Origin of the sequence: Micromonospora sp. NPDC047467 (genome assembly GCF_040643095.1) — a bacterium.
Lineage (GTDB): Bacteria > Actinomycetota > Actinomycetes > Mycobacteriales > Micromonosporaceae > Micromonospora.
Genome location: NZ_JBEYTO010000004.1, coordinates 112,205 through 168,136 on the forward strand (window position 1 = coordinate 112,205; position 55,932 = coordinate 168,136).

Genomic DNA, 55,932 nt, shown 5'->3' on the forward strand with positions numbered 1-55,932 from the left:
GGCTGGTCGACGTCTCGGCCGCGTCCCGGCGGTCGGGCTCAGTGGTCGAGCGCAATGTGGCGGCGCTGAAGTCGGTCTACTGGCTGCTGCTGCTCTCGGGCTTCCTGGAGCCGCTGCTCTACCTGCTGTCCATCGGGGTGGGTGTCGGGTCACTGGTCGGCGACCTGCCGCTGCCCGACGGGCGGCTGGTGTCGTACGCCGAGTTCGTGGCGCCGGCGATGCTGGCCGCCTCCGCGATGACCGGGGCGCTCGCGGAGACCACCTTCAACTTCTTCGGCAAGATGAAGTACATGAAGCTGTACGACGGGATGATCGCCACCCCGGTACGGCCGTTCGAGATCGCCCTGGGTGAGCTGAGCTGGGCGATGTTGCGGGGCAGCGCCTACTCGGCGGCGTTCCTCGCGGTGATGGTCGCGCTGGATCTGACCACCGTCGCCCGTGCGCTGACCGCCCTTCCGGCCGCGGTGCTGGTCGGGTTCGCGTTCGGCGGGCTCGGCATGGCGCTGTCCACGTTCATGCGCAGCTGGCAGGATTTCGACCTGATGGCCGCCGGCCAGTTCACGCTGTTCCTCTTCTCGGGCACGTTCGTGCCGGCGCAGGCGTACCCGACCCTGCTGCACTGGCTGATCGAGATCACGCCGCTGTACCGGGCGGTGCACCTGATCCGCGGTGTCACGCTCGGCGTCGGCGGCTGGTCCTGGCTGCTCGACGTGCTCTACCTGCTGGTGATGCTGGCGATCGGCCTGCTGGTGGCCTCGCGCCGGATGGGCAGGTTCCTCTACCGGTAGGGGTTATCCGCCGCCGTCCACGGGGCATGTCGGAGGCGACACCACCGACGATGAGGAGGGGCGATGGCCTCGGACGAGTCTTCCGCCCACCGGGAGCAGGAGCGTGATTCCGGCAGCGGGCCGGTCGGCCCTGACGCTGGCCCGGACAGCCCCACCGACCTGCCCGGCAGCGGCTGGAAGGCGGCACTGCGCCGGACGGTCAGCGAGTTCCAGGACGACAGCCTGACCGACTGGGCGGCGGCGCTGACCTACTACGGCGTGCTGTCCATCTTCCCGGGGCTGCTGGTGCTGATCTCCCTCCTCGGCCTGCTCGGCGAAAGTGCCACCGACGGCGTCCGGGACACCGTCGACCAGGCGGTGCCGAACGACAGCATCCAGAAGATCATCAACGACGCGATCGGCACCGCGCAGGACAACGGCGGCCTGGCCAGCCTCGCGGCGATCATCGGTCTGGTGGCCGCGTTCTGGTCCGCGTCCGGTTACATCGGCGCGTTCATGCGCGCCTCGAACACCATCTACGACGTGCCCGAGGGGCGGCCGATCTGGAAGACGCTGCCGATCCGGCTGGGCGTGACCGCGGTGATCGGGGTGCTGCTGCTGGCCAGCGCGGTGATCGTGGTCTTCACCGGCCGTCTCGCCGAGGCGGTCGGGGATTTGGTCGGCCTCGGCTCGACAGCGGTCACGGTGTGGGACATCGCCAAGTGGCCGGTGCTGCTGATCCTGGTCAGCCTGATGTTCGCGATCCTCTACTGGGCCTCGCCGAACGCCCGGCACGGCGGGTTCCGCTGGGTCAGCCCGGGTGGCGTGCTGGCCGTGGTGATCTGGCTGGTGATCTCGGGGCTGTTCGCGCTCTATGTGAGCAACTTCGGCTCGTACAACAAGACGTACGGGGCGCTGGCCGGCGTGATCATCTTTTTGGTCTGGCTCTGGCTGAGCAACATCGCGATCTTGCTGGGCGCGGAGTTCGATGCCGAGTTGGAGCGTGGTCGGGCCATCGAGGCGGGCCACCCCGCCGACGACGAGCCGTACGTCGAGCTGCGCGACGACCGCAAGCTTCGCAAGAAGCGGAACGCGGCAGGCAGTCACTGACCTGCCCGCTATCGCCCCACCACCCGCAGATCGGGTGGTGGGGCGGTTTTCTGCCCGGCGTCGGGTGCGGACCGCGAGCGGACAAGAACTTTCGGTCATTCTTTCCTTGATCGACTAGTAGCTTTTGTTCCTTCGGACAGAAGTTGGGGACCAGATCGGCCGAAGCTCTGGACACGCGGTACGGAACGCTCCTACTGTGTCGGACACAACACCTCGACGTTGCGTCGATGTGAACGAGGTCGAAGAGGTGAGTCCGGTGCGGACCGTCGAGCCCCTGCACGTCCGACTGTTGCGGTTGCTCCGCGACGAGGGGGCCGTGTCCCGCGCCGAGTTGGGCGACCGGCTCCAGATGCCCCGCCCCCGGCTCCTGGCCGAGTTGGATCGCCTGGTGGCCCTGGGCTACGTCGCCGAGGCCGGCCTCGCCGCGTCGCGCGGCGGGCGTCGATCCACCCTGGTCGAGCTGAACCCGAAGCTGCGCTTCGCGGGCGTCGACCTGGGCGCCAGCTCGATCGACATCGAGGTGGTCAACGGCCGCCTCGAACCGGTGGCCCACTACGCCGAGGCGGCCGACATCCGCAACGGACCCAAGGTGACCCTGCAACGGGTCAACGAGCTGCTGCACAAGGCCCGGGTCGACGGCGCGTACGAGCGGTTGGACGCGGTGGGCATCGGGGTGCCGGGGCCGGTCAGCTTCCGCGACGGCGTACCGGTCTCGCCGCCCATCATGCCCGGATGGGACCGCTTCCCGGTGCGCGAGTTGCTCAGCCGGGAGCACGGCTGCCCGGCGGTGGTCGACAACGACGTCAACATCATGGCGATCGGCGAGCGTCACGGCGGGGTGGCCCACTCGGTGGACGACTTCCTCTTCGTGAAGATCGGCACCGGCATCGGGTGCGGCATCTACCTCACCGGCGAGGTCTACCGGGGCACCGACGGCTGCGCCGGGGACATCGGCCACATCCAGGTCGACGCCCACGGGCCGATGTGCTCCTGCGGCAACGTCGGTTGCCTGGAGGCCCTGTTCAGCGGTGCCGCGTTGGCCAAGGACGCCGCCGCCGCCGCACGCAGCGGGGCGTCGCCGGCGCTGGCCGAGCGTCTGGGTCTGCGGGGTGCGGTGACCGCACTGGACGTCGCCGAGGGCGCCGTCGAGGGGGACACGACCTGCATCCAACTGATCCGTGACGGCGGGCGGCGGGTCGGCGGAGTGCTCGCCGGCCTGGTCAGCTTCACCAACCCGTCGATGATCGTCATCGGCGGCGGGTTGGCCCAGCTCGGGCACATCCTGCTCGCCGAGATCCGCAGCGTGGTCTACCGCCGGTCGCTGCCCCTGGCCACCGGCAACCTGCCCGTCGTGCTGTCCGAGCTTGGCGGCCGGGCGGGTGTCGCCGGCGCGGCCGTGCTCGCCAGCGATGTCGCATTCGGGGAAGCGTCGTGAGTGAGCCGGTGAGCGAGGAGGAGCCTGTGGTCCATCCTGATGAGTCCGTCGCCGGCACCGGGTCGGCGGACGCCGACGCCGAGGCGCCGCTGGTGGAGGCACCCGCCGACACCGTCGTGGGCGAGGTGGTCCTGCGCCTCACCGATGTGGTCAAGACCTTCCCGGGGGTACGCGCCCTGGACGGCGTGCAGTTGGAGGTGCGGGCCGGCGAGGTGCACTGCCTGCTCGGCCAAAACGGCGCCGGCAAGTCCACTCTCATCAAGGTTCTCTCCGGAGTCCATCGACCGGATTCGGGGTTGGTCGAATGGCGCGGTGAGCCGGCGACGTTCGCCAACCCGCAGGCCGCGATGCGCGCCGGCATCGCCACCATCTATCAGGAGCTCGACCTGGTCGAGGACCTGTCGGTGGCGGAGAACGCCTTCCTCGGCCACGAGCACCGCAGCTTCGGGTTCGTGCGGCGGGGCCGGGTGGCCCGGCACACCCGGCAGATTCTCGGTCGGCTCGGCCACGGCGAGATCCCGCCGGGGCGGATGGTCCGGTCGTTGCCGGCCGCCGGCAAGCAGATCGTCAGCATGGCGCGGGCGCTGTCGCACGAGGCTCGACTGATCATCATGGACGAGCCGAGCGCGGTGCTGGCCCATGACGAGGTCGGCAACCTGTTCCGGATCATCCGCGAGCTGACCGCGCAGGGCATCGCGGTCATCTACATCTCCCACCGGCTGGAGGAGATCCGCGAGATCGGCGACCGGGTCACCGTACTCAAGGATGGTCGGACCACGGCGGCGAACCTGCCGGCGCGCGACACACCGACCCGCGATCTGGTGAGCCGGATGACCGGCCGCACCATCGAGTACGTCTTCCCGGACCGGCCGACGGACGACACGCTCGGCGCGGAGTTGCTCCAGGTGGAGGGTCTGACCCGTCCCGGTGAGTTCGCCGACGTCTCGCTGACCGTGCGTGCGGGCGAGATCGTCGGCGTCGCCGGCCTGGTGGGTTCGGGTCGTTCGGAGCTGTTGGAGACGATCTACGGTGCCCGCCTCGCGGAGGCCGGCACGGTGCGGATGGAGGGGCGGGCGCTGCGTCCCGGTGTCGGCGCGGCGGTCCGGGCCGGCATGGGAATGGCCCCGGAGGAGCGTAAGAGCCAGGCGCTGCTGCTCGGCGAACCGATCTTCCGCAACGTCACGCTGGCCACCTTCAGCCGGTACGCGCGGCTCGGCTTCACCGACGCCAGCAGGGAACGCGCCGAGGCGAACCGGATCGCCGAGAGCCTGGAGCTGCGGCCCCGGGACGTCAACCGGCCGGTGCGGACGCTCTCCGGCGGTAACCAGCAGAAGGTGGTGGTCGGGCGCTGGCTGCTCGGCGGCACCAAGCTGCTGCTGCTCGACGAGCCCACCCGGGGCGTGGACGTGGGCGCGCGGGCGGAGCTCTACCAGGTCATCCGGGCGTTGGCGGCGCAGGGCGTCGGGGTGTTGCTGGTCTCCAGTGAGGTGCCCGAGGTGCTCGGTCTGGCCGACCGGGTGCTGGTTATGCGGGAGGGGCGGGTCGTCCGCGAGGCCCCGGCCGGCGAACTCGACGAGAACACTGTGCTCGACCTCGTGATGGCGGGGTCCTTGATGGAAGGCGCACCGGCATGAGCGACGCGACTCCCACTCCCACCGCGACACCGGAGCGCCCGCAGCTTCCGGCGCAGTCGCCGCCGGTGGACCCGGCGGAGACGGCGGTGGCCAGCGACAAGGCAGGATCCGCGGGTCGGCTCTCCTGGTGGCGGGGGGACGGCGGCGACGGCGCCAAGCGCAACCTCGGTCTGATCGGGGTGCTGGCCGCGCTCATCGTGGTCGGTGTGGTCACCAAGCCCGACCTGTACGGCGATCCGACCTGGGTCTGGAACAACATCCTGGCCATCCTCCAGCTCGCCTCGGTCGTCGGCGTGGTGACGGTCGGCATGACCTTCGTGATCATCGGCGGAGGGATCGACCTGTCGGTCGGCGCGATCGTCGCGCTGGCGGGCGTCTGGTGCACCACGGTCGCCACCCAGAGCTACGGCGCCGGCGGCATGATCTTCACGGCCATCGTGGTCGGCATCTGCGTCGGCCTGGTCAACGGCGTGCTCATCTCGTACGGGCGGTTGGTGCCCTTCATCGCGACGCTCGCGATGCTGGTCGCCGCACGTGGGCTCGCGGCGTCGATCTCCAACAAGCAGACCCAGGTGTCGAGCAGCACGTTCATCAACGACATCGCGGCGCGCAAGGTGCTCGGCATCCCGATCCTCGTCTACATCCTCGGCGCGGTGGTGCTGGCCGGGTGGATCCTGCTCAACCGGACGACCTTCGGCCGGCGGACCATCGCCGTCGGTGGCAACCCGGAGGCGGCCCGGCTCGCCGGCATCAACGTCCGCCGCCACACCATGCTGCTCTACGCGCTCTCCGGTCTCTGCTGCGGCATCGCCGCCATCATGCTCACCTCCCAGGCCACCTCGGCCCAGGCGGCGATGGCCAACCTCTACGAGCTGGACGCGATCGCCGCCGCGATCATCGGCGGCACGCTGCTCAGCGGTGGCCGGGGCACGATCGTCGGCTCGCTGCTCGGCGTCATCATCTTCGCCACGATCACGAATCTCTTCGCCATCAACGGCCTCTCCATCGAGGCGCAGAACATGGTCAAGGGCGGCATCATCGTCGCGGCCGTCCTGGTCCAGCAGTTCCAGTACAAGTCCTTCACTCGGCTCCTCGCGCGGAACAGGGTCACCACCGCAACCTGACGCACCGCACCGTTTGTCCCGGGCGACGTCGATCCATTTCGACAGTGGCCGGGCCCCGCACACCCTTCACCACTCAAAACCGCTCCCAGGAGGTCGTCATGACCCAGCACAGCCGCGACCTGTCGCGCCGCCGGCTGCTCTTCGGTGGGGCCGCCGTCGGCGCCGCCACACTGCTCACCGCCTGCACCAGCAACGAGACCCCGGCGGCCAGTACCCAGACCAAGGCCGCCGGTGACGGCGCCGGCAACAACGCCCCGGGTAAGAAGGTCGTCATCGGCTTCTCGGCTCCCGCCGCCGACCACGGTTGGATGGGCGCGATCCACGCCAACGCCAAGGCTCAGGCCGCGGCCTACTCGGACGTGGAGTTCAAGGAGGTCGACGGTGGGTCGAACTCCGAGGCCCAGCGCTCCACGCTCGGCACGCTGATCGCCCAGAAGCCGGACATCATCGTCGTGCTGCCGCACGACGGCAAGGAGGTCAACGCCGTTGCCCTCCAGGCGATGCAGGCGGGCATCCCGATCGTGAACCTCGACCGGGCCTTCCCCGACGCGCTGGCCTCGCGGCTGGTGATCAAGGGCGACAACTACGGCATGGGCGTCTCGGCCGGGCACTTCATCGGCAAGCAGCTCAAGGACAAGGGCGTCGCCAACCCGATCATCGGTGAGATCGCCGGTCTGGAGATCCCGCTGACCGTCGAGCGCAGCGAGGGCTTCAAGGCGGCCCTGGCGACCTACGGGTTCAAGGTGAGCAACCGGCGCTCGGCCGAGTTCACCTCGGACAGCGGTCAGCGCGAGGCGTCCCAGCTGCTCCAGGCGCTGCCGAAGATCGACGCGATCTGGAACCACGACGACGACCAGGGCATCGGTGTGCTCGCCGCCATCAAGCAGGCCAACCGCTCCGAGTTCTTCATGGTCGGCGGCGCTGGCTCCAAGCTTGCGATCGACGCCATCAAGGCCGACAACACCGTGCTCAAGGCCACTGTCACCTACAACCCGTCGATGGCTTCGTCGGCGATCTCCCTGGCGCGGCTCATCGCGCAGGGCCGGGGCATGGGCGACCTGACGGAGCTGCAGGTTCCCAAGGACGTGACCCTCGCCTCCGAGACGATCACCAAGGAGAACGCGAGCAGCTACGACAAGCTCGGGTTCTGACATACCGGGGGGAGACCCACCTTGTCCACGACAGACAAAGAACTGCGGGTCGGCATGGTCGGCTACGCGTTCATGGGCGCCGCGCACTCACAGGCGTGGCGCACCGTGAACCGCGTGTACGACCTGCCGGCGCGGGCCAGGATGGCGCTGATCTGCGGCCGGGACTCCGGGCAGGTGGCGGATGCCGCCAACCGGCTCGGCTGGGACGCGTACACGACAGACTGGCGTGACCTGATCAACCGGGACGACATCGACGTGGTCGATATCTGCACCCCGGGCGACAGCCATGCCGAGATCGCCCTCGCCGCGTTGGCTGCCGGCAAGCACGTCCTGTGCGAGAAGCCGTTGGCCAACACGGTGGCCGAGGCACGGGCGATGACCGCTGCGGCGGCCACAGCCCGGGCCGCGGGGGCGAGGTCGATGTGCGGGTTCAACTACCGTCGGGTGCCGGCGGTCACGATGATGCGTCAGATGGTCGCCGACGGACGACTCGGGGTGATTCGGCACGTCCGAGCGACGTACCTGCAGGACTGGATCGTGGACCCGCAGTTCCCGCTGGTCTGGCGGTTGCAGAAGGACCGTGCGGGCTCCGGCGCGCTCGGTGACATCGGTGCACACATCATCGACCTGACGCAGTTCGTCACCGGCCAGCGGATCACCGGCGTCAGCGCGGTCACCGAGACCTTCATCAAGGAGAGACCGCTGCCGGCCGCGTCGAGCGGGTTGGCGGCCACGGTGGACGGCAGCGGCTCGGCCGACGCCAACGGCTCGCCCACCGGGCCGGTCACCGTCGACGACGCCGCGATCTTCGTGGCCCGGCTCGACGGTGGCGCCCTGGCCACGTACGAGGCGAGCCGGTTCGCCACCGGTCGGAAGAACGCTCTGCGTGTCGAGATCAACGGCTCGCTGGGCAGTGTGGTCTTCGACCTGGAACGGCTCAACGAGTTGGAGTACTACGACGCCACCCGGCCCGCCCTGGAGCAGGGCTTCAGCCGGATTCTGGTGACCGAGGGCGAGCACCCGTACATGTCGGCGTGGTGGCCGCCCGGCCACATCATCGGCTACGAGCACTCCTTCACCCACCAGATGCGCGACTTCATCGAGGCGATCGCCACGGGCGCCGACCCGGCTCCGTCCTTCGCCGACGCGTTGCAGGTCCAGCTGGTGCTGGACGCGGTGACACGTTCGGCGGAGGTTGGATCCACCTGGACAGAGGTGGAGCCGGCGCTGACCGCGGCGGCCGTCTGACCCCTGACCATCCGCGACGGCGGTGTTCGCGCCGCCGTCGCCCTACCGGCTTTCCGGAGCCGACCGGCGAGGGACCGGCCGCGGTTTGCGCCCCGCGGCCGGGACGAGGTCGACACCGGAGAGTGTGCGGCCGGGCCTGACGGCCCGGTGGCGCACGAGCAGGACGGTTGTCTGGTGTGGCCGGACCGGGATTCCCCGGCCACACCGGAGGACCGCCACCACACCGGCGAGCCGGAGAACGGCTTCGTCGGCCTGAGACGTCCGGTCGGGGCGCGCCAACGCCCCGGCCGGCCGGATGCGGGGGAGGCAGGGTCGAGACGCCGACCCGACCCTGCCTGCCAGCCCCGTCTGCCCGTACCTGTGTCGGGAGCCGGTCCGTCGTCGTCGCCGCCGACGCCGACGCCGGAATCCGGCGTCGTTTCCGGTGCGGGGCGGGTGGGCGGGGCCCATCCATCAAGGCCGTATCTTTTCCGAAAATATTCTGATATTCCTATATTTGATTGCACCGACGGTTCCTCCTGGACGGGAAGGAGCACCATGCGAACAGGTGTCTGGCTGGTAGGAGCGCGCGGTTCGGTCGCGACCACCAGCATCGTCGGAGGGCTCGCGCTGCGGGCCGGCCTGGCCGGGCCCACCGGCTGCGTCACCGAGCTGCCGGAGCTGCGCGGCCCCGCCCTGCCGTCCTTCGCCGACCTGGTCTTCGGCGGGCACGACCTGGCGACCACGCCGCTGTGCAAGCGCGCCGAGGCGCTGGCCGAGAGCGGCGTGATACCGGGTCGGTTGGTCGCGGCGCTCGGCGACGAGATGGCCGCCGTCGAGCAGGAGCTGCGCCCGGCCCCGACCGGCGTCACCCAGGCAGACCGGGTCGCCGCCGTGGTCCGTGACCTCACCGACTTCCGTGCGCGGCACCGGCTGGACCGGGTGGTGATGGTCAACGTCTCGGCCACCGAGCCGGCCCCGCCACCGCACCCCGGGCACGCCGACCCGGCCGCGCTGAGCGCCGCCGTCGCCGGCCCGGACGACGTGCTGCCACCCAGTTCCCTCTACGGGTACGCCGCGCTGCTGGCCGGCTGCCCGTACGTCGACTTCACCCCGTCGACCGGGCTGCGGCTGCCGGCGCTGACCGCGCTGGCCGAGCAGGCCCGGCTGCCGTACGCCGGGCACGACGGCAAGACCGGGGAGACGCTTGTCAAGTCGGTGCTCGCGCCGATGTTCGCGATGCGCAACCTGGCGGTGCGCTCCTGGTCCGGGATGAATCTGCTGGGTGGTGGCGACGGCGCGACCCTCGCCGACCCGGCCGCCAACGCGGCCAAGGTGCAGAGCAAGCAGCGGGTGCTCGGCGAGACGCTGGGCTACCTGCCGCAGGGCGGCACCCGGATCGAGTACGTCGAGGAGTTGGGCGACTTCAAGACCGCCTGGGATCTGATCACGTTCGCCGGTTTCCTCGGCACCGGGATGCGGATGGAGTTCACCTGGCACGGCTGTGACTCCGCGCTGGCCGCGCCGCTGGTGCTCGACCTGGCCCGGCTCACCGCGGCCGCGCACGCCGCCGGGCACGTCGGGCCGCTGGCCGATCTGGGCTTCTTCTTCAAGGATCCGCTCGGTGCGCCCACCCACTCGCTGGCCGAGCAGTGGGCCCGGCTGACCGACTTCACGCAGCGACTGCACGCCGGCCTGGACGGTTCCCATGACCACGCTCGCTGATCTGGCCGAACTGGTCCGGGCGCCGGCCGCGCTCTCGGTTCCCGGGGATGTGGTCGCCGGAGCGGCGGCGGCCGGCGCGTTGAGCCCGCGTACCCCGGCCCTGGCCGGCGCGTCGGTGCTGCTCTACTGGGCCGGCATGGCCGCCAACGACTGGGCGGACCGGCGGCTGGACGCCGTCGAACGGCCCGAGCGGCCGATCCCCAGTGGCCGCGTCACCCCGGCCGCCGCGGTCGGTCTCGCCGCCGGCCTCACCGCCGCCGGGGTGGGCCTGGCCGCCGCCGTGGGCGGTCGCCGCGCCGCCGCGCTCGCCGTGCCGCTGGCCGCCACCATCTGGGGGTACGACCTGCTGGCCAAGAACACGGCCGCCGGCCCCGCCGTGATGGCCGCCTGCCGAGGGCTGGACGTGCTGCTCGGCGCGTCCGGCGGCCGGGTGACCCGGGCGTTGCCGGCGGCGGCGACCGTCGCCGCGCACACCTGGACGGTCACCGCGCTGTCCCGCCGGGAGGTCACCGGCGCCGACGCCGCCCTTCCGATGCGTACGCTGGCCGGCACCGCCCTGGTCGCCGCCAGCGCCGCCGTCGCCGGTCCCGGCATCCGGCGCGCAGCCACCCGAACCGCCGACCGGGCCCGAACCCCCGACCAGGCCCGGACCCCCGACCAGGCCGGTTTGCGCGCGAGCCGGACCGGGTTGCCCGGGATCGCGGCCGTGCTGCCCGCCGTGCTGGCCGGGTGGTACGCGGCCCGCTACGGCGCGGCCCAGGTCGAGGTGGTCCGGGACCCGTCGGCCGGGAAGGTTCGCGCCGCCGTTGGCGCCGGGATCACCGGCCTGCCCGCCCTTCAGGGAGCGCTCACCGCACGCGGCGGTGCCGGTCTGCTCGGGTTGGCCGTCGCGGCGGCGGCGCCGCTGGGTCGCCGGTTGGCCCGGAAGGTGTCCCCGACATGACCGTTCCCCAGGCCCGACCCGCTCCACCGAGCGCTCCACCGAGCGACGCGACGACCCTGCGCCTCGGGTACGGCACGAACGGCTTCGCCAACCACCGGCTCGACGACGCGCTCGCTGTCATCGCCGACCTCGGGTACGACGGGGTGGCGCTCACCCTGGACCACGACCACCTCGACCCGTTCGCGCCGGGGCTGACCCGCCGCGTCGCCGCGCTCGGCCGGAGGCTGAGCGCGCTCGGCCTCGGGCTGGTGATCGAGACCGGTGCCCGTTACCTGCTCGACCCGTGGCACAAGCACGCCCCGACGCTGCTGCACGACGACCCGACCCGGCGGATCGAGTTCCTGCGGCGGGCCGTCCGGATCGGTGCCGATCTCGGCGCGGAGGCGGTCTCCTTCTGGGCCGGCGTACGCCCCGAGGCGGTGTCGCAGCAGTGCGCCTGGGACCGGCTGGTCGCCGGGTGCGCCACCGTCGTCGACGCCGCCGACGCCGCCGGCATCACCCTGGGTTTCGAACCGGAGCCCGGAATGCTGGTGCAGGACATCGCGGACTGGCGTCGCCTCCGCGCCGCGCTCGGCTCACCGGCCCGCTTCGGCATCACCCTCGACATCGGACACTGCCGCTGCCTGGAGCCGTGGCCGGTGCCGCAGTGCGTCGCCGAGGTGGCCGAGCACCTGGTCAACGTGCAGATCGACGATATGCGCCGGGGCGTGCACGAGCACCTGGAGTTCGGCACCGGTGAGATCGACTTCCCGCCGGTGCTGGCCGCCCTGGCGCAGGCCGGCTACGGCGGGCTGGTGGCCGTGGAGCTACCCCGGGACTCGCACGCCGCGCCGGCCGTGGCCGCCCGGTCCATCGAATTCCTGCGCGCCGCCGCCGCTACCGATTGCGACCCTGCCCGCACCCTTTGCTCTGCACCCGCCAAGGCGACACCCGCCAAAGAGGCCCCGGTGCAGATATAGGTGCAGAGCAAAGGCTGGCGGGGCACCGGGAGCAGCACAAGGGGAGGAGACGGGATGACACCGGATTCATTACGGGCCGCGCTGCGGGGCGTACCCGATCCCGAATGGCTGGAGGCGGCGCTGCGCCGGGTCGCGGCCGAGCCCACGGCGATCAGCCGGCTCTTCCCGGCCGCCGGCCGGCGTTGCGGCCGGGCCGACCTGCCCGACGCCCCCGGCTGGACCGCCGACGACGCGGCCCGGGTGCTGCTGCTCACCGCCCTGCCCGGCGAGCACGCGGCCTACGCCGACGCCCTCTACCAGCACGGCGACGCGGCCGAGCGGCGGGCCGTGCTGCGGGCCCTGCCACTGCTGCCGATCGGCGCTGAGGGGGTGCCGCTGCTGCACGACGCGATCCGCACCAACGACACCCGGCTGGTCGCCGCGGCCCTCGGCCCGTACGCCCGGCACCTCGACCCGGCTGCCTGGCGGCAGGCGGTGCTCAAGTGCGTGTTCAGCGGGGTGCCGCTGGCCGTCGTCGCCGACCTGGACAGCCGCGCCGACGGGGAACTCGCCGCGATGCTTGCCGCGCTCGCCGCCGAGCGGCACGCCGCCGGCCGGGAGTTGCCCGCCGACGCCACCGCCCTGCTCGACCGGCTCACCGCGCACAGCGGCGGGACCGGCACCGTCGACCGGCCCACCCCCACGGAGGCGTGATGCGTATCTTCGACCCCCACATCCACATGACCTCGCGTACCACGGACGACTACGAACGGATGGCCGCCGCTGGCGTCCGCGCGGTGGTGGAGCCGGCGTTCTGGATGGGTCAACCGCGCACCAGTGCCGCCTCGTTCGTCGACTACTTCGACTCGCTGATCGGTTGGGAGCCGTTCCGGGCCGGGCAGTTCGGGGTGCGGCACCACGCCACCATCGCGTTGAACCCCAAGGAGGCCAACGACCCGCGCTGCCGGCCGGTGCTCGATCTGCTGCCCCGCTACCTGGACAAGGACGCGGTGGTGGCGGTCGGGGAGATCGGGTACGACTCGATGACGCCGGAGGAGGACGAGGCGTTCACCGCGCAACTCGCCCTCGCTGTGGCGCACGACCTGCCGGCGCTGGTGCACACCCCGCACCGGGACAAGGCGCGCGGCGTCGAGCGGACCCTCGCCGTGGTCGCCGAATCCGGCATCGACCCGGGTCGGGTGGTCGTCGACCACCTCAACGAGGTGACCGTCAAGCTGGTCCGGGACACCGGCTGCTGGCTGGGCTTCTCGATCTACCCGGACACCAAGATGACCCCGCTGCGGATGGTCGAGCTGCTGCGGGAGTACGGCACGGAACGGATGCTGGTCAATTCGGCGGCCGACTGGGGGCGCTCCGATCCGCTGCTGACCCGGGCGACCGGCGAGGCGATGCTGGCCGCCGGGTTCGGCGACGACGACGTCGACCGGGTGCTGTGGCGCAACCCGGTGGAGTTCTACGGGCAGTCCGGTCGGCTCGACCTGACCGACCTGGAGGACCCCGCCGCCGTGGACCCGGAGACCGGCAACTCGATCCTGCGTGGTGGTAGCTGATGCGGCTGCGACACACCGGCGGCGACACCGTCCACCTCGGCTACTGCACCAACGTGCACCCCGCCGAGGATCTCGCCGGCATCCTCGGTCAACTGGACACCTACGCGGTGCCGGTCCGCGCGGCGCTCGGCAGCGACCTGCTCGGGCTCGGCCTGTGGCTGGCCGCCCCGGTCGCCGCCGAGCTGGCCGCCGAGCCGGCGCTGCGCCGCCGGCTGCGCGCGGAACTGGACGCGCGTGGGCTGGAGGTGGTCACCCTCAACGGCTTCCCGTACGCGGCCTTCCAGGCGCCGGTGGTCAAACACGACGTGTACTACCCCGACTGGACCACCGAGCAGCGGCTGACGTACACCCTGAATCTTGCCCGGGTGCTCGCCGACCTGCTGCCCGACGACGCCGCCCGGGGCTCGATCTCCACCCTGCCGCTGGCCTGGCGGCAGCCCTGGGGCACCGAACGGGCCGACGCCGCGCGGCGCCGGCTCGACCAGCTCGCCGCCGGACTGGCCGCCGTGCAGCGGGACACCGGCCGCGAGGTGCGGGTCGGCTTCGAGCCCGAACCGGGCTGTGTGGTGGAGAGCACCAGCCAGGCCGCCGCGCTACTGTCCGGTATGGACACTGAGCGGTTGGGCGTCTGCCTGGACCTCGCCCACCTCGCCTGCGCGTGGGAGGAGCCGGCGGCGGCACTGGACCGGCTGCGCTCGGCAGGTCTGCCCGTGGTGAAGGTGCAGGTCTCCGCCGCCGTCGAGGCCGCCGACCCGGCCGGCGACGCGGAGGCGCTGCGCCGCTGGGTGGAGCCGCGCTTCCTGCACCAGACCCGGGGCGCCGGCTGCGTGGGCGCGGCCGACCCGGCCGACCCGACGTACGCCGCCGACGACCTCGACGCGGCACTGGACGCGGCGCTGCCCGGCCCGTGGCGGGTGCACTACCACGTACCCCTGCACGCCCCACCCGAGGAACCGCTCGGCTCCACCCTGCCGGTGCTCCGCGCGGCCCTGAGAGCGCTCTTCGACGGCCCGACCGCCGGCTGCGACCACCTCGACGTCGAGACGTACACCTGGGGGGTGCTGCCGGCGGCCCGGCGGCCCGGCACCGACGCGGAGCTGGCCGTCGGCATCGCCGCGGAACTGGCCTTCGCCCGGGACGAACTGGTCGGCCTCGGCCTGACCGCAGAGCGATCCGCGAGCATGGGAGTGACGCGATGAGCCGGCGACTGGTGGTCCTCGACGTGGTGGGGTTGACGCCCCGACTACTGGCCCACATGCCTCGACTGCGGGGAGTCGCCGACGGTGGCTTCCGGGCCGAGTTGGGCACCGTGCTGCCCGCGGTGACCTGCTCGGTGCAGTCCACCTTCCTCACCGGCGAGCCGCCCAGCGGGCACGGCATCGTCGGCAACGGGTGGTATTTCCGGGAGCTGGGCGAGGTGCTGCTGTGGCGCCAGCACAACGCGCTGGTCGGCGGGGACAAGCTCTGGCAGGCGGCCCGTCGGGCCGAGCCGGGCTACACCGTGGCCAACGTCTGCTGGTGGTACGCGATGGGCGCGGACGTCGACTGGACGGTCACCCCACGCCCCGTCTACTACGCCGACGGCCGCAAGGAACCGGACTGCTACACCGACCCGCCGGAGCTGCACGACGCGCTGACTGGGCGGCTGGGCACCTTCCCGCTGTTCACCTACTGGGGGCCGACGGCCGGGCTGCCCTCGTCGCGGTGGATCTGCCAGGCGGCCGAGCAGATCCTCGCCGACGTGTCACCCGACCTCACCCTGGTCTACGTCCCGCACCTCGACTACGACCTGCAACGCTTCGGCCCGTCGTCGGCCCAGGCCGCCGCCGCGGCGGCCGAGCTGGACACCGTGCTGGGGCCGCTGCTGGACGCCGCCCGTGACCGCGACGCCACGGTGGTGGTGCTGTCGGAGTACGGCATCACCGACGTGTCCCGGCCGGTGGACGTCAACCGGCTGCTGCGCGCCGAGGGGCTGCTGCGGGTGCACACCCAGGCCGATATGGAGTACCTCGACCCATGGACGTCGCGGGCGTTCGCGGTCGCCGACCACCAGGTCGCGCACGTCTACGTCCGGGACCCGGCCGACGTGCCCACGGTGGCGAAGCTCTGCGCCGGGCTGCCCGGTGTGGCCGAGGTGCTCGACGCCGACGGCAAGGCCGCGCACGGGCTGGACCATCCGCGCGCCGGTGAGCTGGTGCTGGTGGCCGAGCCGGACTCCTGGTTCACCTACTACTACTGGCTCGACGACGCTCGTGCGCCGGACTTCGCCCGGCTGGTCGAGATCCACCGCAAACCCGGGTACGACCCGGCGGAGCTGTTCTTCGACCCGGCCGCGCCGCTCGCGGCCAAGCGTCGGGCCGGGGTGGCCCTGGCCCGTAAGAAGCTCGGCATGCGCTACCTGATGAGCGCCGTCGGCCTGGACGCCGGCGCGCGGGCGGTACGCGGCTCACACGGCCGACTGCCCACCGACCCGGCGGACGCCCCGGTGCTGCTCTGCTCCGACCCGGCGCCCGCCCGGGACCGGATCGAGGCCACGGAGGTCAAGGCGCTGCTGTTGGAACTCGCCGGGCTGAGCGCCGGCGACGGGGCAGCGGAGCGGCCGGGGGAGGGGTCGTGACGGTAACCGTGACCCCGACCGACGCGAGTGGGCTGCGGGCGCGCTTCGACGCGGAGTTGGCCGCGTTTCTCGACCGGCAGGGCCTGGAATGGCCGGACGGCGCGCCGCGTGGGGTGTTCACCGCGCTGCAACGGTTCGTGCTGGCCGGCGGGAAACGGCTGCGCCCGCTCTTCTGCTACTGGGGTTGGCGTGGCGCGGGGGCGGCCGACGGCACCCCGATCGTGGTGGCCGCGGCGGCGCTGGAGTTGTTCCACGCGTTCGCGCTGATCCACGACGACATCCTGGACGGCAGTGACCGTCGCCGGGGGGAGCCGTCGGTGCACCGTCTTTTCGCGGACCTGCACGCCCGCTCGTCGTGGCGCGGCGACCCCGAGGCGTACGGGCGCAACACCGCGCTGCTCTGCGGAGATCTCTGCGCGGCGTGGTCGGATCAGATGTTCCACGAGTGCGGCCTGAACACCGAGCAGGTGCACCAGGGGTACGGCGTGTTCGCGTTGATGCGGACCGAGGTGATCGCGGGGGAGTACCTGGATCTGGTGTCCGGGGTGGGCGACGGCTCGGTGGCCAGCGCGCTCACCGTGATCCGGATGAAGGCGGCCCGGTACACGGTGACCCGGCCGCTGCAGATCGGCGCGGCCCTGGCCGGTGCGGGGTCGGAACTGATCGCCGCGCTGGGCGAGTTCGGCGACCCGTTGGGTGACGCGTTCCAGCTGCGCGACGATGTGCTCGGTGTCTTCGGTGACCCGGCGGTCACCGGCAAGTCGGTCCTGGACGACCTGCGTGAGGGCAAGCCGACGGTGATGATGGCGTTGGCGCGCAGCGCCGCTGACCGGTCGCAGACCGCCCGACTGCGGGAGTTGTTCGGTAACCCCTCCCTGGACGCCGACGGCGCGGCGGAGCTGCGCGAGATCATCGAGGCCACGGGTGCGCGGGAGCGGATCGAGCAGATGATCCGGGTCCGGACGGCGGCGGCGCTGGCCGCGTTGCGCAGCGCGGTGCTGACCGAGGAGGCCCGGGTCGCGCTTGTCGCGCTGGCCGGGCAGGCGATCGATCGCCGGGCCTGACCAGTCAACTTTTGATCAGATCGACGAAAGTTGATGGTGGATCGCCGGAAGCTATGGACACATAGACACTTGCAACTTAGTGTCGTGCCCAGCACGGCATTGTTTCGTCGAGGTGAACCGGCGGCGCGGTAACCCACGACCCCCACCACCACCGCTACGGCATCCGGCGCGACGGCGCGCGCCCGGCCTGGCAGTCACTCGTCAGGAAGGGACGGCACAGATGTCTATGAAGAACGCTCGCACACATCGGTCCCGACGATGGTTCTCCGCCGGATCGGCACTGCTCCTGGTGGCCGCGGCCGGCACCGTCGCGCTCGGCGGCCCCACCCCGGCCCAGGCGCACACGATCAACGCCACCGACTTCCAGCAGGTCGAGCTGGCCCGCGGTGTCGCCGAAATGGGCGAGCCGATGTCGCTGGCCGTGCTGCCGGACCGCTCCGTCCTGCACACCGCCCGCAACGGCACACTGCGCCGCACCGACGCGGGCGGCACCACCACCGTGATCGGGACCCTGTCGGTCTACACCCACGACGAGGAGGGGTTGCAGGGCGTCGGGGTCGACCCGGGCTTCGCCAGCAACCGGCAGATCTTCCTCTACTACGCCCCGCCGCTGTCCACCCCCACCGGCGACGCGCCCGCCACCGGCACCAACTGGTCGGCCTGGCAGGGGGTGAACCGCCTCTCCCGGTTCACCCTCAACGCCGACTTCACGCTCAACCAGGCCAGCAAGGTCGACGTGCTCGACGTGCCGGCCGATCGCGGCCTGTGCTGCCACGTCGGCGGTGACATCGACTTCGACGCCAGCGGCAACCTCTACCTGTCCACCGGTGACGACACCAACCCGTTCGAGTCCGCCGGCTACTCGCCGCTGGACGAGCGGACCAACCGCAATCCGGGGTACGACGCCCAGCGCAGCGCCGGCAACACCAACGACCTGCGCGGCAAGATCCTGCGGATCAAGGTGAACGCGAACGGGACGTACTCCATCCCGTCGGGCAACCTGTTCGCGCCCGGCACGGCCAGGACCCGGCCGGAGATCTACGCCATGGGGTTCCGCAACCCGTTCCGGATCAGCGTCGACAAGGCCACCGGCGTCGTCTACGTCGGTGACTACGGGCCGGACGCCGGCTCCACCAGCTCCACCCGTGGGCCGTCCGGTCAGGTGGAGTTCAACCGGGTCGCCGCGCCGGGCAACTACGGCTGGCCGTACTGCACCGGCACCAACACCACCACCGAGACGTACAACGAGTGGGACTTCGCCAGCAACAGCACCGGGGCGAAGTTCAACTGCACCGGCGGGCCGACCAACAACTCGTTCCGCAACACCGGCCTGGCCACCCTGCCGCCCGCACAACCGGCCTGGATCCGGTACGCCGGCGACGCCGGCACCCCCACCGAGTTCGGCGGCGGCTCCGAGTCGCCGATGGGTGGCCCGGTCTACCGCTACAACGCCTCGTCGACCTCCACCACGAAGTTCCCGCAGTCGTTCGACGGGCAGTTCTTCGCCACCGAGTTCGGCCGAGGCTGGATCAAGCCGATCCACGTCAACGCCGACGGCTCCCGGGGCACCATCGACACCTTCCCGTGGGTCGGCAAGCAGGTGATGGACTCGGCGTTCGGCCCGGACGGCGCGTACTACGTGCTCGACTACGGCACCGGCTACTTCAACGGTGACGCCAACTCGGCGCTCTACCGCTTCGACTACGTAGGCGGTGGCAACCGGGCGCCCACCGCCTCGGCCAGCGCGAACAGGACCTCCGGCGCGGCGCCGCTGACGGTGGTGTTCTCCTCGGCCGGCTCGTCCGACCCCGAGGGTGGGGCGCTGACCTACTCGTGGGCCTTCGGCGACGGCACCACCTCCACGGCGGCCAACCCGACGAAGACCTACAACACCAACGGCACCTACACCGCCACCCTGACGGTACGGGACCCGCAGGGCGCCACCGGCAGCAGCAGCGTGCAGATCAGCGTGGGCAACACCGCGCCCACGGTGACCATCAACAACCCCGGCAACGGTCAGCTGTTCAGCTTCGGAGACACGGTGCCCTACAGCATCACGGTCACCGACCCGGAGGACGGCACGATCGACTGCACGAAGGTCAAGATGACCTACGTGCTCGGGCACGACCAGCACGGGCACCAGATCACCTCGGCGACTGGCTGCTCCGGCACGATCACGATCCCGGTCGACGGTGAGCACGACGACGCGGCGAACATCTTCGCGATCTTCGACGCCGAGTACACCGACGCCGGTGGTCTGACCACGCACACCCAGCACACGCTGCCGCCGCGGCACCGGCAGGCCGAGTTCTTCGGCACCTCGTCCGGCGTCAACGTGTTCAGCAAGACCCCGGCCGAGGGCGGCAAGACCGTCGGCGACATCAACAACGGCGACTGGATCGCGTTCCAGCCGTACCGGTTGGGCAACGTGACCTCGTTCAGCGCCCGGGTCTCCTCGGCGGGCGCCGGCGGCACCCTCCAGGTCCGGGCCGGCTCGGCCACGGGCACGGTCCTCGGCTCGGCCACCGTTCCGGTGACCGGCGGCTGGGAAACCTTCACCACGGTCACCGGGGCGATCACCAACCCGCCGACCGCCACCACCACGCTCTACCTGACGTTCGCGGGGACGGGCACCGGGGCGCTCTACGACGTGGACGCGTTCACTCTCACCACCGGGACGCCGTCCACCGGCGGGGTCGGCCCGGTCAAGGGTCTGGCCGGCAAGTGCCTGGACGTGCGCAACGCGGCGACCGCCGACGGCACGCAGGTCCAGCTCTACACCTGCAACGGCAGTGCGGCACAGACCTGGACGGTGACGCCGAATTCGACGATCAAGGCGTTGGGCAAGTGCCTCGACGTCTCCGGTGCCGCCACCGCCGACGGCACCAAGATCCAGCTCTGGACCTGCAACGGCACGGGCGCGCAGAACTGGGCCGCCCAGGCCGACGGCACGGTACGCAACCCGGCGTCCGGCAAGTGCCTCGACGTCTCCGGCAACAACTCCGCAGACAGCACCCCCGTGCACCTGTGGACCTGCAACGCCGCCGCAAACCAGAAGTGGACCCTGCCCTGAGTTGAGAGGAAGGGCCCCTTGTCAACGCCTAGTGTTGTGCGAGGGGCCCCTCCTAACAGTCTTTAGGAGAGCGATATGCGCAGACTCCTGCGACCCGTCCTCGGCGCGGCCACCGCCGTCCTCGCCGTCATCGCCTGCACCACCCCGGCCAGCCCGGCCAGCGCCGCCGACGCCCCGTACGACGTGCTGGTGTTCTCCAAGACCGCCGGCTTCCGCCACGACGCGATCCCGGTCGGCATCCAGACCATCCGTGACCTGGGCGCGGCGAACAACTTCACCGTCACCGCCACCGAGGACGCCGCCGCGTTCACCACCGGCAATCTCGCCCAGTACGAGGCGGTCGTCTTCCTCAACACCACCGGCGACGTGCTCAACGCCAGCCAGCAGACGGCATTCGAGTCGTACATCGGCTCCGGCCGTGGGTACGTGGGTGTGCACGCCGCCGCCGACACCGAGTACGACTGGCCGTTCTACGGCAACCTGGTCGGCGCGTGGTTCGCCTCGCACCCGGCCATCCAGCAGGCCAACGTCAAGGTGGAGGACCGCGGGCACGCGGCGACGGGCCACCTGCCGCAGACCTGGACCCGCACCGACGAGTGGTACAACTACCGGACCAACGCCCGGTCCACCGCCCACGTGCTGGCCACCCTGGACGAGTCGTCGTACTCCGGTGGCGGGATGGGCGCCGACCACCCGCACTCCTGGTGCAAGAGCTACAGCGGCGGCCGGTCCTTCTACACCGGCGGTGGGCACACCCAGGCGTCGTACGCCGAGCCCGCGTTCCGCAACCACCTGCTCGGCGGCATCCGGTACGCGGCCGGTCGGAGCAAGGCCGACTGCCGGCCCGAGACCGGCTACACCCCGCTCTACAACGGCTCGACGACCGGCTGGTCGCAGGCCGGCCCGGGTAACTTCACCAACTCCGACGCCACCCTCACCTCGGTGGGCGGCATGGGGCTGTACTGGTACAACGCCAAGCAGTTCACCAACTACTCGTTGAAGCTGGACTGGAAGCTCGCCGGCGACGACAACTCCGGCGTGTTCATCGGCTTCCCGCCGTCCAGTGACCCGTGGTCGGCGGTGGACAACGGTTACGAGATCCAGATCGACGCCACCGACGCGGCCGACCGCACCACCGGATCGGTCTACACCTTCAAGTCCGCGGACATCGCGGCCCGCGACGCGGCGCTCAACGCGCCGGGGGAGTGGAACACCTACGAGCTGCTGGTCGAGGGCGAACGGCTCCAGATCTTCCTCAACGGGGTGAAGATCAATGACTTCACCAACACCAACCCGGTACGGTCGCTGGCCGGCCACGTCGGCATCCAGAACCACGGCACCGGCGACGACGCCTCGTTCCGCAACATCCGGATCAAGGAGTTGGGCACCACGCCGACGCCCGGGAACGTCACCGTCCAGGCCGAGGCGTTCAGCTCCGCCAACGGGGTCTCCGCGTTCACCAAGGCGGGCGCCAACGGCGGTCAGACCATCGGCTACATCGACCCGGGCGACTGGGCCGCGTACAACGGCGTGGACCTGACCGGCGTCACCTCGTTCACGTCCCGGGTCGTGTCCGGCGGCGCGGGCGGCACCATCCAGGTGCGTACCGGCTCGGCCACCGGCCCGGTGCTCGGCTCGGTCGCGGTGCCGAACACCGGCAGTTGGACGACGTTTGCCAACGTCAGCACGGCGCTGTCCGGCGTGCCGTCCGGCACCCAGAACCTCTATCTCACGTTCGGCGGCAGCGGCACGGGGCTCTTCGACGTGGACGACTTCACCCTCGTCAAGGGCGGTGGCAGCGGCACCCCCGGCGTCGGCCCGATCAAGGGTCTGGCCGGCAAGTGCCTGGACGTGCGCAACGCGGCGACCGCCGACGGCACGCAGATCCAGCTCTACACCTGCAACGGCAGTACGGCGCAGAGCTGGACGGTGACGCCGAACTCGACGATCAAGGCGTTGGGCAAGTGCCTCGACGTCTCCGGCGGCGCCTCGGCCGACGGCACCAAGATCCAGCTCTGGACCTGCAACGGCACGGGCGCGCAGAACTGGGCCGCCCAGACCAACGGCAGTCTCCGCAACCCCACGTCGGGCAAGTGCCTCGACGTCTCCGGCAACAACTCGGCGGACAGCACCGTCGTCCACCTCTGGACCTGCAACGGCGCGGCCAACCAGAGGTGGACCCTGCCCTGACCGCCTGACCCGGCCAACTGAGCCAGGAGGGGCCGTCGGCCACGGGCAACGGCCCTTCCTGCTCGTGCCCCGCCCTGGCGGGCGTCGCGGTATTCCGTGAGTCGCGCTACGTCTCCCCCACCCGCGTGCCTCCTGACCGAGACGGTGCGACGACCACCTGGAATTAGCCGATATACCTGTGAGTCATATCTATGACTCACAGGTATATCCCTCGCAACCATCCCCGCCGGGGCGCCGGGCTCACAGTTGGCTGCCGTACCTTGACCGGCATGGGGCGTTTCGCGCGGTGGCGCCGGACGGTGCGGGCGCAGGGGCACCGGCTGCGCGGAGCGCTGCGCCCGGGCGACAAGCCCGACCCGTTGACTGAGCCCTCCGAGCTGACTGAGCCGCACGAGCTGACGGGGTCTGACGAGTTGGCCGGGCCGGCGCCGAGCCTGAACCGCCTCGACGCGTTGGTGGAGGGCTTCGCCGCCGGCCAGCCGGTGCGTTGGAGCCTGGCCGGGCCGCCCCGGCCGTTGTCCGGGGCGGTCGACGCGGCGGCGTACCGGATCATCGAGGAGTCGCTGACCAACGCGCGCCGGCACGCGCCGGGCGCGCGGGTCGCGGTCCGCCTGCGCTACGACGTCGAGGGCATCACCATCGAGGTACGCGACGAGGGCGCCGAGCCAGAGCAACCCGCACCTGTGGGGGAGACCGGGCCTGTGGGGGAGGCCGAGCGTGCCGGACGTGGCCTGCTCGCCGTACGCCGGCGTGCCGAGCGGGTCGGCGGCACTTTCTCCGCTGGCCCGCGCCCGGACGGTGGCTTCGCCGTTCGGGTGTTCCTGCCCGCGCCCGAAGAACTGGCCGAGTGATCTGACCCCGATTGTCACCACAGGGGGTGCGATCGGCGCTGTGCCGATGGGTCCCGGCCGACAGTGGGGCTTCCGCGATGGGTGCGGCGGAAATAGGCTGTAGGCGGCGACCGTGACGGTGGCCGGTGACCCGGTGGGAGGCGCAACCCGCCGGGCTCAGGTGCGCTCGGCACCCACCGGCGTTCCGCCTCGGTGCCGCGTACCGGTCTGACCGGTCACCCTCGCCTCGGTCCGCACGACGGAATCCCCATCACAACAGGGGAGAAGGACAATGGCGCGACCCATCACGCTCTTCACCGGCCAGTGGGCCGACCTTCCGTTCGAGGAGGTCTGCCGGCTCGCCTCCGAGTGGGGCTACGACGGTCTGGAGATCGCCTGCTGGGGCGACCACTTCGAGGTCGACAAGGCGCTCGCCGACGACTCGTACGTCGATCGCAAGCGGGAGACGCTCGCGAAGCACAACCTTCAGGTCTTCACGATCTCCAACCACCTGGTCGGTCAGGCGGTCTGTGACCACCCGATCGACGAGCGGCACCAGGACATCCTGCCCGGCCGGATCTGGGGCGACGGTGAGCCGGAGGGGGTCCGCCAGCGGGCCGCCGAGGAGATCAAGGACACCGCGCGGGCGGCGGCGAAGCTCGGCGTCAAGACGGTCGTCGGCTTCACCGGGTCGTCGATCTGGCACACCCTGGCGATGTTCCCGCCGGTGCCGCCGTCGATGATCGAGCGCGGTTATCAGGACTTCGCCGACCGGTGGAACCCGATCCTCGACGTGTTCGACGAGGTCGGGGTGCGGTTCGCGCACGAGGTGCACCCCAGCGAGATCGCGTACGACTACTGGACGACGAAGCGGACGTTGGAGGCGATCGGCAACCGGCCCGCGTTCGGGCTGAACTGGGACCCGTCGCACTTCGTCTGGCAGGAGCTGGACCCGGTGAACTTCATCTTCGACTTCGCCGACCGGATCTACCACGTCGACTGCAAGGACGCGAAGGTGCGTACCGGCGATGGTCGGCGCGGCCGGCTCGCCTCCCACCTGCCCTGGGCGGATCTGCGCCGTGGCTGGGACTTCGTCTCCACCGGGCACGGCGACGTGCCCTGGGAGGACTGCTTCCGGGCGTTGAACGCGATCGGCTACACCGGCCCGATCTCCGTCGAGTGGGAGGACGCCGGGATGGACCGCCTGGTGGGTGCTCCGGAGGCGTTGCAGTTCGTCCGCCGGCTCGCCTTCGACGCCCCGAGCGCGGCCTTCGACGCGGCGTTCAGCAGCAAGGACTGACCGGCGGGAAGGGCTGATCCGCGCCGACGCGCGGTCAGCCGTACCCCGGACAGACCACGGGCCGGTCGCCCTGCGGCGACCGGCCCGTCGACGTGCTGATGGTCAGAGCGTGCTGCCGTTGGTGCCCGAGCCGGACGGCTTGGTGCGGGGGGTCGTGGCCGACGGCGACCCGGAGGTCGTGCCGACCGTGCTGCTGGTGCCCGACGAGCCGGAGCCCGCCTTGGCGCCCACCGTGGCGGGCGTGCCGGCGAACGCGTCGTCGGCGGCGGTCAGCCCCTGGCTGCCGTTGCCGTTGCCGGTGCCCAGCTTCTCGCCCAGCTTGGTCTGGCCGAGCTTGTCCTTGCCCTCGCTGTAGAGCTTGTTGGCCTGAGCCTGCGCCACCCCGGCCGCCTCCTGGACGGTCGGGTGGTCGAGCACCTTGCGGCCCCGGACCACGAGCTCTTCGTACTTCTCCCGGCCGGCACGGGCGCCCAGGACGAATCCCGCAGCCAGCCCGCCAAGAAACATGATCTTTCCGCGCATGGCGGCTCCTTCCGTACCTGACGCGCCGTCGCCCCGGCGGGTTGCCCTGTCGGGAGCGACCAGTTCGCGCCTGCGTCCTCTGTCCGCAGCTAACTACCCATCCTGCTCCCCGCTCACGCATACTTGTGTCGGGATGGCGATTTGCCCCGATTGTGAAAGAGTCGTGTCGCGTGACCTGCCGGATCTGATCATGGCGAGCGCGGGTGCAACCCACTGGACCATCACCGGGGGATGTCCTGTACTCTTGTCCCGTCGCACGGCACCGGCGAGATCCGGGTCCGGGCGGTGCACGATCCCCTGTAGCTCAATTGGCAGAGCAGCCGGCTGTTAACCGGCAGGTTATTGGTTCGAGTCCAATCGGGGGAGCTTCGCTTCACCCAACGCCCGTCGGCCCGGTGCCGACGGGCGTTTCTGCGTCCCTACCCACCACGCTCACCTTTGTCGCCGTTGATAGAGGGTCCGGTATGGGTGGTTTGCCCCTCCCCGAGCATGCTTGGCCGGCAGGATGGTCGATGTCGACCCAGGCTTCTCGCTGCGTCGATTGACGCGTCGGATTCTTGGGATGGGTGCGGATGTCCGGACGAGGAGGCTTCGGCCGGGCCACGCTGATCGCGGTGGCCGTCGTGCTGGCCTGGCTGGTGGTCGGTGGCGTGGCCGGGCCGTACGCCGGGCGGTTGAGCGAGGTCTCCACCAACGACAACGCCGCCTTCCTGCCAACCGACGCCGAGGCGACCCGCGCCCAGGACCTCGCGGCCGGCTTCGTCGACCGCGAGACCGTTCCGGCGCTTGTCGTCTACGAGCGAACCTCGGGCATCACCGACGCGGACCGGCAGCGGGTGAGCGCCGACGTCGCCCGGTTCGCCCAGGTGCCCGGCGTGGTCAGCCCGCTGCCTCCGCCGATCCCCAGCGAGGATGGGCAGGCACTGCAGGTCGTCGTGCCGGTGGACGACGCCGAGGGCGAGGAGATCGGCACGGTCGTCGAGCGGTTACGCGACATCGCCGGCGGCGACCGGGACGGGCTCAGCGTGGACGTCGCCGGCCCGGCCGGCCTGCTCGCCGACCTGATCGAGGTCTTCTCCGCCATCGACGGGCCACTGCTGCTGGTCACCCTCGTGGTGGTGCTGATCATCCTGCTGGTCGTCTACCGCAGCCCGGTGCTCTGGATCTTTCCGCTGCTGGCCGCCGGCATGTCGTACGCCCTCGCCTCGGTCTTCGTCTACCTGCTCGCCGACGCCGACATCGTCAAGCTCAACGGGCAGGCGCAGGGCATCCTCACCGTGCTGGTCTTCGGCGCCGGCACCGACTACGCGCTGCTGCTGATCGCCCGCTACCGCGAGGAGCTGCACCGCCACGACAGCCCCTGGGACGCCATGCGGGCGGCGTGGAAGGGTGCCGCCCCGGCCATCATCGCCTCCGGCGGCACCGTCATCGTCAGCCTGCTCTGCCTGCTGCTGTCCAGCCTCAACTCCAACCGGGCACTCGGCCCGGTCGCCGCCATCGGCATCGCCGCCACCCTGCTGGTGATGCTCACCTTCCTGCCCGCGCTGCTGGTGCTCGGCGGCCGTTGGGCGTTCTGGCCCCGCCGGCCAGAGGAGGACCAGGCCGATCCGCGCGCCGAGCACGGCATCTGGAGCCGCATCGCCGGCTTCGTGGCCCGGCACGCCCGACCGATCTGGCTGAGCACCGCCGTCGTGCTCGCCCTCCTCACGCTCGGCCTCACCCAGCTCGGCGCCACCACCCTCGGCCAGTCCGACCTGTTCACCCAGCGCACCGACTCGGTGGACGGCCAGGAGGTCATCTCCCGGCACTACCCGGCCGGCACCGGCAGCCCGGCCACCATCTTCACCACCGAGCAGACCGCCCAGCGGGTGGCCCAGGTGGCGCAGAGTGTGCCGGGCGTCGCAGCGGTCCGCCCCCTCACCAGCGGCCCGCAGACCGGCCAGCCCAACCCGAACGCCACACCGAAGGTCGTTGACGGGCGGGTGCAGTTGGAGGCGACGCTGGCCGACGAGCCGGACAGCGACGGCGCCGAGCGGACCATCCGCGACCTGCGGGTGGCCGTACACCAGGTGCCCGGCGCGGACGCGGTGGTCGGCGGCTTCACCGCGATCAACGTGGACACCTCGGACGCCGCCAAGCGCGACCAGAGCGTCATCATCCCCGTGGTGCTGGTGGTCATCGCGGTCATCCTGGCCCTGCTGCTCCGCGCCCTGCTCGCCCCGCTGCTGCTGATCGCCACCGTCCTGCTCAGCTTCGGGGCGACCCTCGGCCTCTGCGCGCTGCTGTTCCGCCACGTCTTCGACTTTCCCGGCGTGGACTCGTCGTTCCCGCTGTTCGCGTTCGTCTTCCTGGTCGCCCTCGGCATCGACTACAACATCTTCCTGATGAGCCGGGTCCGCGAGGAGTCGGTCAAGCGCGGCACCCGGGCCGGTGTGCTCGCCGGTCTCGCCGTCACCGGCGGTGTGATCACCTCCGCCGGCATCGTGCTCGCCGCGACGTTCTCCGCCCTGGCCGTCCTGCCACTGGTGGTGCTGGTCGAGTTGGGCACCGCGGTCGCGGTCGGCGTACTCATCGACACGATCGTGGTCCGGTCGCTGCTGGTGCCCGCGCTCGCGTACGACATCGGGCCGAAAGTCTGGTGGCCGGGCCGGTTGTCCCGGGCGAACGGTGAGCGGGAGGCGCGCGATGCTGGCTGAGACCGATGTGGTCATCGTCGGCGGCGGCCTGGCCGGCCTCGCCGCCGCCCGCCGACTGCACCGTGCCGGCGTGCCCTGGCGGCTGCTGGAGGCCGGGAGCCGGCTCGGCGGCCGGGTCGCCACCGACCTCGTCGACGGATACCTGATCGACCGCGGTTTCCAGGTGCTCAACACCGCCTACCCCCGGCTCGGCACGCTGCTCGACACCGAGCGGCTGAACCTCGGCTACTTCACCTCCGGGGTGCTGGTGCGCAAGGGCGACGACCTGCTGCGGCTGGTCAACCCGGTGCGGGAACCGACCGGCGGGCCACGCACCGCGCTGGCCGGCGTCGGCTCGCTGGTCGACCGGCTGCGCTTCGCCGCGCTCGCCACCGGCTGCGCCACGCTGCCCGTGCCCCGGCTGCTCACCGCGCCCGAGACCAGCGCCGAGACGGCCCTGCGCCGGGCCGGCCTCTCCGACGCCATCATCGAGGAGCTGCTGCGGCCGTTCCTGTCCGGTGTGTTCATCGAGCGGGAGCTGGCGACGTCCAGCCACGTGCTGGCGATGGTGCTGCGCTCGTTCGCCCGCGGCCGGATCGGCCTGCCCGCCGAGGGGATGGCCGCGCTGCCCCGGGCCGTCGCCGACCCGCTGCCCGCCGATTTGCTCGACCTGGACACCCCGGTCGCGCAGGTCGCGCCCCGCCTGGTCCGCACACAGGCCGGCGACATCCGCTGCCGGGCCGTCGTGGTCGCCGTCGACCCGCCCGCCGCGGCCGCGCTGCTGCCGGCCCTGGCGAGGGTACGCATGCACAGCTACACCACGTACTACCACAGCGCGCCCGAGCCGCCGCTGGCCGAGCCGATCCTGCTCGTCGACGGCGACCGGCGGGAGATCGTCGCCAACACGGTTGTGCTCAGCAACGCGGTCCCGACGTACGCGCCGGACGGCCGGCACCTGGTGGCCACCTCGGTGGTCGGTCCGACCGCCCCGCCCGAGCCGACCGTACGGGCCGAGCTGACCCGGCTGTACGGCCGATCCACCGCCGACTGGACCCACCTCACCACCGTGGCCGTCCCGGACGCGCTGCCCGCCGCGCCGCCACCGCAGGGGCGACTGCGTAAACCGGTCGCGCTGGGGGAGGGGCTGTTCGTGGCCGGTGACCACCGCGACAGCCCGTCCATCCAGGGCGCGCTCGCCAGCGGATGGCGCGCCGCCGGGGCTGTTCTGGAGGAGTTGCGCGCGGCGTAGCCCGGCGCTGGAGGACCAGAAAAAGCGGGCATCGCCGCCGTAGTTGATCACCTATGCTTCCCGCCATGCCCGCACCTCTCCCGGCTCCGAACTTCGATGCCGGTGCCGCGTACCCCGAGGTAAACGACCTGCGTAAGGCGCTCCGCGCCGCCGATTGGCCCGCCGTTCGCGCGTTCGTCGCCGACCGGGATCCGGACGCCCGAACGATGCTGGTCGGGGCCGTCGCGGACTGGGCGGGGATCGAGGCGTTCCTCCAGCGGGCGTACGACGACAACCCCGAGGATCCGCACGCCGGCACCCTGCTCGGCGCGTACCTGATCCGGGCCGGCTGGCGGATCCGCAGCTCCTACCGGGCCGAGCACGTCAGCCGCGAGCAGTTCGCCAAGTTCCACGACCACCTGCGTCGCTCCGAGCGGGTGCTCATCGACGTCACCGCCCGACACCCGGACGACGCGACCGCCTGGACCCACCGGATCACCAACAACCGCGGCCTCCAACTGGGACAGGCCGAAGCGCGTCGCCGCTACGACCGCCTCGCCCAGCACCACCCCCACCACGTTCCCGCCCAGTCGAGCCTGCTCCAACAGTTCTGCCCGAAGTGGAGCGGAGACTGGGACCGCGCTTTCGGCTTCGCCCGGGAGTGCGCCGAGGCCGCGCCGCCCGGCGCACCGAACGCCGTCCTCATCGCCGAGGCGCACCTCGAACGCTGGCTGGAGTTCGACACCGAACGGGAGCGCACCACGTACCTGCGCAGCAGCGCGGTGGTGGACGAGATCATGCGGGCCGGCCAGCGGTCCGTGCTGCACCCCGACTTCGTCGACCGGCCCGGCTGGGTCTCGGTCCGCTCGGCGTTCGCGCTGATATTCAGCCTCACCGAGCAGTGGGGTCCCGCCGCCAGCCAGTTCACCGCCCTCGGTGGTCTGGGCACCGACTACCCCTGGGACTACGTCGACGGGCCCCCCGGCTTCACGAAGTACCGCGCCAAGGCGTACGCGAAGGGTGGACAGTCGTGATCCAGCACCTGGACGTGGACGGGGTGCCCACGCTGCTCGCCGCCACCGGCGGCCCCATGCACGCCGGGCTCACCTTCCGGGTCGGCGCCGCCGACGAGACGCTCAGCCGGTCCGGCGTCACCCACCTGATCGAGCACCTCGCGCTCGCGCCACTCGGCCTGGCCGACTACCACGTCAACGGCGCGACCGCCCAGGCGTTCACCACGTTCCACACCCAGGGCTCCGAGACGGACATCGCGGCCTTCCTCACCGCCGTCTCCGGGCACCTGCGGGAACTGCCGGTGGCGAGACTGGACGTCGAGAAGGAGATCCTGCGGACCGAGTGGAGCAGTCGGGGCGCCGCCGCCGTCGACGACATCCCGCTGTGGCGCCACGGTGCCCGGGACTACGGGCTGACCAGCTACCCGGAGTGGGGCCTTGGCGCGCTCACCGCCGACGACCTGCGCGAGTGGGCCGCCCGCTGGTTCACCCGGGAGAACGCCGTGCTCTGGATCGCCGGTGACCGGGTGCCCGCCGGACTGCGGCTGTCCCTGCCCACCGGCACCCGCCAGCCCGTGCCGGTTGCCTCGTCGGCGCTGCCGCAGATGCCCGCGTACTTCGTCAACGGCTCCCGGGCCGTCGTGCTCGACTCGGTGGTACGACGCCGCGTCGCCGCGACCGTCTTCGCCGGCGTGCTGGAGCGGGAGATGTACCGCTCCCTACGCCAGGACACCGGCCTGTCCTACACCACCACCACGGGGTACGAGCCGCGCGGCGACGGGTACGCCACGCTGCGGGCACTCGCCGACGCGCTGCCGGAGAAGCAGGACGCCGTGCTGGGCGGGTTCATCGACGTACTGGCAAAGATGCGGGTCGGGCGCATCGAACAGGCGGACCTGGACGCCACCATCGCCAAGCGGGAAGACTTCCTCGGCATCGCCGAGGTGGACGCGGCGCGGCTGTCGTCGTACGCGCTCAACGTCCTCACCGGGGAGCCGAACCTCAGCGTCGACGAGCACCGGGCCGAACTGAAGGCCGTCGACCTCGACGACCTGCACGAGGTGACCGAGGAGGTGATGGCGTCGGCGCTGCTCATGGTGCCCGGCGGTCTCAGCGCCGACTGGGCCGGCTTCGTCGCGGCGCCCACCCGCTCGACCGAGATCCTCCAGGGCACCACGTACCAGTCGAAGGAAGGCAACGCCGCGCTCCGGGTCGGCGTCGACGGAGTGACCCTCCTGCAGAGCGACAACCCGCTGACCGTCCGGTACGACGACTGCTCCGCCATGCTGGTCTGGCCAGACGGCGCGCGGCAGCTCATCGGCTCGGACGCCATCGTGCTGCACATCGAACCCACCCTGTTCGACCTGCACCCGGCTGTGCTCCCGGCCATCGACGCCAAAGTGCCGGACGACCGGCAGGTCGCCATGCCGACCCGCGCGCCAGACGCGATCCCACAACCTGCTGCCGTACGACAGCCCGCACAACCCGCCACCAGCACGTGGTGGGAGATCCCGGCGTTGGTGCTCAGCGGGATGGGCATCGCGTTGGTGGGCGGGCTGAGCGTGCTGCTGACCCTCGCCATGCTTCTCACCGAGACCGAGCCCGGCGAGGAACAGCTCTGGGGCGCCGTCGTGGTGCTCTGGCTGCTCACTGTTATTCTCGCGTTGCCCATCGTGAAGCTGTGGCGACGGCGGCGTCGATGAGGTGGGGCCGGATCGCTGCTGGCCCGTGATCCACCGGGCGGGATAAGATCCGGCGCGGTGTCAGGGGCGGTAGCTCAGCCGGTTAGAGCAGGGGACTCATAATCCCTCGGTCGCGGGTTCGAGTCCCGCCCGCCCCACCAGGCAAAACGCTAGTTCGCTGATCTTTCCGTGGTGCTACACGTGGTGCGAGCGCGCTACGGTCGGCCCCATGGCGACGGCGAACGGGCGCGCGAAGCGTCAGCGCGGCGAGATCGAGGAACTGCCCAGCGGCTCACTCAGGGTGAAGGTCTACGCGGGCCTCGATCCCATCACGAAGAAGCGGCACTACCTGACCGAGACCATCCCGCCCGGCCCGACTGCCCGGAAGGAAGCCGAGAAGGCGCGTACCCGCTTCCTGGCCCAGGTGGACGAGCGGCGCAATCCACGGACACGAGCCACGGTCGACCAGCTGCTTGACCGGTGGCTCGAAGTCCTCGACGTGGAGGCGTCGACCCGGCAGGGATACGTCAAGAAGCTGAACAAGCACGTACGGCCGTTGCTCGGCAAGCTGCCGGTGGGCCGGCTGGACGCCGAGGCGCTGGAATCGTTCTATGCGGTACTGCGGAAGTGCCGGGATCACTGTGGAGGTGGCCGAAAGATTATCGAGCACCGGAAGGCAGGACCGCATGACTGCACCGACAAATGCCGGCCGCATGCGTGCAGGCCGCTGGCGCCCGCGTCGATACGGCAGATTCACTGGATCCTGTCCGGCGCGCTGAACCGGGCCGTCCGGTGGCGGTGGATCGCCGTGAACCCGGCAGATCAAGCGGAGAAGCCCGGGATGCCTCAGCCCAACCCGCACCCACCAACGGCGCCTGAGGCGGCCCGGCTGGTCACCCAGGCGTGGAAGGACCCCGACTGGGGCGCGTTCGTGTGGGTGGCCATGACGACCGGGGCGCGCCGGAGCGAGCTGTGCGCGCTGCGGTGGTCCGCGGTCGACCTGGACGCTGCCGTGCTCACCCTGCGGGGTGCCCTCTATGTGGACGACGCAGGGAAGCTGCGAGAGAAGGACACCAAGACACACCAGCAGCGGCGGGTGGCCCTGGACGCGGAGACAGTAGGGGTGCTGCGCGACCAGCTGGCGCGCTGCGAGGAGCGCGCGTCGGCCCTCGGGCTGTCGCTGCCAGGTGACGGCTACGTGTTCTCGCCCGCCCCGGATGGTCGTACGCCGCTCGTGCCAGACACCGCTACCCAGCGATTCGGTCGGATGGCGGCGCGCCTCGACATCACCACGAACCTGCATGCCCTGCGGCACTACTCAGCGACGGAGCTGATCGCGGCCGGTGTCGACGTTCGGACTGTTGCGGGCCGGCTAGGGCACGGCGGGGGCGGCGCAACAACGCTGCGTGTGTACGCGGCCTGGCTGTCGGAGTCCGATCAGAGAGCCGCCGCTACCCTGGCGGCTCGGATGCCTCCACGGCCAGGGCCACCAGGGTCGTGAGGTGACAGACGTCATGCGTCCGCCTGTCCAGAAGGAAGAGACGCTCGGCCTCCCGCTCCGGTACTGCCCGATCCTCCGGGCCCGACGGCCGCATGCCACCATGTCTGCATGACCGCCGACAACACGCGTCGAGGTGGGCGCAGGTGGGGACGCTACCTGGCGGGCGTTGTAGGGGTACTGTCCGTTGCTGCACTCGGCGCGATGACGAACATCGGTACCAACCTGCCCTTACCTGACTGGGAATGGTTGAGCAAACCGATCGTCGTGTGGTCACTAGCGGGCGTCCTGGTCATTGTGATCTGTATCGCGGCGGTCATCGATATACGTTCTGGCGACGACGAGGGCGATAGCAGTGGACAACAGAGGGCCGTTGATCAGGTTGACGCCGGGCAAATAGTTATCAACTCTCCCACTGGTCCAGTTTTTACCGGACCAGTGCACGCGCAGTCGGCGCCACACGCAGACCTGACCCAAATAGACCTGCCGAGGCAGGGCGGCCGTGCTGAAGCCTCCGCAGCCTCTGTAGTCGCCGGGGGGCGCGTTGGCCTGGTGGTGACTCGGTTCATGAGTGACCCCTCAGGCATTCAGTGGGAAGAGATATACAATCAGGTCCGAAAAGGCGCAACGACTACGGAAATCACCGTCCAGGACGCGCGGGATGCGCCGAATGCTCGCGTCGACATCCTGATAATCGTGCACGAGGCGCGGTTGGTTTTCATATCGCAGAGTCCTCTAAGAACCACCATGAGCCGCGCGCGTACCGCACTCCAGGAGCAGCCGTCGATGTCGATTGGAATCTACTTAGTCGGGCCAGAATGTGAACCGGCCAAGGAGCAGGTGAACCATTGGTTGGACTTGGACTCACCCATGGCATCGGTATACATCACAGGCGTTGAATCTGCGGCTGGCCTCCCAGACGAGATGGCCCGCCTGCTGCAGGTAGTTATAGATCGCGACCCCCGACGCAGTCGTCCTTCCAATCAGGCCGACAATTTTGATGGCCCGGGAGAGTTGTACGATGCAAGAATGGGTGATTACTGATGAACCTGGCCTGGATTGCAGCAGTCCTTGAGCCGCTAGATGTTGCCCTAAATCCACACTTCCCCGACGACGAGTACGACAGTACTGGGCCGGCCCGATTGGCTGCCACCGTTCTTGGACGGCAATGGCGGGGCCAGTTGGAGCCTGACGCGTCTGCGGCCGAACCACGCGACTTAGTGGACTTGGCTCAAGGATGCTTGAGGAATGACTTAATCGCCGAGTCTGTACCGCAGCTTGCGGCTGCTCTCATTGAATCGCCCCCTGCCGACAGGGCTGAGTCGGCCGCTCTTGCTCTGATTGTTGCTAGCGCTTCTGGCGAGCTGGATGACTACGGCACTTGTCTCGTGGTGCTTGATTCACAATTGAGCACGACCCAGAAAGAGGCGACTGCCGATGACGCTCTTCTCACGGCCATTCTGTTGCAGCAGAAGGCTCTCAGGATGCGTGATGCTGGCAAACCCCATCTCGCGATCTCGGTCGAGGCGGGAAGGGTTCTGTCGAGCTTGGTCATCGAGCGCTGCAGCCCGTTCCGAATGGGGCCTTCGGTCTCGCACTCGCCCTACCTGACTCTTGCGCGAATGCGAGACGGCCTCCTGCATGCTATTCGTAGCCTCATTCCATCAAATGCGCCGGAGCGGCAGGAGATTTCGGGACTACAAACGCGAAAAGAGCACGCATTCAGCCAGGAGGTTAGCGTTCTAGCGCGAACGGCGAAAGGTCGCGCTAGCAGCTATGCAGAATATGTTCGCAACTCCTTCACTCGTGAATTTGATACCCGGTCACGCGTCGTAACAGGCGGCACTGGGTACGTCGATCTTTTCCCGAATGTTCTGCTGTTTGAACTTTTTGGTGATGGTGCTGTCTATCCTGCACGCCGTGAACTAGCCCTTTCGCGGCTCCTGCAATCGGATGGCAGGGAAATTGACTTGTCGGACGCCTTGCGCCTGCTGCGCCAAGCCGCAGCGAAAAATGATCTTGCTCTAGTGTTGCGGCGGCTACGCGATGCTGGTCCGCTCTCCGCAATAAGTCGAGATGGCCGTCAGATTTTGCAGAGACGAAGGTCGCCGGAGTTGCTGCGAACAGTCGAGTTGCAGGTTCTGGAGGCAGCTGCAGACTTGCTCACCCCGGCCGAGGCTCGCCTGGGCCTTGAAGCCATTAAGGCAAGTCTGGCTGCAGGTGGCCCGCCGGACTTGCCAGGGATGTGGCAACTCGCTGTCCTGCGCCGCGAAGTAGCTTGGCGGGCAGCTGCCGCATTGGCCAACACGTGCGATGCAGCGGTTGAAGTATCCGACATGCTGCTAGCTGAAGTGAAGGCAGAACACCGAGACCATCAACTGTTCGACACGGCAGTGCGGCGAGCCTTGTCAGTGCTCGACTGGGAGCCCCTGCCGGAGCATGTAAAAGAGGCCTGGGCGGCAATCATGCTGTCGCATCACGATCGTCTACCTCGCGTGGCGAATGTGATTGCGGATCGTCTGGGTAGGATGGAACCGCTCGCTGCGGATGCTTCCCCTCTCGATATAACAGTTCACCAAATAAACCTCGCCCTCAAGGGCCAAACGCCTGATCCAGCTCATGTTGAGGGTGTCGAACTAGTCCGAGAGCTGCTTGAGAGCATTCGCTCACAGGCGGCACAAGGGTCGTACTCGTTCGGTGGCGTCGATCCGGGTGACATTGCAGCCGCTTTAGTTATAGCGACTGGTTCCCGTGGTCTCTGGGACTCTCTGGCAGGGTTCTTGACCGATATGCGTGTACCGCGTGATGCTCGAACGAGTGCCTTTGAACGGCTCGCGCGCGCTAAGGTGCCCATACCGCAAAGGCCGGCAGAATTGTTCCGTGCGCAGGCTCAGCGGTTGCTGTACGGAGAGTCGTCCTTTGGATCCGGCTCTCCAGTTTTTCCGTATCCTGCTGCCTTGAGGTTCCTCGCTGCGTGCGAACTTCTGCAAGATGTGGATGTGTATGACGCCGTTGCAGCGCTCGCTGGCGGCCGTAGCGCAGTCGCTCGCCGTGAAGCGGCTGTGACAGCGGCCGTTCTCGCCACTAAAAGGCCGCTGCCTGCGCTGCTGGCGTTGGTTTTGCCGATGGTGGGCGATAAAAACCCGGAGGTCCGAGCCGTTGCGGGAGGCGCCCTAGTGCTCCTGCAGTCTCCGGACGACTACCTTAGCGTGGTCGCAGGCCGCCGTATAGTGGATCTTCTTTCCGAAGACGGCATCCTGGTTCCCATGGTTGTGCTTCGGGAGTTGAGTGACGTATCAGGTCCGCTGTCGTCGTCACTGCGACGGCGAGTCGAGGAGGTTGCTGAGAGACACAATTCGCGAATTGTGCGCGCTCGCGCTAAGGAAGTTGTAGGGCGAGCGAGTCAGCGGTAGCGCGGGTGCTCGGGCTGCCTGCATAGAAGTGCGGAGATCATCAGAAAGATTGAAAGAGGGCTCGCGGTGAGAGCCATCGCCCGCGTTGCGCTACTGGTGGGCATCTACCCACACCAGGCGCCCCTACGTATCGTGGGGGCGTGGACCTTGTGACTGCTGGTAGGACGACTGCTGAGGGCCTGCTCGCGCAGGCGTTGCCGCGTCGGTGGACCCATGTCATGGCGGTATCCGTCAAGGCATCTGAGGTTTCGATGATCCTGGACGAAGTCGAGCGCCCGCTTTTGGTGGCCGCCGCCTGGTTGCATGACATTGGCTACGCACCCGAGTTGATCGATACGGGATTGCATGCGCTCGATGGTGCCCGGTGGCTTCGCCAACACGGCTACGGTAAGCGTGTGGCAGCACTCGTTGCTCACCACTCATGCGCGCTTTTTGAGGCTGAGGAACGGGGGTTGGCGGATGTCCTGCGGACCGATTTCGTTGATGAGGAGACGGCGCTGCGTGATGCCCTGTGGTATGCGGATATGACCACCGGGCCGGACGGGCAGAATCTCGATGTGCTAGAACGTCTGGCCGAAATTAGGACGCGGTACGGCCCCAGGGCCCCGGCAAAGTCGTCAGGTGATGCCGAGTAGGGCCAGGGGTCGGGTGCTGTCACGGGCGTGATGTCGATTGGCGGCGGCGATGTTGGTGGTTCCGGCGGCGCGGAGGGCGCCGATGGCGGCGTTGCGTAGGGCGGCCATGACCTCGGGTCCGGTTCCGGTACGGATTTGGGATCGGTCCTCGTCGTAGGTGACGTCCCGCACCCAGTGGATCTTGTTCTCGATGTTCCAGTGCCCGCGGATCCATGTAGCCAGTTGTGCCGGTTTCGCTTCGTGCACGCGCAGGTCGGTAATGGCGTAGATGGTCTCGGTGGTGAAGCGTTTCGGCTGGTCCAGGCGCCGTCTGCGGCGGCGGATCTGTAGGGCCTGGGCGGCGTGGGGGAAGTCGATGCCGGTGGAGATTGTCAGGGCCTTTACGGTGCGGATCTCACGGCGGCCGTGTCCGCGGTCAGTGTCGCGGAAGGCGTCCGGGACGGCGCGCCAGGGCAGGCCGGCGAGTTGACGGTGCAGGCTCGGCTGGTTGCCCTTGACGGTCAGGATCCAGTGCGCTCCGCGTTCGGCGAGGTAGTCGACGTGCTCACGCTGGCAGTGCAGCGCATCGGCGGTGATTACGGTATCGCGCAGGTCGCCGATCTGGTCGAGCAGCGGTGCGAATCGGGTGATCTCATTGAGCCTTTTCCAAGCTGATCTTGCAGCTCGGGGCGGGTGCGGCGGGCCCGGTGATCGATGGGTGCGAGGCTCCAGGTAGGACAGCTGTCGACCAAGACTCGAAGCCCCGACCGGGAGCCTCGCCATGCTGTCCTACCCCGCCACGATTCCGTTGTCCAGCCGCACCCTGAACCACCTCGCCGAACGCATCCGCGGCCACCGCAAGCAGCGCCGATCCCGGTGGCGGCGCCTCGAACCCGGCCGGCAGGCGCTGCTCGCTCTGGCCCATCTGCGCAACGGCGACACCTACACCCGACTCGCGGCCGGCTTCGAGATCGGCGTCGCCACCGCCTGGCGCTACGTCCAGGAGGCGATAGCGCTGCTCAGTTCGGTAGCCGCCGACCTGGACACCGCGATGCGACGCATCCGGCTGCTGGCGTACGCGATCCTGGACGGCACGCTGATCCCGATCGACCGGGTCGCCGAGCAGAAGCCCTACTACAGCGGCAAGCACAAACGCCACGGCGTGAACGTGCAGGTCATCGCGGACGCCGCCGGCCGGCTCGTGTGGGCATCACCGGCGCTGCCCGGTTCCGTACACGACCTGACCGCCGCCCGCAGTCACGGCATCATCGATGCCCTGACCAGCGCAGACGTGATGACCTTCGCCGACAAGGGCTACCAGGGCGCCCACGGCAGCGTGCGCACCCCGTTCAAACGGCGCCGCTTCCGGCCGAAGCTCTCACGAAGGCAGCAGGCAGTGAACCGGACCCACGCGAAGATCCGAGCCCGCGGAGAACGAGCGATCGCCACACTCAAGACCTGGAAAATCCTGGCCAAGCTGCGCTGCTGCCCACGCCGAGCCACCGCGATCGTCCAAACCATCCTCGTCCTGCACCAGGTCGAAACCAACCACTACCCAGGATGAAAATGGCTCATTGGTCTTGCCCTCGACGTCGGTACTGGCCAGGACCACGCCGACCGCCTGATCGCAGGCAGCCAGGACGTGCCGGGCCGGGGTGTCGGTGGTGCGCGAGCCGCGCAGGGTCTTGCCGTCCACGGCGATCGCTCGCCGCGACGCCGACGCGCCGGCAGCGGCCCGGCCGGCAAGCCAGACGCTGACCGCCGCAGTCAGTACCTGCGGGTCCATGGCCTGCAACAGCCGGCGGATCATCGCCTCGGACGGGCGTCGGTCTGGGGCCATGCCCAGCGCGAGCGCGGTCGCCGCCGGCACGTCGGCGACCCACTCAGCGATCGCGCTGTACGACCGGTTGCCGGCCACTACCGCGCACACTGCAGCGGTCACCACGACCGTCAACCGGTGCCGCACACCTCGCCGGGCCCGCGGATCAGGCAGATCGGCCAGCGCAGCGCGCAGTCCACCAGCGGCTTCGGCAACGGTCAAAGCCGGTGCACGCGACACCGACGAGATCAGCGATGATGGCAGGGCGGGCATGGCTCACTTCGGCGATCAACACGGCGTAGGAACCTTGATGATCTTCTGAACCGGTCATGCCCGTCTTGCTGCCGTCAACAGCGGCGCTTCTACTCCAGTCCACTCAAGTCAGACACCGCCACGACTTTGCCGGGGCCCTGGGCACTACTCCGCCACACAACTGATAGCGGCGGGCGTCGACGTTCGTACAGTCGCCGGCCGGCTCGGTCACGGTGGGGGAGGCGCGACGACCCTTCGTGTCTACGCTGCTTGGCTTGCGGAGTCAGATCAGCGCGCAGCCGCGAGCCTAACTGCGCGCATGCCGAAGCGCCCGGATCGAAGCTGAAGAATCATTCAGTTCCTCGCCGACTGTTCAGGGCTGGGCGCAGACGTCTGCAGATGTAGTGAAGTATGATTTTGCGTCATGGGTCGAGGGTTAGGAGAGTCTAGCGTTGGATGGATTCGATATTGCATGACTTACCGATCTTGACTTCGAGGCCATTTGCAAGGACGTCTTCCAAGAGGCGTTGGCGTTGGATCTTGAGTTGTTTGCGCACGGCAAGGGCGGCGGGATAGACCTGCGCGGATTTGTTGGCGATGGTCAAAGTGTGATCATCCAGTGTAAGCATTGGATCCATTCATCACGGCAGTCGCTAATCAGATACATGGAACGGGTTGACGCGCCGAAAGTCGCCAAGCTTGCGCCAGCGCGATATCTGCTTGCATCTTCTGCTGACCGCACACCGGAGTCGAAGCGAAAGTTGCGCCTTGCGCTCGCGCCGTATATTCGCTCTGAGCAGGATATCTACGGACTGCGCGAAATCGAAAGCGAGTTGCGAAAGCGACCCCACATTGTTCGTAGCATCTCAGGCTATGGTACGCGCACCCCGTCGACCTGCTGATCGTGTTGTCGCTGACGAGTTGCGAGATGCGGGTGCCTCGGTCAGCCAGCGGATCACCAGGACAGCCTGTTTGAAGCAGCCCAACGACCGGGTCCCGGCGCGGGTGCCGAGCCGTTGCCGTTCGGCGTGGAGGAGGCCGGACAGAAACGACACGGTCACCTCGCGTACGGGCAGGATGGCGGCACATGTGACGCTCATAGCGACGCAGAACCTCGATGACGGTGATCCCGGGAAGGACCACCTTCATGCCGGGGTTCTGCGTCTTCTCGTTGCACCGCAACGGATCCGGGCGCGTCCGGACCGCCGATCGAGCCAGCTACTCCGAGTCATTTACCCCTTGCTCGGAAAGGCTCAGTGGAGGATCAGCAGGGGGTCAGCTGCCAAGTCACCTTCGTCACGTTGACCGGTATATACAGGTCGCCCCCGGTCCCGCCGGCAGGAGCGCAGTTCTTGAAGGGAATCGACGAGCCGAAAGTGAACCCGGATATTACGGCGTCGCGGCCGGTGCCATTGTAGAAGTTGAATCCCTGGATGCTGCCGGTCCACTCGCTGTTGGTCGTCAGAGACGGCGTCTCCACGGGACCCTGCGGCGGGTGATTCCAGTTGGGCCAGATGCAGAGCATGCCCTGCGGGCAGTTCCCGGACCCCCAGCCTTGTATCGACACTCCGGGTGCTGCCGCCGAGGCGGCGGGGGCGGTGGCCAGCACGCCTGCGACGGACGCGGCGATGGCGATGGTGATGGCGATGGCGATGGATTTCAACTGCACGGTTCACCTGCTCTTAGATAGACGCTTGTAGTTGCGAATTTAAACTACCGGCGGAAAATTGACAGGTCAAGCATCTGAAGCGACGTAGTCCGGGCGGGTCACTCGGGAGCTGGCGTCCACCTGAGTCTGATGACGATTGAGGTAGTTTCAGGGTGGTATCTGTCGGACGGCACCACGGCCTGCCAGCATCCGATCACCGCCCACGGTGGAGCCGACCGTGCTCTCACCCGACGGCGCCACTGTGGAAACGACGGCCGACACCGTCCGGGCCGGCCGGCGACCTCGGAGCAGACGCACGGGTCGAGGTCGTGAGGCACGACCTGCGTTCGCCCCTGCGGCACCACCAGGACCGGCCGTCGGGTGGGCGGCCCTGCGGCCGATCCTGGTGGCGACATCCACCCGGCGAACGAGGCCGAGGCGGTCGGGCCTCAGGCGGACGGCGACCCGCGACACCGTCACTTACCAGCAGTAGCGCGGGTTGAGGCTCACCTCGATTACGTCCGACTGCATGTAGAGGAGGTAGCCGCCGGGGCGACCGCACTCCTCGCTCTCGTAGGTCACCCCGTTATAGACGAAGGAGAGCATCACCTTGAGATGGCGGCCGCCTGGTGCTACGTCCGCGAGGCGATCGCCCTGCTCCCGATCGACCGCGTTGCCGATCAGAAGCCGTACTGCTCCGGAAAGCGCCGCCGCCAGCGACTCTCACGTCGGGAGAGAGCGGTGGACCGGTCCCACGCCCGCATCCGCGCACTCGGCGAACGTGCCATCGCCACCCTCAGGACCTGGCGACTGCTGAGCAAACTGCGCTGCTGCCCACGCCACGCCAGCGCGATCGTGCAGGCCATCCTGGCCCTGAATCACATCGAGAACCCCATCCAGGGCAGGTGAAAGCGCTTCCTGATGCGACAGCCTGGGCCCGTTGACGCCCCACCTCAATTTTGGTAAGACCTTAACATTATGGATGTCGCCACACTCTCGGCACAACGCCTCGTACTCACGCTTCACCGCGCCACCACGCTCGTCGACCGCGTCGCTGACACGCACCTGCGGAACATGCACGACGTGACCCTTTCGATGTTCGCCGCGCTGGTGACGATCCACGAAATCGGCCCTGCGCGACAGAGCAAGATCGCCCAAGCCCTCGACGTGTCCAGAGCGGCTGTGACGCAGCGCCTGGTCGAGCTCGTCGCGCGCGGGCTCGTCGAGGTCACTCCGGATGCCACCGACCAGCGCGCGAATCGCGTCGCCGTCACGAGAAAGGGTCGGGAACTCCTCGACGCGGCGTGGAAAGGGCTCGCGGAGAGCGACGACGGCATCGAGGACGGTATCGATCTCGAAGCGCTGCAGAGCGCGCTGGACACGCTTGTCGCCAACGCCGCACGCTATCTCGCCGGTCAGGAGGTGACGGCATGAGCGTCGCCGCCATCGTGGCCACCCTCGTACTCACCGCACTCGCTGTGCTCCAGGTGCTCGTCGCGGCCGGCCGGCCGTACGGGCGGCTGGTATGGGGTGGGCAGCACGAGACACTGCCGCGGCGATTCCGAGTCGGCAGCGCAGTGTCGGTCGTCGTCTACGCCGCCATAGCCTGGGTGCTGCTCGCGCGCGCCGAAATCTTCGGGCCTTCCAGGCCGTTCGTCGGCATCGCGACGTGGGTGCTCTTCGGGTACTTCGCAATCGGGATCGCGCTCAACGCAATCTCGCGAAGCCGCGCCGAACGCCTGGTGATGACGCCAACGTGCGTGGTCTTGGCGGCGTGCTCGCTCACCGTCGCGCTCAGCTGAACCCGAGCCCCTTGACCAGCGGCTAGGAGTTGCGCGCCGCCGGGATGAGTTGGCTACCGAACCGATTGGTGGGGTGTGGGCGAGCGACCATTTCGGGGTGCTCGCGGACCTGCGCCTTCCGCCGCACCCGCCGGGTACCTGGGGAGATTCGCTAGCGGTCCGCGTTCAGTGACAGACTCGGGGCGGCCGGGTGCGCCTAGAGTTCGATCACCCGGCCGCTCTGCAGGAATTCCTGGACGACGAGGGCGGGGCTCTTCAGGTCCTTGAACGGGCTAGTTTTGGCGAGGTCAGTGATCGTGCCGAGGAGGTCGGACACCTGGGCCGCGGCGTCCTCCCGATCTGAGGCCAGAGCTCTGTCCAACTGATCGAAAAGCCGCCGGAAGTTTTCCCGCCGCTCGTCGAAGGTCTTGTCCAGGGCGGTGAGAAGGAAGTCCCGCTGGACCTGGATGATCTCGAGCTGGGTCTCTTTCCACGCGCGGGTCTCCGCGCGCCGGGTCTCCTCCTGCGCCGTTACCGTATGCCACTCCTGGGCCGAGGCCATGACGAGCCGGAAGGCGTCAACGACCATGGCCGGGCTCGGCTTGGGGATCAGCGTGGCGACCTTGCTGGACGCGCTCATGCGTACTTCTCCATGATCTTGATCGAGGCCTCGGTGAGTTCCCCGGACTGGGGGTCGAGGACCGGTGTGTTCAGGATTTCCTTGACCGCGGTGACCAGCTGAAGCGCCCGCAGGAACTTGGCCGCGTGGACTTCCGGGTCGAAATTGACCGCTTCGAGCGCTTCAAGCGTGTGAGTCGCCCGCTCGGCCATGCGGCTGAGCAGGTCGCGGAGTTCATCGATGCGCCGCTCGACGGCGTGGAGCAACTCGTGGGTGAGGAACAGTTGCTTGATCTCGACGTCAACCGTGGCGGCGAAGCCTTCCAGCTTGGTCCTGGTGCGAGCGCCCACGATGCCCACGGTCAGGCCGCCGATGAGGAGACCGGGGACGACCGTCACGGCGCCGAGGACGACGCTTCCGGCCGCCACCCCGCCGCCGCCGGTCGCCAGTGAACCGCCGCCGAGCCAGGCCAGCACCGCGTTCTGGGCGGCAGCGCCGGACAGCGAGGAGATCGCCGTGCCGGTGCTCGCGGACGCGAACGTGGAAACGCCCCACAGCGCCGCAGCCTGGGCCGAGGTGCCGGCGCCGACCGCACCGATCAGGCCGCTGATCCCGGTGGTGACGTCCTCGACGCCGGCCGCGTAGGTCGGAGCGCTCGGGACTTCGATGCGTACGCCGTCGATCCTCTTGAAGTTGATGCGTTTGACCAGATGCTCGTTCCGTTCGAGCCAGTCGGCCAGGCGGGCGACCGTCTCTTTGTGAACACGAATCTGAAATTCGCCGTACTCGCGACAAACTCGTTGAGTGTTCATCCTGGTCGCCTCACATTCGGCGATCGCAGCCTCGTGGCGCTTCAGGGCGTCGTTCCGGGTGTTGTTTCCCTTGACCAGGTCCACAGCACCTTTCACCCCCGCTCCAACAGCGAGGGCAGCGCCCGCGCCGAGCGGAATCAGCAATTTCCACCCAGCCTGGGTGATTTTAGGGACCACCTAGTCTTCAGCCTCCTCGGCGTGACGCTATCCCTGATAGCAGGGTGGCAGGAAGCGTAGCGAAGATCCTTCAAGACTTGTATCAGGAGTACGTCGGCGACGGGCGATTACCGTGCATAAGAGAAGGAATTCCCCATCAACTGACGCGGTGCCGATGTCAAATATAGTTATCCGCGACGCTCAATCCGGAAAGCGTGTTTTGTCCGACCGCGGGGATGTCCAGGTAGTCACCGTTGAGGGCGGTGAGCCCGCCTCGCTGACCGAAACCTGTGCCCGTTACTCGCGACCGTGCCGTCACCTCAGGGCGTCGGCCTCGTCACATCGCCTCAACCGCGGCCTGGACCTTCTTCGCCAGCGACGGCTTCACCTTTCCCGACACCCGCACCAACACCCGACCACCATCAGCGCGGTAGTGGTACTCGGTGCCCAGGATTGGCAGGCTCTTCAGCGACTCTTGGATGTACTTGGACCGGCGGTCCCCATCCTCAACGCTGGGGAAGACCTCGATGACAAGCCCTCGGTCGATGCCGTACTTGTCTGCGTCTTTGTCCCCGCCGGGCAGGTCAGCGGACGCCCGCGACAGGTATCCGTTGGGCCGCCCGAGCAGGTCGTTGGGGTCGGTGTCCTCATCTTGGGCAGCACCAGCGGTCAGGCCGAGTTTCGCCGCAGTCAGGTTCGCGAGCACCTGCTCAGCGGTGAGCGGCGCGGCTGCCGCCGTGACCGGTGCTGCGGCGGGTGTAACCGGGGCGGGCGGCGGCACGCTGCCCGGGTTGTTGGTGGTGTCGGTGCCGCACCCGCCGACGAGGATTGCTGCGGCGGTGAGGATGACTGCTCCGTGGCGAAGACGCATCGGATGATCATGGTGCAGCAGGCGCGCTGGCGTCGCCCCCTGACCCACCGGCGGCCTGTCCGGTTGGCGACACCGCCACGTCCCACCGCCAGGTCGCCCCAACTGCTGTTCCAAGGCTTCCGCCGTCGGCCACGCTGAGTTTCGCGGCAGCCTCCTGGGAGGCCTTCACCAGCAGCATCACACTGCCCCACTGACCTGGCGCGGTGCGCGGCCACACGATCGGCTCGCCGAAGTCGTACCTGGACGCTGTCGTTCACCATGACGGCATGGGTAGATGGCAGCGTCCGTACTCACTCGATGCCGCGACCGGTTTCGCGATGCTGGGGCTGGTCGGGGTGGTTGGTTTCGCCACGTTCCTCGCGATCGTGTACGTGCGCGATCGCCCGGTTCCCGCGCCGGTTGCGATCCTTTTCGGGGCGTGGTTGGTCGTGTGTGCCGCCGTCGCGCTACGGCAGGCGATGCTCGGTGTCTACGTCAGCGCGGGCGGCATCCGGTCCCGAACCCTTCTCCACACGACCACGGTGCCCTGGGAATCGGTGACAGCCATCCAGAGCGGCATCGCCACCATCGCGGGTCTGGACATGGGCCGCTCCGCGATCATCATCGAGCGCACAGACGGGGCCCCGGTCCAGACCGCGCTCCAGCGCGGTGACCTGCTCCGGCCGTTCACGTTCCGGCCGGAACTGGGCCGGCTGGCCACCTGGCCGGAGCACTACGACGAGATCCTGGCGACACTGCGGGCACACCACCGCGACGCGCAGCCCCGGCACGCCGGCCAGATCGGTGGGCCAGCGCGGCCCGGCACCGGCGGTGCCGGGACGACGAGCCCGTCCGCCGGAGTAGGCCGGACGGGCGTCACCCGTGGTGGCCCAACCGCTGACCAGCGGCGGGACCTCCACGCGCTGACCCGGCAGCACCAGCGTGGCGCGCTCACCGACGCCGAGTTCGCCGCGGCGCTGGCGAAGATCCAGGGCACAAGGGAGGGTTAGCCCTTCCGTAGCGCGGCCGGAGTCGAGTTCACTCGCGCCGGGCGGCTCCGATGATGGCGTACGTCAGCAGGCCGGTGACCGCCAGGACGGCCGCGACAACCGCTGCGGGCCGGCTGGTGTGGGGTTGGCCCTGCCACGTGGCGAGGGCGCCCCACGTGCCCGATTGCGGGAACATGGCGGCGACGACCGTCCAGCCCAGCGGGAGGAACCAGGCGCGGGTCGCGCCGACGACGCTCGCGCACAGGGCGGTCAGGCCCAGCAGGCCGACGGTGTCGCGGAGCACCAGCGCGGCGGGGCCGAAACGGGCGTCGGTGGGCAGGGTGGCGAGCAGCACGACGAGCACGAGCGCCAGCCCGGCCAGCAGGTGCAGGGCGCGCCGCCAGGGCCAGCGCAGCGACGCGGTGCGCTCCAGGTCCTCGTCCGGGGCGGCAAGAGTTGTCGACAGGACCGACACCATCAGCACGATCGTCAGCACGACGATCAGGAGGATGGCGTCGCGGTCCTTGGCGAGGGTCAGCCACAGCGCCCAGATCAGGGCGGCGGCGCCGACGGACGCGGCCAGTGCCAGGGGTACGCGTCGCGCGCGCAGGTGGAGGATCACCGCGACAGCAGCCCGGTGCTGTCCCGGCAGGCCAGGATCGCGTCACGTACCGCTGTCACGCGGGAGAGCGCCTCCGGTTCCGGCAGCTTCCGCAGACCCTGCCACAGCGCGACAGCCTCGGTGGTGATCTCCGGATCTTCCTGGAACACCTCGGGGATCTCCTCGACGGCGGAGACCGGCTGCCTGCCGAGCAGGTAGTAGGCGGCTGCCCGTTCGACCGCGCCGTTGCGTTCGCAGCGCGTGTCGGCGTACCCGATGCCCAGACCGAAGACCATCTCGGGCACCACGACGTCGGGATGGGCCAGGCCGCCGCGTTCGTCGATCCGGACGAAAACCGTGACGACGTCGAGGTCACGTGCCGGCGCACCTTCGATGAGGTAGGCCCGCCGCTCCTCGTGCGCCTGGGTGGGGGCGTTCGGCAGCTTCGCGAGAACGGCCAGCCCTTCGCGGGCGAGCGGGGTCAGGGTGTCGAGCACGTTGGCGTGGACCCGGGTGACGCAGACCTTCGGCGCGTCGTCGGTGCAGACGAGTTCGCGGGCGACCGGATCGACCGGTGCGACGAGAGCGGCCTCGTCGCGGGGGACGATCGCCGCTGCGGCGCCGAAGCCGAGCAGCACCGGCAGCGCGGCGGCCAGCCAGACCCGTGGGTTCCGGGCGACCAGCAGCAGTACGCCCGTCAGCGCGAGCCCGACCATCCAGATGGCGAGCGCGGCGGTGACCCCCGCGTCGATGGTCTGGAACGGATAGAACGAGCCGCCGCCGTAGGCGGGGGACAGCACCGCAGCCAGCCAGTCCGGCTGCATGATCGCTGTGAAGAAGACCAGCAGCACACCGGCCACGGCGAGCACGGGGGCGGTCACCAGTGCGGGCAGCAGCCGCCCGATGCCCAGGCCGAGCCAGGTCGCCGCGACCAGAGAGAACGCGCCGACAAGCACGATGGCGACGACGTCCGGCGGAAAGTACCTGGCGGTCGAGGCGAGCTGCACGCCGCCCGCGACGACGACGAGCACGTAGGCGAGCCCGAGCGCGGCACCCATCGCGACGAGCACCGGCAGCATCCGCCGCAACGGTGAGCGCGGTGTGGTGTCGAACAGCTCACCCACCTTCGCACGGTGCTCGCGGCGGCCCTGCCACGCGCCTGCGGCCAGGGCGATCGGCCACAGCAGGATCATGTATTCCTTCGTGGTCAGTGCGAGGGACAACCAGCCGTCCGACCAGCGCCCCCGAGCGAGGTAGACAGTGGCCACACCGACCGCCAACGCGAGCAGGGCGGCACCGACAGCCGCGGAGCGGCGCAACTCGATCCGCAGGATGCTCATCGGACGGCCTCCGCCCGGTGGCGGCGCAGCAGGGCCGAGTAGCCGCGCTCGGCGGGGCTGTCGCCCGCCTGACCGTCGTCGCCCTGCGCGGCCAGCCCGGCTGGTGTGCCCTGCCACACCAGTCGGCCCTCGTTGACAAGCACCACCTCGGTACAGGCGGCCACCACGTCCTCGACCAGGTGGGTGGAGACCAGCACGCAGGCGTCAGTGCCCAGGTCGCGCAGCAGTTCGCGCAGGTCGAGGCGCTGCTCCGGGTCGAGGCCGACGGTCGGCTCGTCCATCAGCAGCACCTGCGGGTCGTTCACGATGGCCTGGGCGACCCCGGCTCGGCGCAGCATGCCGCCGGAGAGCGTCCGGAGTCGGGCGTCGGCCTTGGCGGCGAGCCCCACGCGGTCGATCGCGCGCTGCGTGGCCGCCGGGATGTCGGCCTTCGGCATCTCCTTCAACCAGGCCATGTACGCCACGAACTCGCGCACAGTGAACCGTGGGTAGTAGCCGAAGTGCTGCGGCAGGTAGCCCAGCGCACGCCGGGCCGGGCGCAGGTCGGCGCGGCCGTCGACAGGGCAGCCGAGCAGTGTCAGCCGGCCACCGGACGGCTTGATCACCGTGGCGAGGGCGCGCATCAGCGTCGTCTTGCCCGCGCCGTTGGGCCCCAGCAGACCGTGGATGCCGGTGCCCAGGCTCAGATCGAGCCCGTTGACGGCCAGGTGACGCCCGGCGCGCACCTTCAACGCTTCGGCCTGAATGGCCCAGGGATGGGTGGTGGCTGTCGTTTCCGCAGTACTCACCGCTCGCATTGTGGTTCCTCTCAGAACGAGGTGACGCGCCGGAAACTGTCGGCGCGCAGCAGGGTCAGGGCGGCCAGGACGACCGTGAGGAGGGCCCACGCGCCGGTGGCGGCGGGCTCGAGCAGCACGGGCAGCTCGGCGGTGGCGAGGCTCGGGGCGACCACGACGGCGGCCCAGGCCGCCATCAGGCCGATCGCGGCACGGCGGACGCCGACGAGCGAGCCGAGCAGCAGCGTGGCGGCGGTGAAGGCGAGGCACGGCAGCAGCAGCAGCGCGGGGTTCGCCCGGCTCGCGCCGGAGGCGGCGAACACGGCGAGCACCGGGATGACGAGGACCAGCACCACGGCGGTGCGCCGCAGCAGCATCGTCAGACCGGCCGAGGGTGTGCCGGCGATCAGCTCCCAGGCCGGGTCGGCGTGCCTGCTCCAGGCGACCGCGACCCCGGGCAGCGGCGCCAGGGGCGCGAGCAGCAACACGATCGACGGCAGCTCGGGCACGAGGTGGGTGAGCAGGGCCGCGGTGCCGAGGACGGCGGCGGTCATGGCGACCCAGGGCAGCAGCGCCGCCACGAACCAGCGTTGCCGCAGCGGCGTACGGAAGAGGGCTTTGGATCTTGGTTTGGGGCCGGCGGCGATCTCGCGGTCGACGGCTGCCGCGACCTCGGCGATCAGGGCGCGCGACGCGGCCGTGGTGCTGCCGGCCAGGCGGGCGCGGCAGTCGGCGCAGCTCTCCAGGTGCACCTCGATCGACCAGACGGTCGCCTCGTCCAGACCGGGTTCGCCAGCGGCGTAGCGGTCGATCTCGCTGAGGGTGGGATGGGTGGTCATGACAGGGCCTCCCGCAGGGCGATCCGGGCGCGGCGGACCCGGGACTTGACGGTGTTCTCGGGTACGCCGAGCAGCACGGACGTCTCGCGGACGGAGAAACCGTCGAGGACGGTGGCGCGCAGCACCGCGCGGACCTCGGGCGGCAGGACGGCGAGGGCCTGTTCGAGCTCCTGCCCGACCCGGCCGGCCAGCACCTCGTCCTCTGCGGCGGGCACGACGGTGTCGGTCGGGTGCACCTGCGGAATCTGGGCCTGCCGGGCGCGGCGTCGGAACGCGTCGACCAGGCGGTGCGCGGCGATGGTCCACAACCAACCGGCGGCGCTGCCCTTGACGTGGTCGCCGGCGAAGCTGCCGGCCGCCCGCCAGACCGCCAGATAGGTCTCCTGGAGTACGTCGGCGACCACGTCCGGGTCGGCGCACCGGCGGCGCAGCCGCACCTCCAACCACGGTGCCGTACGCCGGTACAGCTCGTCGAAGGCCCGCCGGTCGCCGTGGGCCACGCGGCGCACGAGTTCCTGCTCGTCGGCCGCATCCAAACTTCGTCTCACATGGGGTAAGACGACTACTCCCCCGTGATCGGGTCTCGCGATGATGTGATCGCCGCCACATTCGTCCTTTCCTCGGCTGCTACGCCGGGGCGCCTTGAAGAGGAGTTTCCGGGATGGTGTCGTATCGAGGCGCAGCCGCTCGTGGAACCAGTGTGCGGCCGGCTGGGCCGCACACGAGAAGTCGGGGCGGCCCCGTCGCGGGGGCTGAGAGGAGACGGCCATGACGGAATACCTGATCGCGTTCAACGATGAGTGGGTGCCCGAGCACACGGCGGAGCAGATCCGCGAGAAGTCCACGGCGGCTCATGCCGTGATCGCGGAGATGCAGGCCGAGGGTGTGTTGATCTTCAGCAACGGTGGGCTCGACCGGTCCACCGCGGTGTGCGGTGTCGTGTCGGTGGACGGCAAGCCCGTCGTCACCGACGGCCCGTACGTCGAGACCAAGGAACACCTCGGCGGCTTCGCCGTCGTGGACGTGCCCGACGACGAGGCGGCACGATACTGGGCCGGCCGGCTCGCGACCGTGCTCGACTGGCCGCAGGAGGTGCACCGGTTCCGAGGCCCCGGGAAGGCCCGGGGTGACGGCTCCGGGGAGCGGTGAGCGCCCAGGCCGACGGCCTGGAGCCCGCGACCACCGTCGAGCAGACGATCACCCGTGTCCACCACGACGAGTGGGCGCGGGTGGTCGCCGGCCTCGCGCGCCGTTTCGGCGACCTCGACGTGGCCGAGGAAGCGACGGCCGAGGCGTTCGCGGCGGCTGCGGAGCGGTGGCCGCGCGAGGGCGTACCGGCCAATCCCGGCGGTTGGCTCGCCACCACCGCGGCCCGCAAGGCGATCGATCGGCTCCGTCGCGAGTCGCAGCGCGACGCCAAGCACCAGGCGGCCCGGATCGTGTACGACGACACCCCTCCCGAGCCGACCGGCCCGGTCGAGGACGACCGGCTCAGGCTGATCTTCACCTGCTGCCACCCGGCGCTCGCGGTGGAGGCCCGGGTGGCGCTCACCCTGCGCCTGCTCGGCGGCCTCACCGTCGGCGAGATCGCCCGCGCCTTCCTGGTGCCGGAGACGACGATGGCGCGCCGGATCACCCGCGCCAAGGCGAAGATCAAGGGGGCACGCATCCCCTACCGGGTGCCCTCGGCCGACGACATCCGCGAGCGGCTCGCTGGCGTGCTCGCGGTCGTCTACCTCGTCTTCAACGAGGGCTATCTGGCCAGCGAGGGGGACGACCCGGTGCGCGTCGACCTCACCGACGAGGCGATCCGCCTCGGCCGCCTGCTCCGAACGCTCCTCCCGGACGACGGCGAGGTGGCCGGCCTGCTCGCCCTGATGCTCCTCACCGACGCCCGGCGGTCGGCCCGCGTGTCCCGTACCGGGGAGCTGGTGACCCTCGACGAGCAGGACCGCGGCGCATGGGACCGCACCCTCATCGCCGAGGGCGCCGCCCTGCTTCGCGAGCGGATCAGGGCGGTGGCGGCCGGCGGTGACCCACCCGGGCGCTACCAGCTGCAGGCCGCGATCAACTCGGTCCACACGGATGCCCCGTCCGCCCGGGACACCGACTGGTCCACCATCGTCGCCCTCTACGGCCGCCTGACGATGCTCGACCCCTCACCGATCGTGCGGCTCAACCGGGCGGTCGCCGTCGCCGAGATCGACGGCCCCGGGGTCGGGCTCGCCGAGGTCGACCGGCTCGCCGAGACGCTGGATGGCTACCACGCCCTCCACGCCGTGCGCGCCGACCTGCTGCGGCGGCTCGGGCGCAGCGGCGAGTCGCGGGCGGCGTACGACCGGGCCATCGGTCTTGCCGGTAACCCGGCGGAACGGGCCTACCTCACCCGCCGCCGCGACCAGCTCGCCGGTTGACGACACGTGGCGCCGGCCCGTTCCACGAGTGATCACCGGTGGGGCGGGTCGCGTGCAACGAGGCCAGCAGTTGCAGTCGGTCGGCGTCGGCGCTGCCCGGCTCGGCGGTGAAGACCAGCATGACCGGGCCGGGGTTGCCGGGCAGCGGGTAGGTGTCCCAGTCCAGGACGATGTCGCCGACCTCGGGAACCCGGAAGGTCTTGGTGCCGCTGACCGACTCGCGGACGTCGTGCCGGGCCCACAGCTGCCGGAACTCGGCGCTGCGGATGCTCAGCTCCCCGACGATCGCGGTGGCCCGCGGGTGGGTGGGGTCGGTGGCGACGGCGGCCCGCATCATGCCGATGTAGTCCAGGGCCTGCCGCTCCCAGTCCGGGCAGCTCCGCTCGCCGGTCATCGCGTCGTCGAACATCAGGAGGAGCATGTTGAGGCGGTCGGGCGGGTAGGCGTCCGGGTTGCCGAGCAGCGCCTCCGCCATCGGATTCCAGGCGAGCAGGTCGAGGTGCCGGCCGAGCACGACTGCCGGGGTGTCCATCACCCGCAGGAGTCGACGGGTGCTGTCCGGCACGCGTTCCGGGCCGTGATCCACCGCGCGGGGCATGGGCCGGCGGGCGGCGTGGGCCAGGGTGATCAGGTGCCGGCGTTCCTCGTCGTCGAGGCCGAGCGCGCCGGCGATCGCGTCCAGGACGTCGTCGGACGGGCGGACCTCCCGGCCCTGCTCCATCCGCTGGTAGTAGTCGGTGCTCAGCCCGGCCAGCAGGGCCAGCTCCTCGCGTCGCAGCCCGGTGACCCTGCGCCGGCCGCCCGGCACCAGGCCGACGTCCTGCGGACGCAGCCGGCTGCGCCGGGCACGCAGGAAATCGCCGAGCTCCCGTGCGTACGGATGGGTCATGCGGCAAGTGTGCCGCCTCGCCGGGCGCCCAGGGTAGGTCCCCCAGTCCTAGGCAACCGGGTACGACCGAACCGGCGCGGATCGCTCCTAGCGTCGTCGGTCCACGCACCGACACGTCCAGGAGCAGCAGATGACCGGATGGACCGCCGACCGCATCCCCGACCAGCATGGTCGGATCGCCGTCGTGACCGGCGCGAACTCGGGCCTCGGTCTGGTCACCGCCACCGAGCTGGCCCGTCACGGCGCCCATGTCGTGCTCGCCGTCCGCAACACCGCCGCCGGCGAGGAGGCTGCCCGCCGGATCGGCGGCGACGTCGAGGTCCGCGAGCTGGACCTGGCGTCCCTCGCCTCGGTACGCGCGTTCGCCGCGAAGCTGGCCGCCGACCACCCGGTGATCGACCTGCTGGTCAACAACGCCGGCACGGTGTTGCTCGGCCCACGCCGCACCTCAGCCGACGGCTTCGAACTGCAACTCGGCACCAACATGCTGGGCCACTTCGTGCTGACCGGTCTGCTGCTCGGCAACCTGGCCGCGGCGCGGGAAGCCCGCGTGGTCAGTCTCAGCTCGATCACCCACAAGAACGCGCACCTGGACTTCGATGACCTGATGTTCGCGCGTGACTACCGGGCGGCCGCCGCCTACGGCCGGTCCAAGCTCGCCACCACGATCTTCGGCGTCGAGCTGGACCGTCGCCTGCGCGCCGCCGGAGCGCCGATCGTCAGCGCGCTGGCCCACCCCGGTCTCACCCGCACCAACCTGACTCCGCGTGCCTGGGAGCACCGCGGCCGGTTCGGGCGGCTGATGGCGTGGGCCGGGCTGCTGGCAACCCAGCCGGTGGAGCAGGGCGCGCTGCCGCAGTTGCGCGCCGCGACCGACCCCGCCGTGCGCGGCGGCCAGTTCTTCGGCCCGTCCGGACTCTGGGAGACGCGGGGCAGGGTCACCGAGGCCCGGCTCAGCCGGGACGCCGCCGACCCGGCCATCGGCAAGCGGCTCTGGGCGGTCGCCGAAGAGCTGACCGGCATCAGCTATCTCTGAGCCATCACGGCGCGGGCCGCTGCGGCGCTTTGCGCAGCCACAGGGACACCCCCGCGCAAAGGCAGACGACACCCCCGAAGACGACCGCCGTCTCGGCCAACTCGTTGAGGTCATCCAGGAACGGGAACGTGTGCGAGAGCACCAACGCCGCGAACGCGATCAGCAGCAGGAGCGCGGCCAGAGTCCGCTGTAGAACCATTGCCGCATCGAACCACATCGAGTCGAGCGTCCTCCCGCGCCGGTGCCGGGACAGCCGCGCGAGCAGCCATGTCGCAAACCGGACAAGACGGTAAAGCCCCTGGTAGAGCACGCTTGGGGCAGGTGGGGAGACGGACGGGTGTCGGGCCACATCCCGTTCCCCCGGCCCGTTGCGGACAGCACCGTCCGCGCCGGTGCCGCCCTCACCCAGACCGGCCCCGCCGCGGCGGGCACGGCACAGCCGCCGGCCCGACCACTCTCGGCACGGCCGTTCGCACCGTGGATCCCGCCCGCTCCGGCGTCGCTCACCCGCGCGTCGGCCCTGGCGGCCGAAACAGAGAGGGCCCGACATGGCCGCTCCCACCGCGACCGCAGCCCTGAACGCATCCGTCTTCGCGCCGGGTGACCAGATGCTGCTGACCGTCACGTACTCCGACGCCGACACCAAACCGCTGACCGTCACCATCGTGATCACCGACGCGCAGGGCAACAGCAGCGCGCCGGTCAAGGTCAGCGCCGTCATCGACCCGCTCACCGTGACCGTCACCGACAACTCCGGGCGTACCTGGACCCGGGTCTCCGACAACGGCTCGGTGGCCGTGTACCGGGCGGTGGCGTGATGCCCCGGGTCACCGTCCAGGTGCGCGACGCCGCCGGACACACCGCGACGGCCACCGCCGACTACAACCTGAGCCAGCCGGTGCTCGGTGGCTACTACCTGTCCGGAGGCGCGGACCCGACCGCCGACATGGCCGGCGGCAACTTCCGCTCACTCACCCAGTACCGCAGCTTCGCCGACGGACACATCTTCCCCGGCTACAACCGGCCCTGGCTGACCAACCTCGGCAAGGCCGGGGTGCAGATGAACATGGTGCTGGAGCTGAAGCACTACGGCGCCCCGGACACCGGGCCGCAGACCCTCACCGTCGACGGCACCGCCTACACCGTGCCGGCGCCGTCGATGACCATCCAGCAACGCCCCGGCACCACCTGGCCGAAGGCGTACGGGTACACGCAGGTCGTCACCGGCCAGTGCGACGGGCTGCTGCACCGCGCCCTCGCGCAGTACCGGACACTCGGCTTCGGGGTGAACATCCAGTTCGCCTCCGAGTTGGACACCGACCACGAGTTCGGCACCACCGAGAACGGTAAGGCGTACACCTGGGCCGAGTCGGACGCCCGCGCGGTGCAGGCGATCAACTACATCCTCACCTGGTTCAAGGCGCGGACGCTGCCCGCCGGCACGACCTTCTCGGTCGGTCTCGGCGGCTTCGACCGGGCCTGCTTCCAGCGCACCCACCCGGAGTCGCTGATGGCCCGGCTGGACTTCCTCCAGTGGAACGCGTACGCCACCAACGCCAACGACACCGCCCTGGCCCGGTTCCGCCGTACGAAGGACTGGGCGGTGGCGGACCTCGGCCCGGTGGCGCTGTCCCGGCCCGTGATCATCGCGGAGTGGGGGGTGCGGGCGGCCGAGATCCCGAACCAGCCCGCCTGGATCGCCAGCGTCCCGGCGGCCGTGGCGAAGCTCAACGCCGAGCGTGGGCCGCAGATCGCCCGGACCAACTA

The 55,932-nt window shown here is 69.8% G+C and carries 51 protein-coding genes, 2 tRNA genes and 4 pseudogenes (2 of these 57 only partly in view); 41 read left to right on the forward strand and 16 right to left on the reverse strand.

Going from position 1 to position 55,932, the window contains the following annotated elements; translation table 11 throughout:
• The 19 genes from ABZ780_RS13070 to ABZ780_RS13160 form a co-directional block, all read left to right on the forward strand.
• On the forward strand, window positions 1–788 hold the 3' portion of the coding sequence (locus ABZ780_RS13070; RefSeq protein WP_357485961.1) for an ABC transporter permease. Its footprint begins 22 nt before the window's first position; only the last 788 of its 810 coding nucleotides appear in the window; its start codon lies beyond the left edge, outside the window; its stop codon occupies window positions 786–788.
• A gap of 63 nt (window positions 789–851) precedes the next feature.
• Window positions 852–1,877, forward strand: a complete 1,026-nt coding sequence (locus tag ABZ780_RS13075) for a YihY/virulence factor BrkB family protein (RefSeq protein WP_357485963.1) — start codon at window positions 852–854, stop codon at window positions 1,875–1,877.
• A 256-nt stretch (window positions 1,878–2,133) separates the two neighbouring features.
• On the forward strand, window positions 2,134–3,312 hold the full coding sequence (locus tag ABZ780_RS13080; RefSeq protein ID WP_357011648.1) for an ROK family protein: 1,179 nt from the start codon (window positions 2,134–2,136) through the stop codon (window positions 3,310–3,312).
• 125 nt (window positions 3,313–3,437) lie between these two features.
• Window positions 3,438–4,946, forward strand: coding sequence for a sugar ABC transporter ATP-binding protein (locus ABZ780_RS13085; RefSeq protein WP_357486394.1), 1,509 nt, complete (start codon window positions 3,438–3,440; stop codon window positions 4,944–4,946).
• Window positions 4,943–6,070 carry an ABC transporter permease gene (locus tag ABZ780_RS13090; protein WP_357011650.1) on the forward strand — a complete coding sequence of 376 codons (1,128 nt, stop codon included), beginning with the start codon at window positions 4,943–4,945 and terminating at the stop codon, window positions 6,068–6,070. Before ABZ780_RS13085 ends, ABZ780_RS13090 begins: the two co-directional genes overlap by 4 nt.
• A 98-nt stretch (window positions 6,071–6,168) precedes the next feature.
• Window positions 6,169–7,221, forward strand: coding sequence for a substrate-binding domain-containing protein (locus ABZ780_RS13095; RefSeq protein WP_357011652.1), 1,053 nt, complete (start codon window positions 6,169–6,171; stop codon window positions 7,219–7,221).
• A 21-nt stretch (window positions 7,222–7,242) separates the two neighbouring features.
• Window positions 7,243–8,469, forward strand: coding sequence for a Gfo/Idh/MocA family oxidoreductase (locus tag ABZ780_RS13100; RefSeq protein ID WP_357011655.1), 1,227 nt, complete (start codon window positions 7,243–7,245; stop codon window positions 8,467–8,469).
• 537 nt (window positions 8,470–9,006) lie between these two features.
• Window positions 9,007–10,173, forward strand: a complete 1,167-nt coding sequence (locus ABZ780_RS13105) for an inositol-3-phosphate synthase (RefSeq protein WP_357011657.1) — start codon at window positions 9,007–9,009, stop codon at window positions 10,171–10,173.
• Window positions 10,157–11,116, forward strand: a complete 960-nt coding sequence (locus tag ABZ780_RS13110; RefSeq protein WP_357485965.1) for an SCO3242 family prenyltransferase — start codon at window positions 10,157–10,159, stop codon at window positions 11,114–11,116. The genes ABZ780_RS13105 and ABZ780_RS13110 overlap by 17 nt, the downstream gene beginning before the upstream one ends.
• A complete protein-coding gene (locus ABZ780_RS13115; RefSeq protein ID WP_357485967.1) occupies window positions 11,113–12,075 on the forward strand; it encodes a sugar phosphate isomerase/epimerase family protein in 963 nt (320 codons plus the stop codon). Before ABZ780_RS13110 ends, ABZ780_RS13115 begins: the two co-directional genes overlap by 4 nt.
• Before the next feature lie 54 nt (window positions 12,076–12,129).
• A complete protein-coding gene (locus tag ABZ780_RS13120; protein ID WP_357011663.1) occupies window positions 12,130–12,768 on the forward strand; it encodes an EboA domain-containing protein in 639 nt (212 codons plus the stop codon).
• Complete coding sequence (locus ABZ780_RS13125; RefSeq protein ID WP_357485968.1) at window positions 12,768–13,625, forward strand: TatD family hydrolase; 858 nt, start codon at window positions 12,768–12,770, stop codon at window positions 13,623–13,625. Before ABZ780_RS13120 ends, ABZ780_RS13125 begins: the two co-directional genes overlap by 1 nt.
• Entirely contained in the window at window positions 13,625–14,824 is a 1,200-nt protein-coding gene (gene eboE / locus ABZ780_RS13130) for a metabolite traffic protein EboE (protein WP_357485970.1), read from the forward strand. Before ABZ780_RS13125 ends, eboE begins: the two co-directional genes overlap by 1 nt.
• Window positions 14,821–16,242 (forward strand): nucleotide pyrophosphatase/phosphodiesterase family protein, encoded by a 1,422-nt coding sequence (locus tag ABZ780_RS13135; protein ID WP_357485972.1) that lies wholly within the window; start codon window positions 14,821–14,823, stop codon window positions 16,240–16,242. The genes eboE and ABZ780_RS13135 overlap by 4 nt, the downstream gene beginning before the upstream one ends.
• The gene (locus ABZ780_RS13140; protein ID WP_357011671.1) at window positions 16,239–17,306 is read left to right on the forward strand and encodes a polyprenyl synthetase family protein; all 1,068 of its coding nucleotides are present in this window, start codon (window positions 16,239–16,241) and stop codon (window positions 17,304–17,306) included. Before ABZ780_RS13135 ends, ABZ780_RS13140 begins: the two co-directional genes overlap by 4 nt.
• Window positions 17,307–17,526: 220 nt before the next feature.
• Window positions 17,527–20,379, forward strand: a complete 2,853-nt coding sequence (locus tag ABZ780_RS13145; RefSeq protein ID WP_357011673.1) for a PQQ-dependent sugar dehydrogenase — start codon at window positions 17,527–17,529, stop codon at window positions 20,377–20,379.
• 75 nt (window positions 20,380–20,454) lie between these two features.
• Window positions 20,455–22,569 carry a ThuA domain-containing protein gene (locus ABZ780_RS13150; protein WP_357485974.1) on the forward strand — a complete coding sequence of 705 codons (2,115 nt, stop codon included), beginning with the start codon at window positions 20,455–20,457 and terminating at the stop codon, window positions 22,567–22,569.
• Between the two features lie 269 nt (window positions 22,570–22,838).
• Window positions 22,839–23,420 (forward strand): ATP-binding protein, encoded by a 582-nt coding sequence (locus ABZ780_RS13155; protein WP_357485976.1) that lies wholly within the window; start codon window positions 22,839–22,841, stop codon window positions 23,418–23,420.
• A gap of 271 nt (window positions 23,421–23,691) precedes the next feature.
• A complete protein-coding gene (locus ABZ780_RS13160) occupies window positions 23,692–24,699 on the forward strand; it encodes a sugar phosphate isomerase/epimerase family protein (protein WP_357011679.1) in 1,008 nt (335 codons plus the stop codon).
• A 102-nt stretch (window positions 24,700–24,801) separates the two neighbouring features.
• Here ABZ780_RS13160 and ABZ780_RS13165 read toward each other — a convergent pair whose 3' ends face one another.
• Window positions 24,802–25,221 (reverse strand): hypothetical protein, encoded by a 420-nt coding sequence (locus tag ABZ780_RS13165; RefSeq protein ID WP_357485978.1) that lies wholly within the window; start codon window positions 25,219–25,221, stop codon window positions 24,802–24,804.
• Window positions 25,222–25,514: 293 nt separating this feature from the next.
• Between ABZ780_RS13165 and ABZ780_RS13170 the strand changes: the two genes are divergently transcribed.
• From ABZ780_RS13170 to ABZ780_RS13215, 10 genes are all read left to right on the forward strand, one after another.
• Window positions 25,515–25,587, forward strand: a tRNA-Asn gene (locus ABZ780_RS13170).
• A gap of 206 nt (window positions 25,588–25,793) precedes the next feature.
• A complete protein-coding gene (locus ABZ780_RS13175; protein ID WP_357485979.1) occupies window positions 25,794–27,917 on the forward strand; it encodes an MMPL family transporter in 2,124 nt (707 codons plus the stop codon).
• Complete coding sequence (locus ABZ780_RS13180) at window positions 27,907–29,145, forward strand: FAD-dependent oxidoreductase (protein ID WP_357485981.1); 1,239 nt, start codon at window positions 27,907–27,909, stop codon at window positions 29,143–29,145. Before ABZ780_RS13175 ends, ABZ780_RS13180 begins: the two co-directional genes overlap by 11 nt.
• A 65-nt stretch (window positions 29,146–29,210) precedes the next feature.
• Window positions 29,211–30,158, forward strand: a complete 948-nt coding sequence (locus ABZ780_RS13185) for a hypothetical protein (RefSeq protein ID WP_357485983.1) — start codon at window positions 29,211–29,213, stop codon at window positions 30,156–30,158.
• Window positions 30,155–31,840 (forward strand): insulinase family protein, encoded by a 1,686-nt coding sequence (locus ABZ780_RS13190; protein WP_357485985.1) that lies wholly within the window; start codon window positions 30,155–30,157, stop codon window positions 31,838–31,840. The genes ABZ780_RS13185 and ABZ780_RS13190 overlap by 4 nt, the downstream gene beginning before the upstream one ends.
• A gap of 63 nt (window positions 31,841–31,903) precedes the next feature.
• Window positions 31,904–31,980: transfer RNA gene (locus tag ABZ780_RS13195), tRNA-Ile, on the forward strand.
• A 68-nt stretch (window positions 31,981–32,048) separates the two neighbouring features.
• Window positions 32,049–33,320 (forward strand): tyrosine-type recombinase/integrase, encoded by a 1,272-nt coding sequence (locus ABZ780_RS13200; protein ID WP_357485986.1) that lies wholly within the window; start codon window positions 32,049–32,051, stop codon window positions 33,318–33,320.
• A 108-nt stretch (window positions 33,321–33,428) separates the two neighbouring features.
• Window positions 33,429–34,361, forward strand: a complete 933-nt coding sequence (locus tag ABZ780_RS13205) for a hypothetical protein (RefSeq protein ID WP_357485988.1) — start codon at window positions 33,429–33,431, stop codon at window positions 34,359–34,361.
• Window positions 34,361–36,730 carry a hypothetical protein gene (locus ABZ780_RS13210; protein ID WP_357485990.1) on the forward strand — a complete coding sequence of 790 codons (2,370 nt, stop codon included), beginning with the start codon at window positions 34,361–34,363 and terminating at the stop codon, window positions 36,728–36,730. The genes ABZ780_RS13205 and ABZ780_RS13210 overlap by 1 nt, the downstream gene beginning before the upstream one ends.
• Window positions 36,731–36,870: 140 nt before the next feature.
• On the forward strand, window positions 36,871–37,365 hold the full coding sequence (locus ABZ780_RS13215; protein WP_357485991.1) for an HD domain-containing protein: 495 nt from the start codon (window positions 36,871–36,873) through the stop codon (window positions 37,363–37,365).
• On the opposite strand, the gene ABZ780_RS13220 is transcribed toward ABZ780_RS13215, so the two are convergent.
• Window positions 37,348–38,127, reverse strand: a complete 780-nt coding sequence (locus ABZ780_RS13220; protein ID WP_357485992.1) for an ISAs1 family transposase — start codon at window positions 38,125–38,127, stop codon at window positions 37,348–37,350. The two genes, ABZ780_RS13215 and ABZ780_RS13220, sit on opposite strands and share 18 nt — an antisense overlap.
• On the opposite strand from ABZ780_RS13220, the gene ABZ780_RS13225 reads away from it, so the two are divergent.
• A complete protein-coding gene (locus ABZ780_RS13225; RefSeq protein WP_357485994.1) occupies window positions 38,126–38,908 on the forward strand; it encodes a transposase family protein in 783 nt (260 codons plus the stop codon). The genes ABZ780_RS13220 and ABZ780_RS13225 overlap by 2 nt on opposite strands.
• A 240-nt stretch (window positions 38,909–39,148) precedes the next feature.
• Here ABZ780_RS13225 and ABZ780_RS13230 read toward each other — a convergent pair.
• Window positions 39,149–39,436 (reverse strand): annotated as a pseudogene (locus tag ABZ780_RS13230) (transposase family protein); the annotation flags it as partial.
• Window positions 39,437–39,578: 142 nt separating this feature from the next.
• Here ABZ780_RS13230 and ABZ780_RS13235 point away from each other — a divergent pair.
• Window positions 39,579–39,761 (forward strand): annotated as a pseudogene (locus tag ABZ780_RS13235) (site-specific integrase); the annotation flags it as partial.
• Between the two features lie 100 nt (window positions 39,762–39,861).
• On the opposite strand, the gene ABZ780_RS13240 reads toward ABZ780_RS13235, so the two are convergent.
• Complete coding sequence (locus ABZ780_RS13240) at window positions 39,862–40,020, reverse strand: hypothetical protein (protein WP_357486414.1); 159 nt, start codon at window positions 40,018–40,020, stop codon at window positions 39,862–39,864.
• Between ABZ780_RS13240 and ABZ780_RS13245 the strand changes: the two genes are divergently transcribed.
• Window positions 39,961–40,317, forward strand: a complete 357-nt coding sequence (locus ABZ780_RS13245) for a hypothetical protein (RefSeq protein WP_357486395.1) — start codon at window positions 39,961–39,963, stop codon at window positions 40,315–40,317. The two genes, ABZ780_RS13240 and ABZ780_RS13245, sit on opposite strands and share 60 nt — an antisense overlap.
• Here the strand turns inward: ABZ780_RS13245 and ABZ780_RS13250 are convergent.
• Window positions 40,304–40,515 (reverse strand): annotated as a pseudogene (locus ABZ780_RS13250) (IS5/IS1182 family transposase); the annotation flags it as partial. The gene ABZ780_RS13245 and the pseudogene ABZ780_RS13250 overlap by 14 nt on opposite strands.
• 164 nt (window positions 40,516–40,679) lie before the next feature.
• Window positions 40,680–41,084: a hypothetical protein gene (locus ABZ780_RS13255; RefSeq protein ID WP_357485996.1), complete on the reverse strand. Its 405-nt coding sequence runs from the start codon at window positions 41,082–41,084 to the stop codon at window positions 40,680–40,682.
• 588 nt (window positions 41,085–41,672) lie between these two features.
• On the opposite strand from ABZ780_RS13255, the pseudogene ABZ780_RS13260 reads away from it, so the two are divergent.
• The 3 genes and pseudogenes from ABZ780_RS13260 to ABZ780_RS13270 form a co-directional block, all read left to right on the forward strand.
• Window positions 41,673–41,972 (forward strand): annotated as a pseudogene (locus tag ABZ780_RS13260) (transposase family protein); the annotation flags it as partial.
• A gap of 69 nt (window positions 41,973–42,041) precedes the next feature.
• The gene (locus ABZ780_RS13265; RefSeq protein WP_357485997.1) at window positions 42,042–42,497 is read left to right on the forward strand and encodes a MarR family transcriptional regulator; all 456 of its coding nucleotides are present in this window, start codon (window positions 42,042–42,044) and stop codon (window positions 42,495–42,497) included.
• The gene (locus ABZ780_RS13270) at window positions 42,494–42,865 is read left to right on the forward strand and encodes a hypothetical protein (protein WP_357485999.1); all 372 of its coding nucleotides are present in this window, start codon (window positions 42,494–42,496) and stop codon (window positions 42,863–42,865) included. Before ABZ780_RS13265 ends, ABZ780_RS13270 begins: the two co-directional genes overlap by 4 nt.
• Before the next feature lie 196 nt (window positions 42,866–43,061).
• Here ABZ780_RS13270 and ABZ780_RS13275 read toward each other — a convergent pair whose 3' ends face one another.
• From ABZ780_RS13275 to ABZ780_RS13285, 3 genes are all read right to left on the reverse strand, one after another.
• A complete protein-coding gene (locus tag ABZ780_RS13275) occupies window positions 43,062–43,484 on the reverse strand; it encodes a hypothetical protein (RefSeq protein ID WP_357486001.1) in 423 nt (140 codons plus the stop codon).
• On the reverse strand, window positions 43,481–44,359 hold the full coding sequence (locus ABZ780_RS13280; protein ID WP_357486003.1) for a hypothetical protein: 879 nt from the start codon (window positions 44,357–44,359) through the stop codon (window positions 43,481–43,483). The genes ABZ780_RS13275 and ABZ780_RS13280 overlap by 4 nt, the downstream gene beginning before the upstream one ends.
• A gap of 409 nt (window positions 44,360–44,768) precedes the next feature.
• Window positions 44,769–45,302, reverse strand: a complete 534-nt coding sequence (locus ABZ780_RS13285) for a hypothetical protein (protein ID WP_357486005.1) — start codon at window positions 45,300–45,302, stop codon at window positions 44,769–44,771.
• Between the two features lie 266 nt (window positions 45,303–45,568).
• Between ABZ780_RS13285 and ABZ780_RS13290 the strand changes: the two genes are divergently transcribed.
• Window positions 45,569–46,291 carry a hypothetical protein gene (locus tag ABZ780_RS13290; protein ID WP_357486006.1) on the forward strand — a complete coding sequence of 241 codons (723 nt, stop codon included), beginning with the start codon at window positions 45,569–45,571 and terminating at the stop codon, window positions 46,289–46,291.
• A 28-nt stretch (window positions 46,292–46,319) separates the two neighbouring features.
• On the opposite strand, the gene ABZ780_RS13295 is transcribed toward ABZ780_RS13290, so the two are convergent.
• The 5 genes from ABZ780_RS13295 to ABZ780_RS13315 are packed head-to-tail and all read right to left on the reverse strand — an operon-like array spanning window position 46,320 to window position 50,374.
• A complete protein-coding gene (locus ABZ780_RS13295) occupies window positions 46,320–46,892 on the reverse strand; it encodes a hypothetical protein (protein ID WP_357486008.1) in 573 nt (190 codons plus the stop codon).
• Window positions 46,889–48,211, reverse strand: a complete 1,323-nt coding sequence (locus ABZ780_RS13300; protein WP_357486010.1) for a hypothetical protein — start codon at window positions 48,209–48,211, stop codon at window positions 46,889–46,891. Before ABZ780_RS13300 ends, ABZ780_RS13295 begins: the two co-directional genes overlap by 4 nt.
• Window positions 48,208–49,008 carry an ATP-binding cassette domain-containing protein gene (locus ABZ780_RS13305; RefSeq protein WP_357486012.1) on the reverse strand — a complete coding sequence of 267 codons (801 nt, stop codon included), beginning with the start codon at window positions 49,006–49,008 and terminating at the stop codon, window positions 48,208–48,210. Before ABZ780_RS13305 ends, ABZ780_RS13300 begins: the two co-directional genes overlap by 4 nt.
• Before the next feature lie 11 nt (window positions 49,009–49,019).
• A complete protein-coding gene (locus ABZ780_RS13310; protein WP_357486013.1) occupies window positions 49,020–49,826 on the reverse strand; it encodes a hypothetical protein in 807 nt (268 codons plus the stop codon).
• The gene (locus tag ABZ780_RS13315; RefSeq protein WP_357011730.1) at window positions 49,823–50,374 is read right to left on the reverse strand and encodes a sigma-70 family RNA polymerase sigma factor; all 552 of its coding nucleotides are present in this window, start codon (window positions 50,372–50,374) and stop codon (window positions 49,823–49,825) included. Before ABZ780_RS13315 ends, ABZ780_RS13310 begins: the two co-directional genes overlap by 4 nt.
• Before the next feature lie 220 nt (window positions 50,375–50,594).
• Here ABZ780_RS13315 and ABZ780_RS13320 point away from each other — a divergent pair, with 220 nt between their 5' ends.
• Both ABZ780_RS13320 and ABZ780_RS13325 read left to right on the forward strand, forming a co-directional pair.
• Window positions 50,595–50,975 carry a YciI family protein gene (locus ABZ780_RS13320; RefSeq protein WP_357486015.1) on the forward strand — a complete coding sequence of 127 codons (381 nt, stop codon included), beginning with the start codon at window positions 50,595–50,597 and terminating at the stop codon, window positions 50,973–50,975.
• Entirely contained in the window at window positions 50,972–52,240 is a 1,269-nt protein-coding gene (locus ABZ780_RS13325; protein WP_357486016.1) for a DUF6596 domain-containing protein, read from the forward strand. Before ABZ780_RS13320 ends, ABZ780_RS13325 begins: the two co-directional genes overlap by 4 nt.
• Here the strand turns inward: ABZ780_RS13325 and ABZ780_RS13330 are convergent.
• Complete coding sequence (locus ABZ780_RS13330) at window positions 52,209–53,129, reverse strand: helix-turn-helix transcriptional regulator (protein WP_357486018.1); 921 nt, start codon at window positions 53,127–53,129, stop codon at window positions 52,209–52,211. The two genes, ABZ780_RS13325 and ABZ780_RS13330, sit on opposite strands and share 32 nt — an antisense overlap.
• A gap of 130 nt (window positions 53,130–53,259) precedes the next feature.
• Here ABZ780_RS13330 and ABZ780_RS13335 point away from each other — a divergent pair, with 130 nt between their 5' ends.
• Window positions 53,260–54,165, forward strand: coding sequence for an oxidoreductase (locus ABZ780_RS13335; RefSeq protein WP_357486019.1), 906 nt, complete (start codon window positions 53,260–53,262; stop codon window positions 54,163–54,165).
• 4 nt (window positions 54,166–54,169) lie between these two features.
• Here the strand turns inward: ABZ780_RS13335 and ABZ780_RS13340 are convergent, their stop codons facing one another.
• Window positions 54,170–54,364, reverse strand: a complete 195-nt coding sequence (locus ABZ780_RS13340) for a hypothetical protein (RefSeq protein WP_357486021.1) — start codon at window positions 54,362–54,364, stop codon at window positions 54,170–54,172.
• A gap of 349 nt (window positions 54,365–54,713) precedes the next feature.
• Here ABZ780_RS13340 and ABZ780_RS13345 point away from each other — a divergent pair, with 349 nt between their 5' ends.
• On the forward strand, window positions 54,714–54,983 hold the full coding sequence (locus ABZ780_RS13345; RefSeq protein ID WP_357011743.1) for a hypothetical protein: 270 nt from the start codon (window positions 54,714–54,716) through the stop codon (window positions 54,981–54,983).
• A protein-coding gene (locus tag ABZ780_RS13350; RefSeq protein ID WP_357486023.1) for a hypothetical protein crosses the window boundary here: on the forward strand, window positions 54,983–55,932 show its 5' portion. The gene runs 88 nt beyond the window's last position; the window shows 950 of its 1,038 coding nt (coding positions 1–950); it begins with the start codon at window positions 54,983–54,985; the stop codon falls past the right edge of the window. Before ABZ780_RS13345 ends, ABZ780_RS13350 begins: the two co-directional genes overlap by 1 nt.

What these genes read in the sequence shown, in the direction of transcription:
- ABZ780_RS13205 (WP_357485988.1), top strand. Translation starts at nt 33,429, where the DNA reads ATGACCGCCGACAACACGCGTCGAGGTGGGCGCAGGTGGGGACGCTAC.
- ABZ780_RS13220 (WP_357485992.1), bottom strand. Translation starts at nt 38,127, where the DNA reads ATGGCGAGGCTCCCGGTCGGGGCTTCGAGTCTTGGTCGACAGCTGTCC.
- ABZ780_RS13270 (WP_357485999.1), top strand. Translation starts at nt 42,494, where the DNA reads ATGAGCGTCGCCGCCATCGTGGCCACCCTCGTACTCACCGCACTCGCT.
- ABZ780_RS13155 (WP_357485976.1), top strand. Translation starts at nt 22,839, where the DNA reads ATGGGGCGTTTCGCGCGGTGGCGCCGGACGGTGCGGGCGCAGGGGCAC.
- ABZ780_RS13160 (WP_357011679.1), top strand. Translation starts at nt 23,692, where the DNA reads ATGGCGCGACCCATCACGCTCTTCACCGGCCAGTGGGCCGACCTTCCG.
- ABZ780_RS13115 (WP_357485967.1), top strand. Translation starts at nt 11,113, where the DNA reads ATGACCGTTCCCCAGGCCCGACCCGCTCCACCGAGCGCTCCACCGAGC.
- ABZ780_RS13185 (WP_357485983.1), top strand. Translation starts at nt 29,211, where the DNA reads ATGCCCGCACCTCTCCCGGCTCCGAACTTCGATGCCGGTGCCGCGTAC.
- ABZ780_RS13120 (WP_357011663.1), top strand. Translation starts at nt 12,130, where the DNA reads ATGACACCGGATTCATTACGGGCCGCGCTGCGGGGCGTACCCGATCCC.
- ABZ780_RS13335 (WP_357486019.1), top strand. Translation starts at nt 53,260, where the DNA reads ATGACCGGATGGACCGCCGACCGCATCCCCGACCAGCATGGTCGGATC.
- ABZ780_RS13285 (WP_357486005.1), bottom strand. Translation starts at nt 45,302, where the DNA reads ATGCGTCTTCGCCACGGAGCAGTCATCCTCACCGCCGCAGCAATCCTC.
- ABZ780_RS13095 (WP_357011652.1), top strand. Translation starts at nt 6,169, where the DNA reads ATGACCCAGCACAGCCGCGACCTGTCGCGCCGCCGGCTGCTCTTCGGT.
- ABZ780_RS13105 (WP_357011657.1), top strand. Translation starts at nt 9,007, where the DNA reads ATGCGAACAGGTGTCTGGCTGGTAGGAGCGCGCGGTTCGGTCGCGACC.
- ABZ780_RS13340 (WP_357486021.1), bottom strand. Translation starts at nt 54,364, where the DNA reads ATGGTTCTACAGCGGACTCTGGCCGCGCTCCTGCTGCTGATCGCGTTC.
- eboE (WP_357485970.1), top strand. Translation starts at nt 13,625, where the DNA reads ATGCGGCTGCGACACACCGGCGGCGACACCGTCCACCTCGGCTACTGC.
- ABZ780_RS13200 (WP_357485986.1), top strand. Translation starts at nt 32,049, where the DNA reads ATGGCGACGGCGAACGGGCGCGCGAAGCGTCAGCGCGGCGAGATCGAG.
- ABZ780_RS13110 (WP_357485965.1), top strand. Translation starts at nt 10,157, where the DNA reads ATGACCACGCTCGCTGATCTGGCCGAACTGGTCCGGGCGCCGGCCGCG.
- ABZ780_RS13265 (WP_357485997.1), top strand. Translation starts at nt 42,042, where the DNA reads ATGGATGTCGCCACACTCTCGGCACAACGCCTCGTACTCACGCTTCAC.
- ABZ780_RS13345 (WP_357011743.1), top strand. Translation starts at nt 54,714, where the DNA reads ATGGCCGCTCCCACCGCGACCGCAGCCCTGAACGCATCCGTCTTCGCG.
- ABZ780_RS13125 (WP_357485968.1), top strand. Translation starts at nt 12,768, where the DNA reads ATGCGTATCTTCGACCCCCACATCCACATGACCTCGCGTACCACGGAC.
- ABZ780_RS13180 (WP_357485981.1), top strand. Translation starts at nt 27,907, where the DNA reads ATGCTGGCTGAGACCGATGTGGTCATCGTCGGCGGCGGCCTGGCCGGC.
- ABZ780_RS13300 (WP_357486010.1), bottom strand. Translation starts at nt 48,211, where the DNA reads ATGAGCATCCTGCGGATCGAGTTGCGCCGCTCCGCGGCTGTCGGTGCC.
- ABZ780_RS13320 (WP_357486015.1), top strand. Translation starts at nt 50,595, where the DNA reads ATGACGGAATACCTGATCGCGTTCAACGATGAGTGGGTGCCCGAGCAC.
- ABZ780_RS13210 (WP_357485990.1), top strand. Translation starts at nt 34,361, where the DNA reads ATGAACCTGGCCTGGATTGCAGCAGTCCTTGAGCCGCTAGATGTTGCC.
- ABZ780_RS13305 (WP_357486012.1), bottom strand. Translation starts at nt 49,008, where the DNA reads ATGCGAGCGGTGAGTACTGCGGAAACGACAGCCACCACCCATCCCTGG.
- ABZ780_RS13145 (WP_357011673.1), top strand. Translation starts at nt 17,527, where the DNA reads ATGTCTATGAAGAACGCTCGCACACATCGGTCCCGACGATGGTTCTCC.
- ABZ780_RS13165 (WP_357485978.1), bottom strand. Translation starts at nt 25,221, where the DNA reads ATGCGCGGAAAGATCATGTTTCTTGGCGGGCTGGCTGCGGGATTCGTC.
- ABZ780_RS13310 (WP_357486013.1), bottom strand. Translation starts at nt 49,826, where the DNA reads ATGACCACCCATCCCACCCTCAGCGAGATCGACCGCTACGCCGCTGGC.
- ABZ780_RS13090 (WP_357011650.1), top strand. Translation starts at nt 4,943, where the DNA reads ATGAGCGACGCGACTCCCACTCCCACCGCGACACCGGAGCGCCCGCAG.
- ABZ780_RS13290 (WP_357486006.1), top strand. Translation starts at nt 45,569, where the DNA reads ATGGGTAGATGGCAGCGTCCGTACTCACTCGATGCCGCGACCGGTTTC.
- ABZ780_RS13150 (WP_357485974.1), top strand. Translation starts at nt 20,455, where the DNA reads ATGCGCAGACTCCTGCGACCCGTCCTCGGCGCGGCCACCGCCGTCCTC.
- ABZ780_RS13075 (WP_357485963.1), top strand. Translation starts at nt 852, where the DNA reads ATGGCCTCGGACGAGTCTTCCGCCCACCGGGAGCAGGAGCGTGATTCC.
- ABZ780_RS13330 (WP_357486018.1), bottom strand. Translation starts at nt 53,129, where the DNA reads ATGACCCATCCGTACGCACGGGAGCTCGGCGATTTCCTGCGTGCCCGG.
- ABZ780_RS13225 (WP_357485994.1), top strand. Translation starts at nt 38,126, where the DNA reads ATGCTGTCCTACCCCGCCACGATTCCGTTGTCCAGCCGCACCCTGAAC.
- ABZ780_RS13175 (WP_357485979.1), top strand. Translation starts at nt 25,794, where the DNA reads ATGTCCGGACGAGGAGGCTTCGGCCGGGCCACGCTGATCGCGGTGGCC.
- ABZ780_RS13275 (WP_357486001.1), bottom strand. Translation starts at nt 43,484, where the DNA reads ATGAGCGCGTCCAGCAAGGTCGCCACGCTGATCCCCAAGCCGAGCCCG.
- ABZ780_RS13135 (WP_357485972.1), top strand. Translation starts at nt 14,821, where the DNA reads ATGAGCCGGCGACTGGTGGTCCTCGACGTGGTGGGGTTGACGCCCCGA.